We start from the raw sequence: 57,671 nt of genomic DNA, 5'->3' as shown, positions 1-57,671 counted from the left end.
GCAGTGGAAAGAAAATGTGCTGACAACGGAAGGGAACGATGTGCACCGGCTTGTGGATGATCCTGAGTTTGATGAAACTCGCGGGGACAAAAGAACGGTGCGCTCCATGCCGCTTGTATCAGATCAATTGGGCATTCGTGGCATAGCTGATATGGTGGAGTTTAGCCGACAGGCATTTACATCCGAGGAGACGGTTGTACTGGACGGGCGCGAGGGATATTGGCTGGTGCGCCCTGTGGAATACAAGCGCGGCAAGCCAAAGCCAGATGACCGGGATGCCTTGCAGCTATGCGCCCAGGCTATTTGTCTGGAGGAAATGATGGGGGTTTCCATCCAGGAAGGGGATCTGTTTTATCATGAAATCAGGAGGCGTGAGCAAGTTGAATTTACTGCTGCTCTGCGTGTGCGAGTAGCGGCTATAGTAGCCGAGATGAGGGAGATGTATGCCGCATCGCGCACACCTAAAGCAAATTATAAATCCCACTGCCGCCAATGTTCCTTGGTGACGCTGTGCAAACCGAAATGGACTGGCAAAGGGGCAAAATCGGCGGCAGCTTATGTTCAGAGCTGGATTGGAGTGCAGGAGCAATGAGAAGGCTGTTAAACACGTTATATGTTACGCTAGACAACGCGTATCTTCGCGCCAAGGGAGACACGCTGGTAGTGACTGCTGAAGGTGTGAAGGAACTGCAGGTGGCGCGAATCCAATTGGAGTCCATTGTTATTTTTGGCTATGTTGGCGTCAGCCCGGAAGCTATGAATTTATGTGTGGACAATGGCATTTCTCTAGTTTTCCTGACACCGACGGGCCGCTTTAAGGCCAGGGTGACAGGTGAAGTTTCCGGCAATATCCATCTGCGCCGAACGCAATACCGCTGGTGTGACTCGGAGGCAAAATCCTTGTTGCTTGCACAACGATTTATTTACGCCAAGCTGGTGAATGCGAGGGTGTCTCTCAAGCGTACACTGCGCGACCATGGCGACAAGATTCGGTCAGAGCATTGCCAATCTATTATAGAATTACTTGGAAGGCAGCTCCAGGAGGTTGAAAAGGCATCCAGTCTGGATGAGCTTCGAGGAGTGGAGGGGCTGGCTTCCCGTTATTATTTCTCAGCATTGCCTGAGCAGATATTGACGGAAAAAGAGCATTTCCATTTCCAAGGCAGAGTGAAGCGACCGCCGCGCGATCGTGTCAATGCGTTGTTATCTTTCCTCTACACCTTGTTAGCTCACGAGGTTACGCATGCTCTTGAGACGGTTGGGCTGGACCCGCAGGCAGGATATTTGCATCGTGATCGTCCTGGTCGAAATAGCTTGGCGCTTGATTTGATGGAGGAGTTTCGGGTCTATATGGCGGATCGGCTGATGTTGACGCTTATTAATCGAAAACAAGTTGGCAAGGATGATTTTCTGGAAAAGGAGAATGGAGCATTTATCCTGACTGATGATGCCCGAAAAGTTGTGCTAAAGGAGTGGCAACAGAGAAAACGGGAGGAAATTCAGCATCCATTTTTTGACGAGAGAATTGCCATTGGGCTCTTGCCGTATGCACAAGCCATGTTGTTAGCCAGATACATGAGAGGCGATCTGGACGATTATCCGCCATTTTTCTGGAAATAGGGGGTACACGCATTGCTGGTCCTGATTACTTATGATGTGAGCACAATCTCAACGGATGGGCAAAAACGATTAAGACAGGTTGCCAAAACTTGTGAAAATTATGGGCAGCGAGTACAGAATTCGGTTTTCGAGTGCCTGGTTGATCCCCAGCAGCTAAAGGAGTTACAAATAAAGCTGAAAAAAATTATTGAGCCAGAGTCAGATAGTTTGCGATTCTACCGTTTGGGCGCCAATTGGAAGGGGAAAGTTGAGCATGTGGGAGCCAAGCAGGGATATGACCCAGAGGGCTTCTTGATGATTTGAAAATGATCTGCGGCGTTTGCGAACCTTAAGCTTACATAAAATAGCGGGGAGGTTCGCAAAGGCTTGCTGGTACTGAATTTTAGGGTGTTTTGAGATTGGATGCGGAGTGTGCTTGTAGCCCAATAAAGCAGGTTCGCGGAAACCCGTCTGCCATCCCAATGCTGGCAAGGTTTTAAAGCACGTGCTGTCGCTCCTTGTACGGGAGCGTGGATTGAAACCTTTTTCCGGGGCGGCCATATCCAATTTAACGCGTCGCTCCTTGTACGGGAGCGTGGATTGAAACTATTAGCGTAAAACTCCTTTGCGTCCACCACTTGTCGCTCCTTGTACGGGAGCGTGGATTGAAACCAGTAGTTCGGGATTGTCCCAGCGGTTGCCAATTGTCGCTCCTTGTACGGGAGCGTGGATTGAAACAACAAATGGATATACACCTAACCCCGTCGCAATATGTCGCTCCTTGTACGGGAGCGTGGATTGAAACAACCCATGAATAAAAGTTGGACAGGTTCACTCGTCGCTCCTTGTACGGGAGCGTGGATTGAAACCGCAAATCATCAACGGTCTGTACCTCAATCCGCGTCGCTCCTTGTACGGGAGCGTGGATTGAAACCCTCCCCCCCTCTTTAATCCAGATCAGGAGAGCGTCGCTCCTTGTACGGGAGCGTGGATTGAAACAAAGAGCAATTCAATTGACTCAACAAGCGCCTCGTCGCTCCTTGTACGGGAGCGTGGATTGAAACGAGGATCAATTGTCGAAACAATTTCATTTCCGTTGTCGCTCCTTGTACGGGAGCGTGGATTGAAACATATCCGGCGCGGGCTACTTTTAACTCCCGGTTGTCGCTCCTTGTACGGGAGCGTGGATTGAAACATTGCGGCATCACCTCCTGTATGAACCGCTCGAGTCGCTCCTTGTACGGGAGCGTGGATTGAAACAAGCGGCTGTCCAGCATATCCAGCGTTTCGAGTTTGTCGCTCCTTGTACGGGAGCGTGGATTGAAACCAGAGCTTGCTGGAGACGATGGAGCAGAGCTACAAGTCGCTCCTTGTACGGGAGCGTGGATTGAAACTACTCCCGCCTGAATGCGAGGTTTGCGGCCATGGTCGCTCCTTGTACGGGAGCGTGGATTGAAACAAACACATCGCCGCCTGGTGAATTAATGTATATGTCGCTCCTTGTACGGGAGCGTGGATTGAAACCGATATCTCTTCTACTGGCCTACTTGCATCGGCGTCGCTCCTTGTACGGGAGCGTGGATTGAAACCTGGGAGCTGATCCGGAAGCTAAAAAACGAACATGTCGCTCCTTGTACGGGAGCGTGGATTGAAACTTTTCATATCAAGCATGGTCATATCAAAACCTCCGTCGCTCCTTGTACGGGAGCGTGGATTGAAACGAATTTCGTATCAAGCGAAATCTCAGGCGATGGGTCGCTCCTTGTACGGGAGCGTGGATTGAAACCAGATCGGCCAATTCCTCCGGTGTCGCTTGCCTTGTCGCTCCTTGTACGGGAGCGTGGATTGAAACGCGGAACTGGCGGTGTACTGATGGCAAAAGTCAGTCGCTCCTTGTACGGGAGCGTGGATTGAAACATGGCTGCTGCATATTCGGCGTATTGAATCGCATGTCGCTCCTTGTACGGGAGCGTGGATTGAAACTAGCTGGTGAATCGGAGGAGGCCATCTCGAAAAGTCGCTCCTTGTACGGGAGCGTGGATTGAAACTGATGGCTGTCGGCATACCCGGCAAACGGAAAAATGCCGAGGCTTCTCATCAATGGTTTACAGCTAGTAGGCAGGATAAAAATCAAACAAAAAAACGTTGCTGCTTGCATCAAAAGAATTTGATGAATTTTATGGTAATAATTAGTTGTGTGGAGCGGAGGTGAACTCAAAACATTGAATGAAATTTCGAATCGGAGGTGAGATTTAAATGCTGTGAAATCTAGTGCGAACCCCAAGCGCACATGAAATCCCTGGGAGATTCGCACCCCGCGTCCAGACTAGTTTTCTCATGAAATAACGTCGATTTTTGGAGGATTTCGAGTTACAATAATAGGGGTTCGCACTTTTGTGACTCCGAGCCCTTGCAGGGTAAGGGCTCGCGAGTGCCGCTGTCGCTCCTTACGCAGGAGCGTGGATTGAAACCTCCCTCAAGTCATCAGAATCAAGGACAAGCCCGTCGCTCCTTACGCAGGAGCGTGGATTGAAACCAGGCTTGTGCGAGTTACAATATCACCATCTGCGTCGCTCCTTACGCAGGAGCGTGGATTGAAACAGAAAATTGTGGACTTTGGTCGCCAATCAATCCAGTCGCTCCTTACGCAGGAGCGTGGATTGAAACTGCGCTGCCCTGCGTAGTCAAGGAGTGGTGAATTGTCGCTCCTTACGCAGGAGCGTGGATTGAAACCTGCCGCGCTAGTCGATGCAACAGGAAGACGCGGTCGCTCCTTACGCAGGAGCGTGGATTGAAACTCTACAGTCGCTAGCGCTCCGATATGTGCAAACGTCGCTCCTTACGCAGGAGCGTGGATTGAAACACGCACCCGATACAGTTATTGTTGCGATAACCCGTCGCTCCTTACGCAGGAGCGTGGATTGAAACACGGCTGATTTCTACGCCGTAATAGTTTCGGCCCGTCGCTCCTTACGCAGGAGCGTGGATTGAAACTGCAATGGGCGCCGGCATTACGAGATTCTGGCCAGTCGCTCCTTACGCAGGAGCGTGGATTGAAACATCCCAACGGCCAGAAACCTTGTTTAGCGCCAGAGTCGCTCCTTACGCAGGAGCGTGGATTGAAACTGATGCGTTTGGTTCACAATAAATCTGCACCTTGTCGCTCCTTACGCAGGAGCGTGGATTGAAACTCCAACAGAATGCGCACGATCTACATTTTTCTTTGTCGCTCCTTACGCAGGAGCGTGGATTGAAACAACCGACCAACTGCAACCCTCCGTAAACGACCAGTCGCTCCTTACGCAGGAGCGTGGATTGAAACACGAGTATATCGGCATGTATGTTTTGCTTATCCGTCGCTCCTTACGCAGGAGCGTGGATTGAAACCTTCTCTCGTTGGTTGAGCGATGCCCACTGCAAGTCGCTCCTTACGCAGGAGCGTGGATTGAAACGAGAGCAGAATGCGTGAAGATAATTAGACAGCGGTCGCTCCTTACGCAGGAGCGTGGATTGAAACATAATGGTCACCATCCCTTTAGTATCAACGGCTCGTCGCTCCTTACGCAGGAGCGTGGATTGAAACCCGCACGTGGGCGGCTCCAACAGCGCTGTAAACGGTCGCTCCTTACGCAGGAGCGTGGATTGAAACATAGAAGGCAGATGGAGTTAAATAGTTATGAGGTCGCTCCTTACGCAGGAGCGTGGATTGAAACAGCAACACAAAACGATCTTGCCAATACCGCCTTGTCGCTCCTTACGCAGGAGCGTGGATTGAAACGGATTACCTTTTTCAAACATATTTGAGTCGTGGGGTCGCTCCTTACGCAGGAGCGTGGATTGAAACGTAAAGGGTAAGAAAACAATCGCCATGTTTACACGTCGCTCCTTACGCAGGAGCGTGGATTGAAACCATCCGTCAACGCAGTATTGTAGTAGTTTAGCTGGTCGCTCCTTACGCAGGAGCGTGGATTGAAACCAGCGCCCAGCGTGTGACTGCGCCATCCCCATGGTCGCTCCTTACGCAGGAGCGTGGATTGAAATACAAATTGATGCCAGCGTCAGGCGTATATATGAAGTCGCTCCTTACGCAGGAGCGTGGATTGAAACCATTCTTCGGATGGTTTCTAATGACTCGCGGGCCGTCGCTCCTTACGCAGGAGCGTGGATTGAAACAAGTGCCTTTAGTGATTTAAGATCAACGTTTAAGTCGCTCCTTACGCAGGAGCGTGGATTGAAACGTAAGGGGGATCTCGCTCTTTTTACGACCTGCACGTCGCTCCTTACGCAGGAGCGTGGATTGAAACGGCTGGCATTTGAATGGTCTAAGTAAATAGATAGTCGCTCCTTACGCAGGAGCGTGGATTGAAACGCTGGTAACGGGCGGGGATTAAGAGGGGGAATTGTCGCTCCTTACGCAGGAGCGTGGATTGAAACATCCCCCTTGCCATCGACAACACCGCTGCACCAAGTCGCTCCTTACGCAGGAGTGTGGATTGAAACTTGGATAGTAACCGCGTTGTCTATCAAAAATTAAGTCGCTCCTCATGCAGGAGCGTGGATTGAAACCAGCAATACATAATTTGTATCCAAACAGCCAACAATAATTTTATCTAAAACCCTCCCGCAGCAGCAGGAGGGTTATTTTGGCTTCCTGGATGGGGGTTAGGAAGAGTTGTTGAGCGGAATGGTTGGGCGGGACAAATATAGTAAGCGCCTTCATAAACTTGAGATTACGTACCCATTCCGAAAGTTGAAGGATAGGATTCAAATGCGTCTTATTTTACGATAAACTTCAAATAGTATTTTTAATGTCACAAAACATAACAAAATACAGAGTAACTAATCCGATAACGGGGTGGGGCATATGCTGCGATGGTTAGGCAGCCATTTAAGGGAAAGCAAAATGCGGACAAGGCTGCTGCTCCTGTTTACGGTTTTGATTCTGCTTCCGCTTTGTTTGCAGGGAATCGTGACCTACCGCCATTTTTCGTCAACGATGAATGATAAAACGGAGCAATATACAATCGACATTGCGGGGCAGGTTAATGCAAACCTTGACCGGCTGTTGAAGGATCTGGAGCGGCTATCGCTGATGCCTCTGTACGACGAGAAGGTGTTGTCCATTTTGGCCAAATACAATGGGTCGATGGGCTCGGGATCATGGGTTTTTTCGGATGATTATTTGAAAATGAAGCTATATACGTCCGGTCAGGCCTACGATCGCCCTGAAATACACGGCATTCATCTGATCAGCAACAGCGGTGTGTTATTTTCCAATGTAGACGCTATGGCAATTAATGCGGTATGGGATGGCAGCGGGGAGGAGTGGTTTCAGACGCTGGAGCAGTCCGATGGCCAGTGGCAGATTATTCCGCCGCACAAGCCTTCTTACTATAGCCTGCCGGAGGATGAATATATCGCTGTGGCGCGGGTTATCAAGGAGCCCAAGACGCTGGAGCGGGTGGGGTACATGATTATTGATGCGAATGTAAATGCTTTTGGCAGTATTTTGGACAATTTGAATATTGAAAAAGCAGCCAATCTTATGATCGTGGATCAGCAGCAGAGGCTCCTGTATGAAAGAGAGTCGGAGGATGGTTTTTCGGCCTATGGCGAGCTGACAAAACATGAACGGCTGCCGCAGCTGGTTAGCGGACAGCGCGAGGTTATAAACGGCAAGCAATACCTGTTTGTGCGGCATCATTCTCCCTATTCCGGCTTGTCCGTTATTGGGCTTACACCTATTGATGTTGTTCAAAAGGAATCGCGCGAGCTGCTTCTTTTTACGCTATGGATCGCTTTGTCGTGCGTAGGGCTAGCTATGCTTGTGGCAATAATGATGTCTTACCGGGTAACTCGTCCCTTGATTGAGCTGAAAAACAAGATGGCCCGCGTCGAGCAGGGAGACTTCAATAAACGGGTAAGTCCGCTCAGCAATGACGAATTCGGCCAGCTTGGCCGGGGCTTTAACCGGATGATGGATGAAATCAATCGGCTTTTTCATGAGGTGTTTGTGCTGGGCATTCGGGAAAAGGAGGCGGAGCTGTCCGCGCTTCAGAGTCAGATCAACCCTCATTTTATCTATAATACGCTGGAATCCATTAATATGATGGCTATCCAGCAGAAACACGCCGAGGTATCCGATATGGTTACTGCGCTGGGCAAGCTGCTGCGTTATACGATTGATCGGGCCGGGAGGCTTGTTAAGCTCCAGGAGGAAATTGATTTTGTCGCCTCCTATGTCCGTATTCACAAGGTTCGGTATGGCGGGAAGCTCCATGTATTTTTTAACGTGGATGAGGATTTGAAGGATGTCAGCATTCCAAAGCTGATCCTGCAGCCGCTTGTCGAAAATGCGGTCTACCACGGGCTGGATGGACGCGAAGAAGGCGGCATCATCTGGATATCTGCGCTTCGTTTTCAGAATGAGATGCTTCTAACGGTGCGGGATAATGGCAAAGGGATGGACGAGGACGCTATAGAAGCGCTGAATGAGGAGATTGGCAGACAGCCCGCTTATGATTCGCTGAGGCGAAGCGAACAGGATGAGCTGGGGCTGCAAAATATTAGCCAGCGGGTCAAGCTGTTGTATGGAGAAGGCGCGAGCCTGACAGTTGACGGCAGCCCGGGACAAGGGCTGGCGGTTACGATTACTATTTTGCTTCCGGCAGAAGGGGCTGATGAGGATGTATAAGGTGCTGCTTGTTGAGGATGAAATGGTGATACGCCAGGGGCTGCGCGAGCTGATACGCCAATCGGCCCCTTCGTTCGAGGTGACGGGGGAAATGGCGAGCGGAAGGGAGGCGCTCAGCTACCTGAAGTCCGAGGTACCGGACCTGATGATTACAGATATTCGCATGAGGGAAATGGACGGTTTAACGCTGCTGGAAAAGGTCAAGCAGATGTATCCCGAGCTTCTGGTTATTATTTTGAGCGGCTATGGTGAGTTTGAATATGCCCAGAGAGCGATTAGGCACGGGGTGCTTCAATATTTGCTAAAGCCGATTGAACGGCATGAGCTGGTTTCGGTGCTGGAGAGGGCCAAAATGATGCTGGACAAGCGATATGGGGTATCTACGCCGATGGGTGCGCCGGATTCCCCGCAGATGGAGGATAGCGGCGATGCCCGAAAAATTATTCGTGACGTTAAGGAATACGTGAAGCTGCATATTGACGGCGATTTGCGGCTGCAGACGGTTGCTTCCCAGGTCAGCCTGAATGCGACGTATTTGAGCCAGCTGTTTAAGGGAGAAACGGGCAGCAACTATTCCGACTACGTCTCCGAAGCCCGTATGGAGCGGGCCAAATGGCTGCTTAGCCACACACAGCTCAAAATCTATGATGTAGCTCGTCTGTCGGGGCATCAAAGCCCGAAGCATTTTATGCTGGTGTTCAAGCAGCAATGCGGCATGACAGCCGGCGAGTATCGAAACCAGTTTAGCCCGAGTGAGTGAGGGTGAGGGGCTTAAAGCTTAAGCGGGGATCGGGCCAGGACTTGGATAGAGATTTGAATTAGAGCGGGGCGGGAACGTGATAACGGGCCGGAACAGGGAGGCTCGGCGCGTGATAGTGCTCGTGGGTAGAATCAGGGGAGGGCTCGGAGCGTGATAGTCTTCGTGGGTAGAATGAGGAGAGGGCTCGGAGTGTGATAGTGCTCGTGGGTAGAATCAGGAGAGGGCTCGGAGTGTGATAGTGTTCGTGGGTAGAATGAGGAGAGGGCTCGGAGTGTGATAGTGCTCGTGGGTAGAATCAGGAGAGGGCTTGGGAGCGGGGGCGTGATTAGGGTTGTGATGAGGAGAGTGCTCGGAGCGTGACAGTGTTCGTGGGCAGAATCAGGATGTGGACCGGGAGCATAATCGTAGCGTAATTAGGGGGCGGTATTAGGGTGGATTGGAGCGTTTGTATGAAATATCGTACAAAGCACGGCGGGTTTTAGGTAATTGGAGGCCTGTTGTATGAAATTTCATACAAAACAGAGCTGAACCTTTGCTTCTACTAGTGATTTTGTATGATTCATCGTACAAATCGGCTGAACTGCCCACTATCCACCAGATTTTGTATGAATAATCGTACAAACCGCACAACAACAACAGAACAACAAAAGAACAACAACAGAACAACAAAAGAACAACAAAAGAACAACAAAAGAACAACAAAAGAAGAACAAAAGAGGAACAAGGGAAGAACAACACAACAAAAACAGAAGGATAAAAGAAGAACAAAAGAAGCACAAAAGAAGCACAAAAGAGGAACAAGATAAGAACAACACAACAAAAACAGAAGAACAAAAGAAGAACAACACAACAACAACACAACAACAACACAACAACAACACAACAACAGAAGAACAACAGCCATGGAAGGACATAACGATAGAGCGATAAAAGAATATATAAAAATAAATATCATAATTCGGACATCGAAAGGTAAGTATTAGTCAGGTTATCTGACAAATAGATAAAGAAATCGAACCTTTTCTGTAATGTAAGTGATTTTAGAGAGGTATTCCCCTTCGTTATACTGGGGTAGTCATCACAATTAAATGTTGATAAGGGGGATTTGGATGAAGAAGGCAGGATTGGCTCTAACCTCGGTTTTACTGCTGGGTATGGTAATGGGCTGCAGCAGCCAGGGCACAGACACAAAAAAAACGGACGGCACCGCAACAAACGGAGGTACCGAGCAGCTAGCGGATGTGGAATTGAAGTTTTTGATGTGGGGCAATCAAGGGCATATGGATGTATACAACAAGCTTATTGAAGGCTTCCAAACTGAAAATCCCGGCATTAAGGTCAAAATGGAATCCGTTCCGTTTACGGAGTACCAGCAAAAAATTTCGGTGCTAGCCGCCGGCAAATCGCTTCCTGACATCGCATGGGTATCGGAGCGGATGATTCCGCAGTTCAAGGATAACGGCATTTTGGCCGATGTCTCCGAATTCAAAGACGATGCGTCATTCAAGCTGGACGACTACATCCCGAGCACGCTTGATCTGTTCCGCGATGGCGATCAGCTGCTTGGACTGCCTTTTTCAACACCGCCTGTCGTTATGTTTTATAACAAAACCTTGTTTGACCAAGCTGGTTTGACTGATCCCAACACGCTTGCAACCGAAGGAAGCTGGACCTGGGCCAAATTCGAGGAATCGGCTAAAGCGATTGCGAACAACAATGCTCAAAACCGCGTATACGGAGCAAACTTCTTCCGTGACTGGAAAACGTGGGCTATTCTGTCCTCCTACTCCTGGTCGAACGGAAGCGGCCCGTTTAGCCAGGATATGACGGCCTTTACATGGAACGACCAATACGGCATTGAAACAATGGACATGCTGAGCCGGATGATGTTTGAGGATCAATCCCATCCTAAAGCGGGTGAGCAAGTAAGCTTTGACGCAGGCAATGTAGGCATGTTCTTTGACAATTACAGCTATGTATCCAAGGCGCGCGAAATAACGAATTTTGAGTGGAGCATCGCTCCAATGCCTGCGGGCAGCCAAGGCAGCGTGTCCATGCTTGGACAAGCGGGCTATACGCTGTTTAAGGATAGCAAGCATCCGGAAGAGGCGAAAAAGCTGCTCAAATATTTTGCCAGCCAGTCCGGTATTGAAGCAACTGCGACTTATTTTGTACCGCCGCGCACTTCCGTGCTGAACTCAGATTCGTTCCTGAAGCAGCCAAACAATCCGCCGGTGGAGCATATTATGCAAGCCGTGATCGACGAAATGCCAAAAGCTCGCATCATTCCGGGCCATATCCGTTGGCAGGACATCGACAACGCGATTCTGCAAGGCTTTGACCGCCTGTTCGGCAAATCGGGCACCGCAGCAGAAAACCTGGCGAAAATGCAATCCGACGTAGACGCTATTTTGAAATAGGAAAAGAGCATGGAGCAAGAGGATGCCGGTTGTGCCAAGAGTCAAAAGCCGATCGACGTTAGGGACACAGCAGCTTGGCACGTTGGAAGAGCAGCTTGCTGGCGGCGCGGCCGAATTGCCAAAAGTCGTCAGGCGTGTGTGTGAGCGCTAGTCAGACGTACCGGGCCGAATCGGTGGCCTAGAAGGAGCGGCGCATCCGGTATCCTCGGCTTCAAGTTCAAGCAAGCTTGAAGGAGCGAATATCGACATGGGGAAGTTAAAGGAGCAATTGAAACGGAAAAAGCTGAGTTTGCTTATCAGCCTGCCTGCCAATGACGCCAAGCTGGCGCAAGCGGCGCTGGAGGAAGGCGCGGACGGGTTGAAGGTCCATTTTAATGTAGGGCATCGGGCGAGCGGCAATCATTTTGGACCGTTAAACCAATATGAAGAGGTTTTCCGCAGCATTAGAGAGAAGTTCGACGGTCCGTTTGGCGTTGTGCCGTCCGGCAGTCTGGAGGGTGTTTCGCGGGAGGAAATAGAGCGTTTGGCGCCAATCGGCTTCGACTTTTATTCCATCTATGCTCATCATCTGCCTTCATTCATGCTGGAGAATAATGGGCTGGACCGTACCTTCGCAATTAATGATACGTACGATTTTGACCGGGTGAAGGGCGCTGCCGATTTCGGGTTTGCGGCTCTGGAAACCTCCATTGTGCCGGGTAATGAATACGGCACGCCGCTCAGCTTTGCCGATGTGCTTAACTATAGATATTTGGCAAGGCATTCCGGCCTGCCGATCGTCTTGCCATCGCAGCGCAAGTTGGTAGAAGGAGACGTGCCGGTGCTGCATGATGCCGGAATCAGTGTTATTTTGCTAGGAGCTATTGTTACAGGCAAGTCAGAGGATGAGCTGCGCAGAGCGGTCAGCGGCTTCCGAAATGCAATAGACAGATTGAGCTAGAGGCGGTGAAAGCGGAGTGAAGAAAAGTGGCAAAAAACGCAGGGGCGGACCGCTTGCCCGGGAAGCGCAACTGACGGGCTGGTTATTCATATCGCCGATGGTGCTGGGATTTACGCTGCTGTTATTGTTCCCGATGGGAAAAGCGTTGTATATGAGCTTTATGGACTGGCCGCTGCTGGGCGAGCACAGCTTTGTTGGGTTGGAAAATTATCGGAATATTGCGACAGATGAAGTGTTTTGGAAGGTATTCGGGAATACGTTTTATTTTACAGCGGGATTGGTGCCGTTTAACATTGTGCTGGCTTTGATGCTGGCGCTGCTATTATCCAAAAGCATGAAGGGAATCGGATTTTTCCGCACGGCGATTTTTGTGCCCGTCATGACCTCCCTTATCGTATGGTCGATCGTCTGGAAGTACATGTTTGCGACGGATTCCGGGCTGATCAATCAGCTGCTGCTGATGTTTAACATTGAAGGGCCAGCCTGGCTTTACAATGAAAAGCTGGCGATGCCGGCCGTTATTATTACCAGCGTGCTCAAAAACGTAGGTTTGAACATGGTGCTTTTTATAGCGGCGCTTCAGCAGGTTCCTCGTTCACTCTACGAAGCAGCCATGCTGGACGGAGCGGGAAAAACAAAAAGCTTTTTCAACGTTACCTTGCCAATGATTACGCCAACGGTATTTCTGACTGTTGTTATGACCGTAATCGGCTCCTTGAAGGTATTTGGACAAATTTACGTCATGACCCAGGGCGGGCCGAGCAACAGTACAAAAGTGCTTGTGTACTATATATGGGAAAAAGCGTTCAAGCTGTTCCAGATGGGATACGCCTCGGCGCTGGCGTTTGTTCTGTTCTTTGTTGTGCTTGTATTGACTCTGCTGCAATGGCAGCTTAGAAAGAGGTGGGTATTCAATGAAAGCGACACCTGATTTCCGCGCTCGCAAGGCGCTGTCGGCGGCGGGCGTATATGCCGCGTTAACGGCTATTTCGCTGGTGATGCTGGTGCCGTTTTTGTGGATGCTGTCCACCTCCTTCAAGGAGCCGCAGGCTATTTTTACGTATCCGCCTCAGCTATTCCCTTCCACGTTCAAGTGGGAGAACTATGTAGATGTGTTTTCGCTGATTCCGTTTGAACGGTTTTATTTCAACAGCGTTTATATTTCTCTTGTTGTCGTCGTGGGTACTGTCTTTTTTGCTTCGCTTGCGGGATATGCATTTGCCAAAATTCCGTTTTGGGGCCGCAACGTTGTGTTTCTGGTGCTGCTTAGCGCCATGATGATTCCGCATGAAGTAACCGCAATTCCGATGTTTCTGTTTATGCGCGATCTGAACTGGATCGACACGCATCTGCCGCTAATTCTGCTGCCGATATTCGGAGCGGGCGGCGTATTCGGCATCTTTGTAATGAGGCAGTTTTTTATAACCGTGCCAACGGAGCTGGAGGAAGCGGCGATGATCGACGGCTGCAACCGATTCCGCATCTATTGGCAGATTATGCTGCCGATTGCCAAGCCGGGCATGGCGACGCTGACGATTTTTACTTTTGTGACGGTATGGAACGAGTTTTTTGATCCGCTTATTTTCATTAATACTCGCGAGCTGATGACGCTGCCGCTGGGCCTGTCGCTGTTCACCGACGAGGTTGGCACGTCCTGGCATTATCTGATGAGCGCAACCGTTATGGCGACTGTACCGCTGCTGCTTGTGTTCTTCATGGCGCAAAAGCGGTTTATTGAAGGGGTAGCGATGACGGGATTGAAGGAGTAGCAAGGGCAGAAATGAAGAGATAGATAGCGAATAACATAGCGAAAAGTGCTTGATTAGGGACGGGCTTTTGGAAAACGTCGCGCAACATGAGTTGAGGATAGAGCTGCTGTTGAAAACGTTGGGCAACATGGGATGAGGATAGAGCAGCTGTTGAAAACGTCGCGATGCATGATGTAGAAAAAATCATGCCGACGAAGAAAGGAATGTGGTTATGCAGAACAAAATAGAAGCCGATGTTGTTGTCGTAGGCGGCGGGCCGGCTGGAATCGCGGCAGCGATTGCTTCAGGCCGGCAAGGCGTCAAAACGGTGCTGATCGAGCGTTACGGCTTTGTTGGAGGCATGTCCACGGCGGCGATGGTTTATCCGTGGATGACCTTCCATACCGATAGCGGGGAGCAGGTCATTAAAGGCATCGCCCAGGAGATTGTTGACCGATTGCAGGAGCGGGGCGGGTCGCCGGGGCATTTAAGGGATACCGTCGGTTTTGTTCGCACTCTGACGCCTTATCATCCTGAAATTTATCAGGTAGTAGCGGCGGATATGCTGCGCGAGGCGGGCGTTACGCTTCTTCTGCACAGCTTTGTGGATGATGTTGCGGTTAGCGATGGCGTTATCGAAGGCGTTTATGTGACCAACAAATCGGGACGGACGCTGGTGAGAGGCGCCGTATTTGTGGATACTAGCGGCGATGCAGATGTTGCCAAGCTTAGTGGCGCGGAAACGCTTCAGGGACGGGATGGCGACAATCAGTCCCAGCCAATGACGATGAAATTTCGGATGCGCGGCGTGGATCTAGCTCAGATCAAGGCGTATATGCTTCAGCACCCGGAGGAATTTTACAGCAAAACGCCGATTGCGGAGCTGGAGCATTTGCCTCTGACGGGAGTGAGCGGCTTCTACAGCCACTGGAGGAAATCCGGCGTGCCGATTAACCGCGACCAGGTGTTGTTTTTCGCCGGGCCGGCGGATGACGAGGTGCTGATCAACTGCACTCGCGTGCAGGGGCTGGATGCCACCAGCGCTGAAGACCTGACGCTGGCGGAGCAGGAGGGACGCAAGCAGGTGCTGATGATGGCGGAGTTCCTTCAACGCGATGTGCCCGGCTTTCAGCGGGCATCTATTTCGGCAGTAGCGCCTCAAATCGGCATTCGCGAATCCCGGCGCATTGTGGGTCATTATTTGCTGACCAAGGATGATGTTGTGCAAGGCCGAAAGTTTGGCGATGTCATTGCCCGCAGCGGCTACCCCATTGATATCCATGATCCATCAGGTAAAGGCGTTACCGCCTCCTTTATATCCGGCGACGGAGCGTATGATATTCCCTACGGCTGTCTGCTGTCGATGAACGTGCCCAATTTGCTTGCGGCGGGCAGATGCATCTCCACATCTCATGAAGCGCTGGCAACAACCAGGCTAACGCCAAGCTGTATGGCAACGGGGCAAGCTGCGGGTACGGCAGCAGCGCTTTCAGTCAAAAACGGAGTGACGCCTGGCAAGCTGGACATTGCTAGTCTGCAAGAGGAGCTGCGGAAGGGGAAAGCGGCGATTTAGAGGCGGAATAGATTCAGTCGAAAATATTCAGCCGAATAGATTTAGGATGAGAATTAACTTCCGGGACGATAACGATTATTTGCAGAGTACTCTCTTTTTGCCATCATTGGGGCAGAAGGGAGTACTCTGCTTATGTTTCGCCATAAGGATTCTCTGAATAGTTGTGGACTTCGATATCTGCCTCATGCCCTCCTGCCGGTCACCGATGACCGCTAGAGCCCCAAATGGATACATGGGCTTTGCATAACGGTCGCCGACGTCCTTTAGACGCTCAAAAGTCGCGTTTTGGGGATGAATATAAGCTTTTACGGTCATGCATGACCTTTAGAAATGGACATCGCATCAAAACGGGGTTTTAAAGGTCATGGATGTCCGTAACATGGGGCTAGCGTCCGTCTCTGATACTCGACAAAGACGACGTGTGCCGTTCTATCCGGCCCCTGCAAAGGCAAACATTGTGGCTACTCCTATGAAGAGAAACTAAACATTTTTCTAGTAAGCGTTAACAGGAAATTTAAGTCATTGACATACCTTCCCTGCTATACTACTATTGGTTTATCTTATTAATCCTACTAAATAACTATGAATAATCAAAATAGTTGTTTTTGAGGCTAATTGTTTCTGGATAGTTGTTTTTTAAGGAAGCGCCTTACATCTTTTTAGGCAAACAGGGGGATGACCAACGATGAAGACAAAAGCTTGGGTACAACTGATAACGGCGATTTTGTTAGTGACGATAGTGGCGGCTTGCTCCAAAAATGACGCACAGCCTGCTTCCAGCCCAACCGCGGCTAATGGCGGAGCGGGACAAAGCGGGGAAACGGCGGCGCCGGAGGCGAAGGAATACCGCGACACTTTGAATATTGCATTGACGGCTCAGCCGCCAACCTTGGATACAGCCATTACCGTATCGGCGGTAGCGCTGGATACGGCGGGCAATATTTTTGAACAGCTGTTTACATTGGATGCGAACTATAATCCGGTGCCGGTGCTGGCGGAATCGGTGGAGGTCAGCGAGGACGGATTGACGTACACCTTCCCATTGCGCAAAGGCGTGAAGTTCCATAACGGCGAGGAGCTGCAAGCGGAGGACGTGGTGGCTTCCATGAACCGCTGGCTGGCGATTTCTTCCCGCGCAAAGGTGCTGCTTGCCAATGCCAAGTTTGAAGAGGTTGATCCCTACACAGTTAAACTGACGGTTGAATCCGCAACCTCCGACGTGCTGATTCTGATCGCTTCGCAAGCGCAATTCCCTTCCATCACGACGAAGGAAATTGTCGAAAGCGCGCCGGCTGAAGGCATCACCGAATACATCGGCACGGGGCCTTACAAGTTCAAGGAGTGGAAGCAGGACCAATACATTCACCTTGTGAAATACGATGAATATCAATCACCGGAAGGCGCCCCTAGCGGCTTTGCCGGAACAAAGGAAGCTCCAACTGAAAATCTGTACTTCCATTTCGTAACGGATCACTCCACGCGCATTGCCGGTGTCAAAACAGGACAATACGACGTAGCCGACAGCATTCCAATCGAAAGCTACGATGAGCTGGCCGCAGTGAGCGATCTTGAGCTTCAGTCCTTCCCGGGCGGTGCTTTGACAGCATTTTTTAATACCCGCGAAGGCTTGCTGGCTGATGTGAAAATTCGCCAGGCTATTCTGGCAGCCTTTAATAATGAAGAAATCATGCTGGCGAGCTTTGCCAAGCCGGAGCTGTATTCCCTGGCTCCAGGCTACCTGAACAGCAACCAGACGTTGTGGTCCAACGAAGCCGGCGCGGAATACTACAATCAGAATAATCCTGAAAAAGCGAAGCAATTGCTTGCAGATGCAGGCTATAACGGCGAGGAAATTACTCTTTTGACAACAAAGGACTATAACGAAATGTACACCGCAACGCTAGTTATCCAGGAGCAGCTCCGTCAGATCGGCTTGAATGTAAAAGTAGACAACTACGATTTTCCAACCTTTCTGGAAACAAAAAATGATCGCAGCAAATGGGACATTTTTGTAGCCAGCACGGGGTACCAGTTGACGCCTCCGCAATTGCTTGCGGTTAACCCGGACTGGGCGGGGCTGGACGACGAAAACGTGAAGCAGGCGCTGAAAGACATCCGCGGGGCGGCAAGTCCCGAAGCGGCGAAGCAGGAGTGGGAAAAGCTACAAGGCTATCTCTATGAAATTGCCTCCTCAACGGTTATCGGCCATTATAACGGCATTGTAGCAATCAACAAAAATCTGGAAGGCTTTGAGCTGTTTGAGGCGCCTGTCGTCTGGAACGCGAAGCTGGAAAAATAGAACGGTCGCCGGAGGAGGGTGCCGGAAGCTGCTGGAGCGGGTTTTGCATACACGCCCCAGGTCAGCTTTCGGCATCCTTTTCTGCTAAATTTGGTGCAAATGAGGGAGAGCTGTGCTGGCATATATCGCAAAAAGACTGCTGTCGCTTATTCCGGTTTTGTTTGTTGTTACAGCAGCCTTGTTCCTGATTATTCATATTACGCCGGGAGGACCGGCCTCCTCCATCCTGGGAATGGAGGCCAGCGCGGAGGAAATCGCCGCTTTGAACAAGGAGCTGGGACTGGATGGGCCAATCCTCACCCAATATACAAACTGGATCGGCAAGGTGCTGCAGGGGGATTTGGGCAATTCCATCTTTATGAAGCAGTCCGTGGCCCAAGCGATCAAGGAGCATATCGGGCCAACGCTTTCGCTCGCTATCATCGCTCAGGCTATCGCAATAGCGCTGGCGATACCGTTTGGCATTTTGGCGGCTTACAAAAGAGGAACGGCGGCGGATTATACGCTGATGGGCGTGTCGCTGATGGGTATGGCAGTGCCGGGTTTTTTGCTGGCCCTGTTCCTGGTGCTGCTATTTGGCGTCAAGCTGCAATGGCTGCCTGTAGCGGGTTACGCGGAGCTGGGCAAAGGGCTTGGGGATCATCTTAAGCATCTTATCCTGCCCGGCATTTCGCTTGGCACCATTCAGGCAGCGCTTATTGCGAGGATGACCCGTTCCTCCATGCTGGAGGTGCTAAACCTTAATTTTATTAAAACGGCTCGCTCCAAAGGGGTAACCGAAGCGAAGGTGCTGTTCAAGCACGCGTTTCGCAATGCTTTCCTGCCGATTCTGACGGTGCTGGGGCAAACGTTCGGCACATTGGTAACGGGCGCGGTGGTTGTGGAGGGTATTTTCAACATCCCGGGCTTGGGGCAGCTGATTTTGAACTCCATCGCCAGACGGGATTACACCGTTATTCAAGGCGTGGTGCTGATTGTTACGTTGATATACGTGGTCATTAATTTGCTGATCGATTTGCTGTACGGCGTTGTGGACCCGCGCGTGCGGCTGGACCGCAAATAGGGGGAGAACCAAGTGGAGATAACGGAAAGCAAAGAATACATCGCGGATCTCAGCAAAAGAATGCGCAAGGAGCAGCGGGGTCTCAGCCGCCGCCGCTTCTTCTCCAATCCCGCGCTGGTGGCGGGCGCGGCTATCTTTGTCGTGCTGGCTGCATTGGCAGCGCTTGGACCATGGTTGACCTCTTTTGACCCCTATGCCATGAAGGTGACGGAGCGGCTCAAAGCGCCAAGCGCTTTGCATCTGCTGGGAACGGACGAATTTGGCCGGGATTTGTTCACCCGGCTGCTGTATGGAGCCAGAGTTTCGATCAGCGTAGGGCTGATCGTCGCGGCGTTGTCGTCGTTTCTGGGATTGCTGATAGGAGTGTACGCCTCCTTTTACAAGACGCTTGACCATGTTCTGATGCGCATCTGCGACGGACTGGTGGCGATTCCCGGCATTTTGCTCGCGATTGCGTTGATGGCTGCGCTGGGAGCCTCCGCTCTTAATGTGGTTATTGCGCTGACCATTGTATTTACGCCGAACATTGCGCGCGTGGTACGGTCCAGCGCGCTGGTGATCAAGGAGCAGACCTACATTGAAGCGATGCGCGCTCAGGGCGCAAGCAACACCCGCATCATTTGGGCCCATATTATCCCTAATACGCTGTCTCCTCTACTGGTGCAAGCGACATTTGTGTTTGCGGAAGCGATTATTTCAGAGGCGGCGCTCAGCTTTCTGGGAGCGGGCATTCCGGCTCCGGAGCCAAGCTGGGGCAATATTTTGCAAGCCAGCAAGCTTGTTATTTACAAGGCCTGGTGGATGGTCGTTTTTCCCGGTGTCGCGATTGTCCTGTCGGTGTTAAGTCTGAACCTGCTGGGCGACGGCCTGCGCGACTGGCTGGACCCAAGGGTCAAGGGAAGCGGAAATGGAACAAAGCGGAAATGGCGTAAAGCATAGCTTGAATGAAGCTGCCGAGGCATAGCGGGAACGGGATTGAAGCACAGCTTGAAAGAAACCGCCGAAGAATAGCGGCAATACGGTGTAGCTGCAATGATCCAACCGGGGCAACGCCGGCCGGTATGCCTATCGCAGAAGGGGGAGGAAGCGGATGACAACACCGCTGCTGGAGGTTCAATCGTTAAAAACACATTTTCATACGGAGCGCGGCCGTGTTACGGCTGTTAATGGCGTCAGTTTTTCCGTGGAGCAGGGCGAAATAATCGGAATCGTTGGCGAATCCGGCTGCGGCAAAAGCGTCATGTCGCAATCCATTATCCGGCTGCTGGATCATACCGACGATATAAGCTACGAGGGAGAGGTCAAGCTGGACGGGCGGGATTTGCTGTCGCTGTCGAAGGCGGAAATGCGAAAGGTGCGCGGCAACGACATTGCTATCATTTTTCAGGACCCGCTGACCTCGCTTAATCCCGTATACACCATCGGAGAGCAAATTGGAGAAGCCATTACGCTTCATCAAGGCTTGTCCAAAAAGGAAGCTCGGAAAAAAGTCATCGACATTCTCCGGTTGACGGGTATTCCGTCGCCTGAAGTGCGGGTTGACGATTACCCTCATGAATTGTCTGGCGGCATGCAGCAGCGGGCGATGATTGCAATGGCGCTGTCCTGCGAGCCGCGTCTGCTGATTGCCGACGAGCCCACAACGGCGCTGGACGTTACGATCCAGGCGCAAATTCTTGATCTTATCGTGGAGCTGAACCGGCGTCTCGGCATGGGCGTATTGTTCATTACGCATGATCTTGGCGTTGTTGCGGAAATTTGCACAGGCGTAAAGGTTATGTATCTGGGACAAATCGTAGAGGAAACAACAACCGACCGCCTCTTCGAGTCACCGCTGCATCCCTACACGCAAGGCTTGATTGCGTCGATTCCGCTCATGGACCGGGACAGAAGCGAAAAGCTGCATGTTATCGAGGGGGCTGTTCCATCATTGGGCAACATTCCGCAGGGCTGCCGCTTCTCGACGCGTTGTCCGTTTGCCGACGGTAAATGCCGCGAGCAGGAGCCGCCGATGACGCAGCATCGCGACGATCACGGAGTCAAATGCTGGCATTTCGAAGCCATTGCCAGACAGCGGGAGGTGACAGCGGGATGAGCGCAATAAACAAGCTTAATGGAGAGAACAAAAAGGTGCTGCTGGATGTGCGCCATTTGGAGAAGAAATTTCCGGTTTATGGCCCTTTTGGCAAGCTGTTTGGCACCCGCGCGTTTGTACATGCGGTGACGGATGTTTCTTTTGAGCTATATGAGGGTGAAACCTATGGTCTGGTTGGAGAATCCGGCTCCGGCAAAAGCACAACAGGACGCAGCATTCTGGGATTGGCTCCCGCAACGGGCGGCGAAGCCATTTACGAGGGAAGGAGCTTGTTCCGCTTGTCGGGAGCGGAGATGAACAAGCTTCGCAAGGACATACAGCTTGTGTTTCAGGATACCTACTCCTCGCTTAATCCGCGCAAGCGAATCGGGCAAATTTTGGAGGAGCCGCTTGTTATTCACAAAATGGGAAATCGGGAAGAGAGACGGGAATCGGTTTTTGCTATTTTGAAGGTTGTAGGCTTGCAGCCGGAGCATTATTTCCGCTATCCCCACGAGTTTTCCGGCGGCCAGCGACAGCGGCTGGGGTTGGCGCGCGCCTTGATTCTGAATCCCAAGCTGATGATATGCGACGAGCCGGTTTCTGCGCTGGATGTGTCCATACAATCGCAAATTTTGAATCTGCTTCGGCAATTGCAGAAGGAGCTGAAGCTTACGCTCCTGTTTATTACGCATGACATTAGCGTAGTACGGTATATATCCGACCGGATCGGCATCATGTATCTGGGCCGCATCGTGGAGGAAGCGCCAACGGAGCTGCTGTTCCAGGGACCGCAGCATCCGTATACCCAGGCGCTATTTTCGGCGGTGCCCGATTTTACCCGCAGGAAGCTGAAAGAGCGAACCGTGCTGCAAGGCGAAATTCCATCTCCGCTGTCGCCCCCATCCGGTTGTGTATTTCATACACGCTGCCCGCTGGCGAGCGAAATCTGCAAAAAGCAGGTGCCCGAGCTGAAGGAATCGCTTGATGGGCATCGGGTGGCCTGTCACCACCATGAGTTTTGAATCGTTTAAAAAGGGAGAGCTGAAGCATGACAATTGTAAAAGTGGTAGACGGACAAGACGGAATATACAATGAAGCAGGTTATCAATTGAAGGGCAGTCATTCTCCAAACTCGGAAGGGCTATCGCCGCGCGAGCTGCTAGAGGCATCGCTGGGATTATGCGTTTCCATCTCGCTGCAAAAAATTATGAACTATGATGGCGTGGAGTATGATGCCAATACTATTCATATCGAAGTAACGGCAGCCAAGCCGGAGGACAAAAGCAACCGTTTCAGCGATTTTCATGTTCGTGTCACGCTGCCGCCCAGCCTGGATGAGGCTTACAAGGAAAAGCTGAAATCCGTGACGGAGCGGGCTTGCACGATTGGCAATACACTAAAAGCGGGAGCAACAGTAGAATTGGTAGAAGCTCAAATGTAAGCAGGGCTAGCCCGAATTAAGCACATTCCTGCGGCTGTACACCGCCTCATAGTCTAACAAAAACCCGAATTGTCCCAAGCGGCGATTCGGGTTTTTGATTATGATACCTTGTCTCTGACAGGCAAATTTTGATTCTCTCATTCCATGCGGTATAATTAGCACAATAATGGTAATAGATTCGGTGCAGCCCTCTTTACTAAGCCGTCTATCTGTTTATCTGTTATCTGTTATCTGTTATCTGTTATCTGTTAATCTCCTAACCAGAGTGTTGACAAAATGAACCAGTGTGAATATACTGTGTATATAAATATACACAGTATGCTGACATGACCAATTGAAGGGATTGAGGAATGAAATGAAGAAATTATCCGTCTTATTTTTAAGCTTCGTCATGTTATTTGTATTTGCAACGGGAGCGCAAGCACAAACTGCGGCGCCTTCCGTAAAGGTTTTGCTTGGCGAGGAGCAGCTGGCGTTTGCTGGCGCGCAGACATTTATTGAAAAAGGAACAACGTTGATTCCGGTCAAGCCTTTCCTGGAGAAACTGGGCTATGAGCTGAGCTGGGAAGCTGAAACCTCCACTCTTTATGCATCCAAAGGCGAGCTTTCTTTTGTCCTGGAGCGCGATAGTGATGAGGCGATGGCTAATAATGAGGGCTACAAGCTGAATGTCGCTCCAAAAATCGTCAACGGAACACTATATGCTTCGCTTCGTTTTCTGGCTGAAAATGCCGGTTACCGCATTGGCTGGGATTCCGAAAACCGCGCTGCCGCACTGGAGCAGCAGGACAGCAAGGGCTTTTTCTGGAAGGTTGAGAAGGACGGTTCGGTTGTGTACCTGCTGGGCTCTATTCATGTCGGCAACGAAGTGATGTACCCAATGCGCCCAGAAATCAATGCAGCGTATGGAAACTCTGACCATCTGGTGGTAGAAATCAATATTGCGGCTCCAATGGACGAGCAAACGGTTGCTGATATCCAGAAGTATATGACATATGCTGATGGCTCAACCTTGAAGGAACATATCGACGCTGAATCGTATACAAAGCTTCAAGAGATTTTGAAGGAAGTTGGGGCTCCGGAAACAGCATTTGATACCTATAAGCCTTGGGCAGTCAGCAATCAATTGACGGTTCTGAAATCCGCGCTTGGCGGTTATGAAACTGGTCTTGGCATTGATATGTATTTCCTGCAAAAGGCGATGATTACCGGCAAATCCATATTGGAGCTGGAATCGTACGACTCCCAATTCTCGATGTTTAACAACTTTTCTGACGAGTTCACAGCTTCTATGCTGCAAGAGACTATTGCTGCATACCATCAGCCCGATACCACCACCGACACGATGGCTACAATGTGGGTAGACGGTGACGATGCTGCATCGGCCGAATTGACTAATGCGATGAAGGAGCTGCCTGAATATTATAAAGGCATGATCGGCGACCGCAATGAAGGCATGATTGAAAAAGTAGAAGGCTACCTGGCTGATGAAAACAAGGATACCTACTTCGTTGTTGCCGGATACCTTCATATGCTGGGCGATGACGGAATTATTACGAAGCTGCAGGAAAAAGGCTACACGATTACTCGTCAATAGCAATAGCATCACCTCAATAAAATGAGCTTGAAGAATAAGCTTGAAGAACAATAATGATGAAGACAAAGGCGCCGGGAAACTGGCGTCTTTTTTATGTGTGTAAAAATCAATGTGGAAGCGCGTCTATTTTAGACATTCGTTATATAAGGATTAATTCAAAAATACCGTTTTTCACCTTGACAGGTGAGCGCCAGGGAATTAATATTAGTTTATAGACCGACAGTCGGTCTATAAAAGAAAGGATGCGAAACTTATGAAAGATAAATCATTTGGCACATTTTTAATTCTATGGTTGGGACAGTTTGTGTCCAGCATTGGCAGCGGGTTAACCGCCTTTGGACTTGGAGTGTATGTATTTCAGCAAACGCAATCCGCTACGGCGGTTTCGATGGTAACATTAAGCACGTTTTTGCCGATTATTTTGCTGGCGCCGGTGGGCGGCGTATTGGCGGATCGTTTTGACCGAAGGCTAATGATGCTGATTGGAGACGGCGGCGCGGTTATTGGTTTGGCTTATCTCTTGTTCCTGCTAGCAACGGGTGAAGCAGCGCTTTGGCAAATTTGCGCATCGGTTGCATTCAGCTCGTTGTTCGCTTCATTGACGGAGCCCGCATACCGGGCCAGCATTAGCGATTTGCTGACAGAGGAATTTTTCGCCAAGGCAAGCGGAATGGTTCAATTGGCCGGAGCAGCCAAGTTTCTTATTTCCCCCGTTGTTGCCGGCCTTTTGCTGCGCGTGATGGATGTAGAGATGCTGATTCTAATGGATATATCTACGATTATTGTGACCTTTTTGACGATTACGGCTGTTCGCAGAAGCTTTGGCGCTAAGCCTGCTCAAGCCGGACAACAGAATAAAGCCCAGGTTAAAAAGAGGGATGGGGCTTCTAACAAAGAAAAGTCCCGGCCCATTATCCAGATGGCTCAGGAATTGCGGGAAGGCTGGCAGCTGGTCGTTTCCAATCGCGGCGTATTGATGCTGATGCTGCTTCTTACGGCTATAACGTTTTATATGGGTTTTCTGGAGACGTTGTATACGCCTATGGTGCTGCCGCTGTCAGATGAGCAGACGTTAGGCATTGTACAATCGGTTAGCGCAACGGGCCTGCTGCTTGGCAGCTTGTTTATCGGGCTGTTTAGCAAAAGCAGCCGCTACGTGCGTATGTTGTCGGTTGGCCTCTTGATTGCGGGACTGTTCTTTTCCCTTATCGGCATGTCTCCAAATGTATGGCTAATTGCAGGTGCGGGGTTTTTATTTTTCGCCGCCATGCCTTTTGTCAATACAGGAGCCGATGTCTTGATTCGCAAAAATATTCCAAACGAAGCGCAAGGAAGAGCTTGGGGAATTATCGGAGTTATCTCGCAATTAGGATATGTGCTGGCTTATGCATCCGCGGGTCCTCTTGCCGACCATGTATTTAATCCATTACTGGAGGAAAATGGCTCCTTGGCTTCCACGGTGGGTCAACTGATAGGAACTGGCCCGGGCCGCGGCATTGGTCTTTTGTTCATGGTTGCGGGCGTATCGGTTATTGGGCTTGGCTTCGTGGTGGCTAGAATGAAATCCGTTATCCAGCTGGAAAAGCAAGCGGCTGCTGATGAAATAAAGCTGGCTGACGATTCTATGGTACCGGGTGTATAATTTTATTGAAGCAATAGAAATAATACTAATAGAACAAATAGAACAGACAGATCATAGCAAACCCGTTTCGGCGTGACAGCCGGAACGGGTTCTTTTGCAAAATCCGCTGATGCAGTAGGGTGAAACTGGCTTGATTCCTGCGAGGATTAGGGTAAACTATAGGGAGAGGCGACTTTGTCCTTTCGGGGCAGAGCAGGAGAATATACGATCCAAAAGCATTGGAGATCTTACGTTTGCTGTCAAGCAGACGGAGGGTCTCTTTTTTTCTGTTAGGGCTTGATAATTTTGGTATACTGAGGAGAGATGGGAGAATATGCATGTTTTTGTAGGTAAAAAGGATGATTTATCGTTATTTGTCACCATGGAGCGTTTTGATGCTGCGTTTGTGCAAAAAATTAAGTCCTTGAAGCAAAGAAAATGGCTTCCAGCGGAGCGGATGTGGGTTGTACCCTATACGATTGTTAGCATGGAGGACCTGTGGACGCTGGTCATTTCCGAAGCCGACAGCTTTGAAATTCAGGAGGCGTTGATGGAGGAATGCCCTTTTTGGATGGAAAGGGTGGTGGAGCGGCAGCGGAAGACCATTCGCGATGAGGTGGATCGAGCAACAGAAACAAGTGAAAAAGCCTCGGTGGATGATCTTGTAAAGCAATTAAAACTACGGGGCTACAGCCACCGAACGATTAAAGCATATTGTGGACATGTGAAGCGGTTTGAAGACTTTAAAGCTGAAGGGAAACCCTCGAGCATAGAGGATTATTCACTTGCCTTGCTTGGAAAAGGGAGATCGCACTCTTTTGTCAATCAGGCCATAAGCGCTCTCAAGTTTTATTCAGCTCATGTACTGGATGAGAAGCAGGGGGCCTCGTTCGTAAGGCCCAAAAAAGAGCGGAAGCTGCCGAATGTATTATCCTCCGGTGATGTGCTTAAAGAATATGCGGCGGGCATGGGGGCGGATTAGTGGCTGTTTCCGGGCCAGGATGGGCGAAAGCATTTGACGGATAGGAGTATGCAGAAGCTTTTTGAGCGATGTAAAAGCGAAGCGGGGATTGATAGGCCGGTTAGCGTTCATTCTCTTCGGTATTCCTTCGCAACCCATCTGCTGGAGAACGGAACCGACCTTCGGTATATTCAGGAGCTTCTGGGGCATCAGAGCAGCAAAACAACAGAACGGTATACACATATGAGCGTAAAGGATGTTCGGCGGATACGAAGTCCGCTGGATGGTTTGATGCAGGGGGAATAGGTGCAAGGCAGGAGGGAGCCGTGGGCGTGAACTGCTGCTTGCAGTGGGGCGTTCACGAACATATTCAGGAATCCCCCAAATGTAGGGTTTTAGCGAAATACGTAGATAGGGAAGTTATAGGAAATGAACGATAAAAGAAATAAATATTGGAGGATATACAATGAAGCCTAGAATTTTTGTTAGTTCAACATATTATGATTTAAAGCATATTAGAAACAATGTAGAAAGATTTGTACATCAATACGGTTTTGAGCCAGTCCTATTTGAAAGTGGGAACGTATTCTTTGAGCATGACAAAGAATTAGATATATCTTGTTATAACGAAGTAAAACTTTGTCACATGATGGTATTAATAATTGGTGGCAGATACGGTGCTCCCACCAGTGAGGAAAAGCAAAATGAATTTGTTAAGAAATATGAAAAAAACTATATATCAATTACACGAAAAGAATTCAGGGAGGCTGTTGATTACAACATCCCTATATTTATTTTCGTTGAAAAAAATGTATATAGTGAATATCATACCTTCAAAAAAAATAAGAAAATATTTTTAGAACTTTTAAAAGATCCGGAGTCGAATTTTAGATTTGCATATGTTGATAGTTCTAATATTTTTGATTTTATAGATGAAGTTAAGGTTAAAGCAATTACCACTTTTGAGAAATTTGAAGAAATAGAGGTGTATTTAAGAAGTCAATGGGCGGGTATGTTTTATAATTACATAATAGATTCAATCAAAGAAAAAGATAAGAACAAGATAATAGATGAAGTATCTGAATTGCATAATATTTCAGAACGAATGAATGAAATGATTAATCAGATAGGTAAATCTATTCTTTCAGAGTCAGGAGAATTTGAAGATGTAGTTAAAAGGCAAAATGAAAAGACAATTTCATTTTACACTCATAAAATAGTTGAAAATATTAAATTTAAAAGTATTTTTATATTTGAAGAGAAAGAAAAGAGTAAAATATTCGAAATAACAGAGCTTTTTGTTGATGTAGTTTTAAACAATATGCAAGTTTATGACCAAAATGGTATATTTCTAGACACTGAATTTATTTTCAGTGATCTAGATGAAGAAATAAAAAATTCAATTAATAAAAAACTAACAGAAATAGATCATTCTTTATACTTTGAAAATATTAATTTATTAAATATCTACGAAATATATTCTAGCAAATTGAAGACCTTATTTAATAATAATGGACTGGAAAGCTTATTTAAAGAAGCGTTAGAAGAATTGTTTGAAAAAGAATTGATTTTACCGTTTTAACCGTTTGAATGCAATTCAACGAAGTCGTCCACATCCTATAACACCATGTTCACGCATCGTCGCATCCGCTCCTCGGTCCGTCAGAAGATGAGAAGCCAGGAAGTGGATTCAGCCGGACAACCCTGCAAGGCTAAGTGGCGGAGCCACCCGGCAAGAATCAATCGCTGCGCTGGATTGATGGGCAGCTTAAGCCTTTCGGGCTCGTGAACACAAGACGTTAGATGAAATCACAGTAAAGGGCGATAACAATGGATCTATTATCTTTTTCAACAGGATATACTGCTCAAGATCAAAATCAAATAAGTTTTAATTGGAACGGAAAACATGCAAATGAGTTTTTTGATTCAAACCAACAATTTAGAAGGAATATTATTAGTTTTGTAATTGAAAACGATCAATTATATTTTCCAGTAGACCTCATTAGAGATTTATTTTTAGAAGAAGCAAAATGGTCAGTTCAAGCATGGTCCGTGGGATATGATTTTAATATATTGGGTGAGAAGCTTATTAGATATGGGAAAGATAAGTTCCTAAATGACTTCTTAATCGGGGCATTTTCAAGCTTTGATACATATTGTTCAAGTAGAATGATGCATCTTGAGCGGTTCGAGGTTGAATCAGTGCTAGAGGAATTAAAAAAGCGATTGAAAGATCCGGAATGTAAAGATTATAAGGACAAATACGACTCTGGAATTGAATTGTTCGAAAGCTATCTAGAAGGTAATCAAAGGGAAGGACTTTTTCAAATTACAGGTGATATACAAGTAACAAATATAAGAGTTGTCAAACCAAGTAAAATTAAAAATATGATAAGAACAGTATACAAGAAGATAAAACGAAATTTGTAAGTAAGACTGAGGGACTGTGACATCATCTAACATAATATTCACGCATCGGAGCCTGACGGCTCCTCGGTCCGCAAGAAGCGATCGGCAGGGAAGCAGAATCAGCGGACACATCCGCACCGACTAACCGCATCGCGGCCGGCTCCCGTTGGGAGCCTTAAGTCGGTGGGACGTCGTGAATACGGGAACGTTATAAGTAATCTCCTCAAAATAACTAAGTAAAAAAAGGAGGACAATAGTATAAACATCTCATCTATTGTTAGCTGGATAGATATCGCAGCTTCTAATAATCAAATTAAAGAAGTGGAAAGGCTGATTAAATCAATAGACATATCTGACCAACTGGGGTTACACGGAGAATTAGGTATAGAGGCATTAAGAACAATTAAAGACAATAGGGATCAACTAAATATTGATGAATCTGTGAAGGAACATATGATCTGGTATTACTTCACTAAACAAGATTGGAGTGATTCAATTTTAGCAGAAGTAATCAAAATCTATGAACAGAATAGTTATATAGCGTTGGAAAGCACTGTTGTAAGTGCACTAAAACAAGGTAACGTAGAAGAACATCAAATTGAAATTATTAGAAGAGCATTTAATAAAAAGGAAATTGTAAAACAAATCGGTAAATGGCTAGAGAGAAACCAGAAAGAGATCTGAAGGGTAATTCAATGAAGGCGGAGACAACTTATAACACCATGTTCACGCATCGTCGCATTTGCTCCTTGGTCCGGCAGAAGTTGAGAAGCAAGGAAGTAGATTCAGCCGGACAACCCTGCAAGGCTAAGTGGCAGAGCCACCCGGCAAGAATCAATCGCTGCGCTAGATTGATGGGCAGCTTAAGCCTTTCGGGCTCGTGAACAAAAAACGTTATCCAAAACACCTGGAACCGACGATACGAACTGACTGTTTAATCCATGGCAAGTTTGAAGCACGTTTTAGGGTCGGAGAACCGTATAAGATCGAAGAACTGGTATAAGACGAAGACGGAAGAGCCATATAAGATCGAGGAACGGTATAAGATCGAAGAACTGTATAAGATTGAATAGCCGTGTAAGGTCGAAGAACTGTATAAGATCGAAGAGCTGTATTTTGTAAGAGTGAATCAAGAAGTCAGGTGAATCGGATAACACCATGTTCACGCATCGTCGCATCCGCTCCTCGGTCCGGCAGAAGTTGAAAAGAACTGAAAGCGTAATCAGCCGGACAACCCTGCAAGGCTAAGTGGCGGAGCCACCCGGCAAGAATCAATCGCTGCGCTTGATTGATCGGCAGCTTAAGCCTTTCGGGCTCGTGAACAAAAAACGTTAGACGCAAGGCGCAAGATTGTAGGAGATTATAAATTACGGGAATGAAAAGACGTAGATGCGTCAATGATTTCAAGGAAAGTTCCCTGTGCGGGAACGGATTGAAATAGAAGCATCAATGATTTCAGGGTAAGTTCCCTGTGCGGGAACGAGATTGAAATAGGAGCGTCAATGATTTCAAGGAAAGTTCCCTGTGTGGGAACGAAATTGAAACAGGAGCGCAATGATTTCAAGGAAAGTTCCCTGAACGGGAACGAGATGGAATAAACAGATGTATATGAGGGTGAGTTCAAGGAGGCCCAGCGTCTAACACCATGTTCCCGCATCGTCGCATTCGCTCCTCGGTCCGGCAGAAGTTGAGAAGCATGGAAGCGTAATCAGCCGGACAACTCTGCAAGGCTAAGTGGCGGAGCCACCCGGCAAGAATTAATCGCTGTGCTTGATTAATCGGCGGCTTAAGCCTTTCGGGCTCGTGAACACAAGACGTTATGCGTAACTTCCCAACATTCGTAAATACTATAAGAGTTGGAGAAGACTAATAGACTGTAGGAGATTGAAAGTGGTAGGAAATTGAAGTTCCGTAGGAGATTGAAAAGCAGTAGAAGATTGAAGAGCTGTAGGAAATTGAAAAACGGTAGAAGATTGAAGAGCCGTAGGATATTGAAAAACGGAAGAAGATTGAAGAACTATAGGAGATTGAAAGGCTATAGAGGATTGAAAATTCGTATAAGAGATAAGATCTGTCAGGCTTAGTGAAATGTAAGTGAATCGAGGAAGTGGGAAGCAACGCATAACACCATGTTCACGCATCGTCGCATCCGCTCCTCGGTCCGGCAGAAGTTGAGAAGCAAGGAAGTGGAATCAGCCGGACAACCCTGCAGGGCTAAGTGGCAGAGCCACCCGGCAAGAACAATGGCTGCGCTTAATTGTTTAGCAACTTAAGCCTTTCGGGCTCGTGAACAGAAAACGTTATATGACATACCCGAAGAATCTAAGAAAGATTTTTAAAAATCAAAAATTAAAGGAGAGCAAGAATGAAAATAAATAATGAAGATATTAAATTTATCAAAGCAGATGAAGATCTAAAGACATTAATTACAAACAACTGGAAACCCATAATAGGAAACCACATGCATATCAATGATGGTATTTCTATTGTTGGTATGCTCAAAGAAGAACCGATTGCAGTGATATCAGTGTATTGGACGCATTGGATTAAACCTTTAAATGAAGAGATGGACGGATACATAGACATAATTGAGGTAAAGGATGATTATAGAAGAAATGGAATAGCTAAATATTTGGTAGAGAAGGCTGAAGATGAATGTAGGATAAGAAATCTAAAGCAAATTAGATCATGGAGTTCAGATAACAAGCTTGAGGCTCTACGGATGTGGAAGAAGTTCGGATATGGTATGTGTCCGGCACGTATCATTAGCGGACCGAATCAAGATATTCTTGTCAATGGATTTTATGTTGTAAAGACACTAATACAAGAAACGTAATATATTTATATAAGATTTTTAGCTTATTCGAAGATGTCGGGTACGTCATATAACACCGTATTCACGCGGCGGGCTTGACGGCCCTTGGTCTGCAGAGGAATTTCGGGGGAGTGGAATCAGCAGACAACCCTGCACTGGCTAAGTCCGTCGGACCCGGGGCTTACGCCCCTTAAGCCAGTGAGGGTTCGTGAATACAAGAACGTTAGACGAAACCAACTGAAGCAAAAAGAGGAGTAAAATGAACGAATACAGTTTCATTCGCATTAAAGATGCTTTTCCAACAGAAAACTTGATTGGCCGTTGGGTCATTGGCCTAGCAGTTATACATAACGATTTTATCTTCCTTAAAGACCAGCTTTATTTATTATCTGAAGATATCTCAACAGTTATATCTAAAGTGCCGGCAAGTTTTAAATTAATTGCTGCGTCGTTACGGGAGGCGATCTTTTATTTAGAAGAATCTGAGAAGCAAATTGATATTAAAGAGTATATTTCAGAGCTACCTCCCCATATTCTTAAGTTATATAGCTTTCTTACTCCGTTATATAGAACAGGTGACCAGTCTGACTTATTACAAAGACTAACAAATCTCAGGAATATAACCTATCATTTCTCTAAGCCACATAGGAACGAATTTATTAAGGCGTTAGAGGAAAATCAAAATCAAATAATATATAACGAGGACATGAATCAGCATTTTCTTTATGCAGAACTTATTAGGAACTCTATATTAATACACTCATTACTCAAAACCGAAGAAGATGAGATTTCAGAACTAATAAGAAGCATTAAAAGTGCTATTGATAATTTTATTAAGTTCTCAAGAGAAGTAAACAAATATTATTTAAAAGATTTTTTGTAAGTTAAACTACGCGGCATCGTCTAACACCATGTTCACGCATCGTCGCATCCGCTCCTTGGTCCGGCAGAAGTGGAGAAGCGAGGAAGCGTGATCAGCCGGACAACCCTGCAAGGCTAAGTTGCGGAGCCACCCGGCAAGAATCAATCGCTGCGCTTGATTGTTCGTCGGCTTAAGCCTTTCGGGCTCGTGAACACAAAACGTTATGCGTAACTTCCCAACATCGTAAAGACTATAAGAATTGCAGAAGACTAATAGACTGTAGGAGATTGAAAGTGGTAGGAAATTGAAGTTCCTTAGGAGATTGAAAAGCAGTAGAAGATTGAAGAGCTGTAGGAAATTGAAAAACGGTAGAAGATTGAAGAGCCGTAGGATATTGAAAAACGGTAGAAGATTGAAGAACTATAGGAGATCGAAGATCAGTAGAAGATTGAAAATTCGTATAAGAGATAAGATCTGTCAAGCTTAGTGAAATGTAAGTGAATCGAGGAAGTGGGAAGCAACGCATAACACCATGTTCACGCATCGTTGCATGCGCTCCTCGGTCCGGCAGAAGTTGAGAAGCATGGAAGCGTAATCAGCTGGACAACCCTGCAAGGCTAAGTGGCAGAGCCACCCGGCAAGAATCAATCGCTGCGCTTGATTGATGAGCAGCTTAAGCCTTTCGGGCCCGTGAACACAAGACGTTATAAGAAATCCCCGCAGAAATTAAAAGCAGAAAGAGGTGTCTCATGCAGGAGAGACTAACAGCTACTAATAATAAAGCATGGAATACAAAAGCTTATGAAGCATGGGTATTACATTTTGGACCTCCTGGAGTACAGGCAGAAAATCTTAAACTTAATGGCAGACATAAGCTTCGTCGATGGATAAAGTATATTGGCGACCCAAATGGAAAAAGGATTATCAATCTTCTTGGTTCAACGGGAAGCAAGGCAATTCCATTAGCATTGCTTGGCGCAGATGTCACTATTGTCGATATTTCCAAAGAGAACCAACAGTATGCTTCCGAAGTTGCTCGTTATGCTAATGTTAAACTTAATTATATATTGGCGGATGTTCTAAATTACCAACTGAGATGAATCTTAGTAATTATGATTTAGTTCTTATGGAATTTGGTATTTTACATTACTTTTCGAATTTAGAACCTATCTTTGAGTTGGTAAATAACTTGCTAAGAAACAATGGTCGACTTATTTTGACGGATTTTCATCCTTTTTCAAGCAAAGGTTCTAATTATTTTGATTCAAATCTTGTAGAAGAAGAGATAGCTTTTTCAGACTTTCTTTCAGAAGAAGATCGTAAAGACATACCAAAAGTTCTATTGAGAAAATGGACGATGGGTGAAATTCTATCAACATTAGCAGATAAGAACATGATTTTAAGGAAATTAGAAGAGGAGCCGCATCATATTAATAGTGGTGTACCGGCATTTTATACAATCGTAGCAGATAAAACAAATAAACATCGATCACCTCTAATTCCGTAAAAAAAGAATTTTAGTGGCTCGAAGAAGGCGGGGACATCTTATAACACCGCATTAACGCTGCGTCGCATACGCTCTTCGGTCACTGGTGATGCATTGGCAGAGAAGCTGATTCACGTGACAACCCTGCAAGGCTAAGTCTGCGACCCGTTCCGCTGCGCTCCACTTAAGCCTTTCGGGTTCGTTAATGCAAGAACGTTATACGAAAACTTGCTATCTAAAAGACTAAAAGGAGCCATTAAAGTATATGACTGAAGCAAAAAAGAAATATCATGTGTTGGCAAGAGGAGTTATAACGTCAGGTGATTATGTCTTGGTTGCACACTGTATTGGTATGGACAATACCTTTTTACCTGGTGGACATGTGGAATTCAATGAAGGGATAAAAACTAGTTTGGAGCGAGAAATTCAAGAGGAACTTGGTTTAGAAAGTCAAGTTGAAGAATACTTAGGATTGGTAGAGGCTGATTTTGAACTTCCTGATCTTTATCATCAAGAGATCAATCATTTGTTTATAGTGTCTATTTCGGTATTAAATCATACCTACAATCCAGTATCTAAAGAAAAGCATCTTGAATTTTATTGGGTGCATGTCAACGAGATGGAAAATCATAATTTACAACCCTATCATGTCAGAACAATAATAAAAGACCATATGAATAAAACTCTAAAAGGACCTTATTTCTTAAGTACTTTTGATGAAACAAATCGCTAAATCGATTGAGGGTATCAGCAAGAAGAGCAAGTCTTCGTATAACACCATATTCACGCATCGTCGCATTCGCTCCTCGGTCCGGCAGAAGTTGAGAAGCAAGGAAGTAGATTCAGCCGGACAACCCTGCAAGGCTAAGTGGCGGAGCCACCCGGCATGAATCAATCGCTGCGCTGGATTGATTGGCAGCTTAAGCCTTTCGGGCTCGTGAACACAAAACGTTAGGTGAAATGCTAAGAACTTATGATTAAAAATCACTTAAACAATAAATTTAGAATCCAGAGATAAGGTGATTCATATGATTATTCGACTTGCTAATAATAATGATTTTGACCAACTCATTAGGATGAGATGGGATTTTACAAATGAATATAATGAGCACAAAATTGAAGAAAACCAATATAATGATTTTTACTTAGAGTGCATGTCATTTCTGACAGAGGCTATCAATAATAATAAATGGTTTATTTGGGTTGCTGATTTGGACGGTCAAATCATATCACATATTTATATAGAACTAATATTTAAGGTGCCAAGACCAGGAAGGAAGACGAATCCATTTACTTACATGACTAATGTTTATACATTACCAGAGCATAGGGGTAAGGGAATTGGGAGCCAGTTACTTAAGGAAATTGAAGTATGGGCAAAGATTAATAAATATGAATTTATAATAGTTTGGCCAAGCGAAAGGAGTATTGAATTTTACGAACGTAATGGCTATAAACATTGTAATGAACCTATGGAACTGATGTTAGAATAAATTTTTTTGAGGGCATAGACTGTCCGCACTTCACCTAACACCGTATTCACGCTGCGGGGCTTACGCTCCTTGGTCTACCCGAGGAATTTCGGAGAAATGGAGTCTGGCAGACAACCCTGCGAGGCTAAGTCTTCGACCCGGCGCTAACGCGCCTTAAGCCTCTCGGGTTCATGAATACAGGAACGTTATACGAAAGGACCGAAGCAAGTGATATTGAATAAGCCACTTGATCCATATGATTTCTTTATTCAATCTGAAGACAAGAAATCACATATCCTCTTTTCATTTAAAGACGTTGAATTAGAGCGATATAAATCCATTAACTACTTGGTATATATTAAGGATGATCAGTTTGCTGGACAAGTCGAGATTTGGATTGAACATGAAGAACTTCATAACTTTATGGAAGGACTTTTAAAAGCTGAAAATAGCGAAGTCAAAATGATTCATTTAAAAGCAATGAGTGATGAGGAGTTTGAAATGACTTTTATAGATCAAAAAATGGGGCATTATGAAATTGCCTATTCCATTACAAAGAGAAGATATTCAAGAGCTGGATTAATAGAAACGATATTAAAAGGCTCTTTTGGCTACGATAGTGAATTTTTAAACCTATTGAAAGAGCGTTTGAAGGGAATTAATAAACTTTTGTCTTAAACATTTGTGAGTAATTCAAGGCCCCTTCGTATAACATAATATTCACGCTGCGGACATACGTCCTTGGTCCGGCATACGCCGTACACTCGACATGCGTCGAGTCGTGAATACAGGAACGTTATAAGAAATCCCCACAAAGAAATGAAAGTGAGAGTGATTACATGATCAAGAAAGTATTTACTCTATTACTACTTATAATTCTAACAGGTTGTGCATCTTCAGAAGAATATTCAGATGATTTTAATTTTGTATTTTCTTATGGCGTAATGAACAAGAATGTATTAAATACATTCGATAATAGATACACAAAAGATCTTGTTAAAGATGGGGTAAGAACAATTGAATTAATTCTAACAAAAGAAGAGAAGAAAATCATATATACGTACATGAAAGAAATCGGATTATTTCAATATCCAGACGAAGTTGAAGGAATGAAAATGAAACCAGATTCTGGATATATGTTTGAAATAAATAACGATGGGATTAAGCGATCGATAAATTGGGTTGGTGAATTTAATAATTCTGAGCGTGACAAGGAATTTAAGCATTTAACAAGAATGATAATTGAACTAATTGAATCTAAGGAATCATACCAATCTTTACCTAAAAGTAGTGGATATTATGAGTAATGCTTCGAAGGCGGGGACATCTTATAACACAGCATTCACGCTTCGGGACTTTCGCCCCTCGGTCCACCCGAGGCAATTCGGAGAAGAGGATTCAGGCGGACACATCCATTCCCCTAAGATAAAAGCTATCTAAGGGGAATGAATGTCGTGAATACAAGGACGTTATAAGAAATCCCCGCAAAACCTTTAAAACATATTGAAATGAGGAATAGTATGAAACACTATGCAATTGAAGTGTTTTTTGAAGACGAATTTGATAAATATGTTCGTAATCTATGGGAATTATGCGATTCCCATAATTTATCTGCATTTATGAACCGTGTGAAAGGAACAGAACCACACATAGCACTTGCAGTATATGAGAATGTAGAAACTGAATCTATAAAGAAACGATTTAATGAATTTATTAGTCAAGATCTAATTAGATTTGAATTAACTTTTGATGCAATGGCTTTCTTTCCAACATCTAACGTATCCTTTCTACAACCTAATACAAAGCAGGAATTTGTAGACCTAATGAAAGACATTCATGATTATTTTCAAGAATATAAACCTAACAGCTATTATTCCCCTGAACGATGGTTTCCGCATGTGACAATTGCAAAAAATAAAACAATAGAAGAATTAAAAAATACGATAAACTACTTAATGAACTGTTTTAAACCTCAAATTACACAAGTAAAGAAATTAGTACTAGTTGAAATTGAGTACCTAGATGGTGAGATTATTTGTAGAAATATTATGGATAAGGAATTTGAAGACAAATCGTATTGAAGGGAAATGCTTCGTAGGCGGGGACATCTTATAACACCATATTCACGCATCGGGCATACGCCCTCGGTCCCAGAAACGGTTTCAGGATGTGGTTGCAGTGGACACAACCGGCATTCGCGGGGCGTCGTGAATATACGAAACGTTATCTGTAATCGTGCTGAATTCATGATTTAAACAAGGAAGTGATGTATTTGAATCATTTTAAGATAACTAATTGTATTGCTTCTTTAATGAAAGATTATAATTACCCATGGGCAATTGCTGGTGGTTGGGCCATTGATCTTTATATTGGAAATATTACAAGGGATCATGAGGATATTGAAATTGTAATATTTAGAGATGATCAAAAAAAGTTACAAGATTATTTAGTTGGATGGAACTTTAAGAAAGTCAGTTATGGTGAAATTGAACCATGGCAATTAGGGGAAAGGTTGGAACTTCCAATACATGAAACATATGCTGAAGAATCAGATAATAAATTGGAAGTACTATTAAATGAATCTGAGGGTAATGACTGGGTATTCAGAAGAGACAATAGAATAAGAAAGCCCAAATCAGAAATTATCCTACAGTCATTAAATGGAGTTCGATATCTATGCCCCGAAATAGTTTTATTATATAAATCAAAGAATCCAAGATACAAAGACCAAGAAGATTTTAAAAATATCAATAAATTGATTGAGACTGAAAGAAAAGAATGGTTAATAAATTCCTTAAAGACCTTATATGTAGAACATCCCTGGATTGAAGCAAGAAGTAGATAAAACTGAAAGAAATCTCGAAGAAGAGACCGACAGCAGATAACATCATGTTCACTCATCGTCGCATCCGCTCCTCGGTCCGGCAGAAGTTGAGAAGCATGGAAGCGTAATCAGTCGGACAACCCTGCAAGGCTAAGTGGCGGAGCCACCCGGCAGGAATCAATCGCTGCGCTGGATTGATGGGCAGCTTAAGCCTTTCGGGCTCGTGAACAAAAAACGTTAGCCGAAATACTTGCAATAGTATAGTTTAGGAGTTGCCTAATGCTTGTAGTTCATTGGTCGCCAGTAAATAATTCAAAACACATTTTAAAAAATGGCATAAGAAAAAGTCCAAACGGCATTTATTGTTACCCAGTTACTGGGCATCGTTCTTTAGACAGATGGTGGATGAAAGCACTAAAAAGATTTCGGAAAGATGGAAAAAGTTATAACGGCTTTATATTTAAAGTTGAAGAACAAGATCTCCCAGCATATTACGGTCACTTCATTGGAGCGACTACAAGAGATAAGTTTGAAAAACCAATAAAAAGCTTATCAGAATTAGGGCAAGAACTTCAGAATACAGTTATCTGGAGAATAGGAGAAAGAGTTTCTTGGAGTGCTGCAGGAATACCAACAAATGAAACTGACTATTTAAAACTTGGTAGGGAAGAAATTTTTAAAAGACCTGAATTATATAAAGAAACACTGAATGATGCAGCATTTATGGAATATATACTTGGTGACTACCAAATAGTATTAACGAAATCGATTAATTCAAATAGAATAATCAGAGTTATACCGGCAAACGAGGAATTCGGAAGAGTTTTATATAAAAACAAGAAGCAGAAATATAGTGAGGGAGAATTGAAAGAAGGCAAGTACTTCGGCTAACATCATGTTCACGCATCGTCGCATCCGCTCCTCTGTCCGGCAGAAGTTGAAAAGAACTGAAAGCGTAATCAGCCGGACAACCCTGCAAGGCTAAGTGGCGGAACCACCCGGCAAGAATTAATCGCTGCGCTTGATTGATCGGCAACTTAAGCCTTTCGGGCTCGTGAACAGAAAACGTTATGTGAAATAACATGAAAAATCATACAACAAAAAAATTGAAAGGGAAAATTCTCAATGATTATTCGTCCTTATCAGGATCAAGATGAAGCAAGTTGGTTAAGATGTAGGGTCCTATCATTCCTTGATACTTCTTATTATGATAATGTGCTCAAGGAAAAAGAACATTATCAAAACCCATCAATTGAATTAGTCGCACTAGAAGGAAATGAAGTCATAGGCTTAATTGATATTGAATTAGAAAACAGCCCTGGAGATGTTTGCTCGAAGAATAGAAAAGGACTTGGAGGAATGATATGGCATGTAGCCGTCCATCCAGACTACAGACGAAAAGGTATTGGAAGATATCTTCTGTCAGAGGCAATTGAAAGAGCAAGAAAATATAAAATAAAGCGTTTAGAAGCATGGACACGAGATGATTTATGGGTACAAGAGTGGTACGGCAAGATGGGATTTAATTGGATTGAATCTTATCTCCAAGTTTATATTGAAGGAGGGCGAGAACTAAAGGGAACAATCGAAAGTAATATATCCCAGTTATATCCTGTTTTCGTATTTGCGCACTATTCTGGGCTGGATAAAGCTAATATAAAGAACAAATTTTCAAGAGCCCATGAAACAAATCTTTATGAACTACTTCTAAATTGTGGTGAAGGTGAAGCGTAATCGAGGAGGTCATGTTACATCACATAACACCGTATCTACGCTACGTCGCTGAGCTCCTTGGTCTGCCCGAGGATTTTCGAAGAAGTAGGATCAGGCAGACAACCCTGCACTGCCTAACTGCGTCGCGGCCGGGACTGACGTCCCTTAAGGCAGTGAGGGTTCGTAGATACAAGAACGTTAAGCGAAATTAACAAAAATCATTTTACTTGGAGGATTAAAGATCAAATGAATAAAAAATCGCCGATGCTCATTCATTCAATTGAGTCTTTCCAACATGGAATTGAACACTTTTTCGATGGTACGCCATTAGGCAGAAAATTTGCTATTCTACACATTGATCACGCTATCGAGTTATTGCTCAAAGAGAGAGTAGTTCTTTTAGGAAAATCTATCTACCGAGCAGACGGTCTAACTTTAAGTGTGCATGAAACATTGAATAGTTTAAAAGAGGTTTCGATCCCTGAAAAGCCGAGACTACAAGAAATACACGACTTGAGAAATACTATCCAACATAAAGGCATTACTCCAGATGAATTTACAACAGACTTTTATATAGAAGTAGCATATGAATTCTTTAAGAGATTTTCAGTAGAAGAGATGGGATTACAAGTAGACGAAATTATTGCAAGTAGATTTATTAGATTGTTTGATCGAAAGTACGTGATTCCTGATCAAAAATTTGTTCCGTCCATTGACTTTAATCACGATGCTTCTCCAACTGAAAATATTATTAATGGATATGCTGTACTTGAAAAGCACTTGAAAGATTGGCAGGATAGAAATCCAGATCTCAAAACTTTAAGGGGAACTATATATAACCTTATAGAAGAGAACGGATATGATAAGGATCAAGTCAAACAAAATTTAGCTTCTATATTTGGATTAAGAGGAAGAGTAGTCAAGTCGGAGTACGAACCGACTTACGAAGAGCTTGTTGAATATCTAGATAATATAAACGGGATACTATTAATGATGAATGTTTCGAAAGATAAAATATAAAACAAATCAACTTCGCTTAACATAATATTCACGCTGCGGACATGCGTCCTGGGTCCAGCATTCGCCGGACACTCGACATGCGCCGAGTCGTGAATACAAGAACGTTATGCGAAACCTCTGTTAAAGTCAACATTTAAGAGCGGAAGTGACTCTATGAACTCTATAGTTACATGTAAGTGCATAGGTAATTACGGGCATGCAATCACAAAGGGGAAATCATATGAAGTTATCGAGAGTTCTGAAGGCAAATTCAGAATTTCAGGTGATCACGGCAGAAGAGTTTGGATTTCCAAAGCCTATTTTATTGAAGGAAACACTGAAGTCCCAATACTAAATAATTGGAAGCTTGATGATGATATTAATGATTATGAGTTAATTGAAGTGACCCTAACGTTTACTAACAAGAGTAGACGATGGTGTCTAATAACAACACCCGAAAAGTTGAAGACTTATTTTAATGAAAGAGAATCAGATCCACCGGGAATCTATCTTCAACATCTAATTATCGTAAAAACTTTGACTGAAGATGATATAGACAGAACATTATTTTTTTTGGATAACCAGGACGAATTATTTACAGCAAGTAAACCGTTAGAGTAAGTAAATCTATGGAGACAGACGCATCGCATAACACTATGTTCACGCAACGTCGCATCCGCTCCTCGGTCCGGCAGAAGCTGAGAAGCGAGGAAGTGGATTCAGCCGGACAACCCTGCAAGGCTAAGTGGCAGAGCCACCCGGCAAGAATTAATCGCTGCGCTGGATTGATGGGCAGCTTAAGCCTTTCGGGCTCGTGAACATAACGCGTTATATGAAAGCCAGGGTAAAACAGTTATAGCATTTTGAGGGGGTACACGATGATGACTGAAGAAAATATACCAAATTTACAGTTAACACAGTATGGGTATGAAGGGGGAATTACATTAAATAAATGGAATGAATTAATGAATAGTAAAGTTGATAATGTTATTGACTTGAGTGTAAATGTGGATGAAGAGGACCCAGAAATTCATGAAGAACAAATAAGAGCTTACAATTATTTAATAGATAACCAAGAACAAATAATAAATGCTATTTTATTCTGCCTTTATGATCGATATCCAGAAATTAAGGGGGCTGACGAGAATGGTGAAGAAGGGGAAGAATATCTTCCGGAAGTGAAAGATATTAGTGACTTAAAGCCATTGATTGAATTATATCATGTACATATAATTAATGTTTTTAAGAACGGTATTGCTTATATTGGATACGAATTTAATTGTACTTGGGATGAGGAGCATGGGCTAGGTGTAATGATGTTTAAGGACAGGATCGTTGATATTGGTGGTTCAGATACAGCAATTTTAAGCTGGATTGCAGAAGCAGATTTAGAAGAGAAGAATTCGTAAGTTATGCATTGAAGCTCCGGCTATCATATAACAGAACATTCTTTCATCGTCGCTGATGCTCCTCGGTCGCCAAGGGGATTTTCGGATAAGTAAACTCAGGCGACACATTCAACCGGCTAAGTCTTACGGCCCGTTCCCTTTGGTCACTTAAGCTGTTTGAAAGTCAGGAATGCAAAACGTTATGTGAAATCACTTGAAATTCAATTATAAATAAAGGAGCAACTATGACCGAGTTTCCAAGAAAAATCCACATTATTGGATCTACTGGAAGTGGTAAAACATATCTAGCTAAACATTTATCAAAGCAATTGAAAATTCCTTGTTTTGAGCTAGACAAAGTAATGTGGAGCGGTTCAGTCGAAATGGCTGGGAAAAATCCTCCTGAAGTTCGTGAAAAACTATTAAATGAAGTTATATTACAGGACTCTTGGATAGTTGAAGGAGTTTATTACAAGTGGCTAGATAAAAGTTTCACTTTAGCGGACAAGATCATATTTTTAACACCAAATAAGTATCTAAGAGACTTAAGAATAATTAATAGATTTATTAAACAAAGAACAGGGATTGAGAAGTCTAATTACAGACAAACACTAAAAGGACTAATGGAAATGATTAAATGGAATCATGGATTTGAAGGGCAGAAAAAGAATGAGATCATAGAAATGTTAAAACCGTATGAAGACAAATTAATAATGCTAAAGAACAACAATGAAATAATAAATAAGGGTAATCCAGAGATGCCAAGTGACGTCCTATAACACCACGTACACGCATAGTCGCATCCGCTCCACTTAAGCCTTTCGCGTTCGTTGAACTAAGATTAACATTGCTATGATCAACTGGAATTTATTGATTCGAGATGAAATTGTATCGGTGGGGAACATATGGAACATTTAATAATGATAATATTAGGATTTCTCTTGCTAGCTCTCTGCATAAAGGTTGGAATTGACAACTCCAAACTATCAAGAAATCACAATCAGACATTAAAAACACTTGAGGATATTAAAGAAATTTTATATGAAATAAAAAATAATAGAAGCAATAATAAAGACAAGTAGTTAAAAATGGAAATTGACATTAAAGATGTTTTTTAATAGGAACGATGTCCTGTCCCATTGATATCGGGGCCAATCCAAAACAGAGGTGAGTCTATGAAAGAATATTGGGATAATAGATACCAAGATGAAGGCTTTATCTGGGGAGATAAACCAAGTAGCACAGCACAATATGCAACTGTTTTGTTTTTGGAGAATCATGTACAAACAGTTCTGGTTCCAGGAGCTGGATACGGAAGAAATGCAAAACTACTTTCTGATTCTTTTGAAGTCGATGCAATTGAGTTATCGCCAAAAGCCGTATTACTCGCACGAAAGATGGATAATAAGACTAATTATATTGAAGGGTCATTATTTGATTTATTACCTAACGATAAGAAATACAATGCTATATACTGTTACGACTTACTACATTTATTTACTCAATTAGACAGAAGGAGAATAATTGAAGCATGTATGGGTCAACTAGATAGGGATGGGGTTTATTATTTTACTTGCTTTTCCAATGAAGATGCTGCTTTTGGTATAGGTGAAGAAATAGAGGAAAATACCTTTGAATACAAGAAGGGAAAGATAGCGCATTTTTTTAATAAAGAAGATTTAGAAGACCATTTTAAGAATTCGGAAATAATAGAGACTGGGACAATTAATGAATACTTAGAGTACTCTAACAGATCGACAAGGGTATATAAATTACGATACATATTTGGTAAGAAGAGATGAGAATTTGAAAGTAGTTTCACAGAAGACAGCAGCATCAGTTAACACTATATTCAAGTCATTATTTTGATGATGAATGATATCGCGAGTTGCCCATATCAGTGTTTAAAACCTATATTTGAAAGCAGGTGCAATGAAATGACTGAAGCTAGATTAATTCATAGAGATGAATTAGAAAATCTCTTATTACTTTATAAGTTCCTGCAACCGGATGATCCAGAATTAATTAGAGGTCAAGACTTATCTGATCACTGGAATGATATTTTAGATGATAAGAACATGAACATAATAGTTGTTGAGCACGAGGGTGTAATTGTTGCATCTTGTGTACTGGTAATCATTAAAAATCTTACTAGGAATGCGAGGCCGTACGGATTAATAGAGAATGTAATAACACATAAGGATTTCAGGAGACAAGGTTTTGGTCAAATGGCTATAGAAAAGGCCAAAAAAATTGGCCAAGAATTGAATTGTTATAAACTGATGTTAATGACGGGATCTCAGAAAGAAGAAGTACATAATTTTTATGAAAAAACAGGATTTGTTAAAGGAAAGAAAACAGGATTTATTATAAACATGTGAAGAGCAATTTGAAAAGTAATCTCGAAATCTTGTAAATTGCTTTTTTGGAAGATCATTAAATTCAATTTAAGGGACTGATAGGATGTACTTTATAAACGCAAGAGCCATCATTGAACGATTTAATAATGAAGAAATTGAGATTGTAATTCAAAGAAGAGCAAAACATGATTCGTCATTAAAGTTTGAACTCCCAGGTGGGAGAATAAATCTATTTGAATCTTTGACCCAAGCGGTTATTAGAGAAGTGAAAGAAGAAACAGGATTAGATGTTTTTGAAATTGAAGGAAATGAAACGAGAGTAGATACAAAAGGAATTAACTCTGAATTTGAAGTGGAGTGTGTCAAGCCGTTTGCAGCCTATCAAACCATAAAAGGACCAGTTGATTCAATAGGATATTATTTCAAATGTAAAGCAAGTGGAGAATTATTAGAAGCCGGAGATGAAACAGTAGATATTCAATGGATTAGTATTAAAAAGCTGAATGAACTATTTTTGAATAACCCAATTGACTTCTCAGATGTGGATCGGGCAGGAATTAAATATTATTTGAAATATCAAGGATTTTGAAAATGATTCAAGATGCCACAAAACTACAAAAAATTTTAAGGAGATGATCTACTTGACCATCACAACTGAAATTGTCAACTTCCACAAATTGAATGTTTTAGGCATACCCTGCAAAGGCCTCACCAATATGAGTGATAAAGTTGGAAATGCAGTGAAAGAATTAATGGAATACACAAAAGACATAAAAACATGGAATGGAAAGCCATGGTTTGGAGTTTTTCAACCCTGTCCTGAGGAAGTAGAGAATGAAGAACTGATGTATTTTGTTTGTATTGAGACTGAAGGGGCAATTGAGCAAGGAAACTATCCGAAGGAGTTACAACAAATAACAATTCCTGAGCAACGTTACCTGGTGATTCATAAGGGGAAAGATGATTCAATTAAAGATGTATACGGAGGACTCCATAACTTTTTAAAAGAGAGAAATGTTTCACAAAATAGTGCCAGTCATTGCTATATTCTTGAATTTGCTGTTGATGAATCGTGGGAATCCGTTCAAGTATATGTACCAATCACTTGATAGGCACTTAAGCCTTCGGGCTCGAGAACACAAGATGTTATCGGAAATTGGAGTAATGACTATAAAATACATAGAAATATTAAACTATGAAAGCAGGGACTCTCTTGTCAAATGTTAGAATTAGATGTACAGGATTGATTATTGAGAATGATTGTGTTCTGCTCGTTGAATATGATGACAATGGAATTCATTATAACCTTCCTGGCGGGGGCTCGAACCAGGTGAAACGATTAAAGAAGGAGTTGCCAGAGAAGTTTTAGAAGAGACAACTGCTGAAGTCATAGTAGGACCACTTGCTTTAACTTATGAAATGACACCCCACAAACAATCAGGAGAATATAGTATTCAAGATCCGCATGGATTACATCTTATATTTGAATGCAAATTAAAAGAAAATTCAATTCCAAAGTTACCGCTCAGACCCGATCCGTATCAATCCGCCGTAAAGTGGATACCTATTAACATGTTAGATTCAATATTACTATTTCCAAACATCAAGAAAGAAATCAAAGCATATGTGGAAAACAAGAATAATATAGAATTAATTGAAGATCATCAACTAGAAAAACAAGTGTTTTATGAGAATATGAGTGAAGGCTCGTGAAAACAAAGAACGTTAGATGAAATAGCATGGAACAATAAAAAAATGTTTGGGAGTGTAAAGTAATTATGAAAGCACCAAAATTAGTAGCAGGTGATGAAATACGTATAATATCACCTTCCAGAAGTCTGTCAATGATAGCAATTGAACAGAGAAATATAGCAGAAAAAAGGCTTGAAGAATTAGGATTTAAGCTCTCTTTTTCTAAAAACTCTCTAGAATCTGATGAATTTGTCTCTTCATCAATCAGATCAAGAATAGATGACCTGCATGATGCTTTTTTAGATCCTAATGTCAAAGGGATATTAACTACAATTGGCGGATATAACTGTAACCAATTACTAAGACATATTGACTATTCAATAATTAAAGCTAATCCAAAACGTATTTGTGGTTATTCTGATATAACTGCGTTGAGTAATGCAATATATGCAAAGACAGGATTAATCACCTATTCTGGACCGCACTTCTCTACCTTCGCTATGCTTCATGGCAATGAGTATACAATAGAGTATTTTAAGGAAATGATGATGCGGGATGAAACGATAAATATTACCCACTCCGAAAAATGGAGTGATGATTTATGGTTTTTGAATCAAGAAAACCGTTCTTTCATCAATAATGAAGGACCGTATGTGATTAATGAAGGAGAAGCACAAGGTACTATCGTTGGTGGTAATCAGTGTACATTCAATCTATTACATGGCACTGAATATATGCCGAGTTTAGTCAATTCTATACTGTTTTTAGAAGATGATTATGAAGCACATCCTCAAACTTTTGATAGAGATCTACAATCTCTTATTCATCAACCTTCGTTTGGTGAGGTTAGGGGAATAGTTATAGGAAGATTTCAAAAATCTGCGAATATGAATAAGGAACTACTTATAAAAATAATAAAATCAAAAAGAGAATTAGATAAAATCCCAGTAATTGCAGATGTAGATTTTGGTCATACATCTCCATTAATTACTTTTCCGATTGGTGGTCAAGCATCAATAAAAGCAGAAAATAAAACAATAGAGATAAGTATAGTTGAATAGGTAGGAGTGATCACTTGATTATTATGATTAATGGGTCATTTGGATCCGGCAAGACCTCGACATCTCAAAAGCTGCAGCCTTTAATACCTAATAGTATGATTATATATTAAATGGATTTAGAAGTATTGATCAAAATACTTTACATTTCTGCCTCTTAGCATCTGAAGAGACGATTAAAAAACGAATTGAAAAACGTGGAGACAAATTTGATGCTTGGTACCAGAAGCAAACAAATGCGGGTGTAAATGCATTTAAAGATAATAAATTTAACGAACATATTGACACAGATAATAAAGAACCAGAAGAAGTTATAAAAATAATTTTAAGTAAGATTTCCGAAATCAATGTGTAAGTCGTTTATCGAAGTAGGTGGAATTAATTTAAAAAACCTATTATTATAGAGGAGCAAGGAAATAACGGAATATAAGAGATATTTCGCGTTAAAGAATTTATTGTAGCGAAATCGAAGAAGGTAATACCTTCACCAAGAGGGAGGAATAAAGATGATACAGGGTTTATATGAAGCTCATCTTCCTGTCAGTAACCTTGAAGAATCCATTCATTTTTATCAAAAGCTTGGTTTGACTATTGCTTGGAAAGATGATGATTCAGCTTTTTTCTGGATTGAAGAAAAGAAAAGCTGGCTCGGATTATGGGAAAGCTTTGAATATAAAACTCCATATCATCCTTCGCTTAGACATGTAGCATTTCGAGTAGACTATGAAATGTTGAAGCAAGCAACGAGATGGCTTATTGATAGAGGTATTCAGCCTGTTCCTTTTGGCAGTCGAGATAATGCAGAACCTTTATTAGAAATAGTGTAGTTGAGGACAAAGTATTCACGCTACGGGGCTTACGCTCCTTGGTTGTTAGATGTATAATCATGGAAGATGGTTCAGACAACACACGACCCGGCCTAAGATAATAGCTATCTAAGGCCGGGTCGTGTTGTGGAGCCTCTCGGGTTCGTGAATACAAGAATGTTATGTGAAATTGTCGAACTAAACGATTTAAAAAGGAGGTAAAATGAGCTGAATGGGAATCGGAAATCCATATCCATATTTATAGTGTTGATGTTGCCAAGCATATTGTTACAACTTGTACTAATAAACTTATTTCCTTATACAGGATTGGGAAGAATCGTATCGGTACCAGTAACCGTTTTCATTAATACACTACTCATTATTACGTGTATAATATTTGCTAAAAAGCATGGAAAAAAAGTTCTGATTATAGCAATTACCCTCTTTATCACTTTAACTTTGACCGTTGGACTCTACCCACAAGAATCTAGCCCTCCCATTTATGTTCAGACTATGCAAGCAGTAAAAGCCATTCAAAACTTTGACTATATAACAAGAGAAGATTTAAAAACTAATGGTAATTCGGAAAATCCGAAATATATAGTAGCCTTATACAAGTTTAAAGATGAAATATTATCAGAAGGGGTTCACCAGCTTTACCAGCGAGAAAACGTGTACTTCTATAATTATAGTATAACTGCGTTGAGCGAAATACCTTCGAAATTAATTGGATACCATAAAGTTATGTGGTGGTACTTAAATTTGTTTAAATAAGCTTAATCCTTTAGGGCTCGTGAACAAAAAAAACGTTATCGGAAAATCACGTAGGACATAATACAAAAAATGGTGGTGGTGTTATTGGAAGAGATTCAAAATCTACTAATGAAAAAATTCGAAGAAATTCGTACAAGAACGCTTTTGGTTTTAAATCAATTATCGGACGATGAAGTCAATTGGCGTCCCAATGAATCAAGTAATAGCATCTCTAATTTAGTCGTTCATATTCGTGGGAATGTCGATGAACGGATCTCCAATGGAATATTACATAATAACAAAATAAGAAACAGACAAATGGAATTTGAAAGTATTAAAAAATCGAAACAAGAGTTAATAGAAATAACAAATGAAACTTATGTGGAGGTTATAGAAACAATAGAAAATATGTCGAAAGCAGCCTGGCATGAAACACAACTGGTCAGGAATAAAGAGAGAACTAATTTAGACATGCTCTTACAATGTGCGGCCCATTTTTCAGAGCATTTGGGCCAGATTATGTATATTGGAAAACTGATTAAAAACGAGGATTATATCACAACTTCAATACCGAAGAAGGTTATATAACAAGACTATTTGTATCATTACGAAGAAGGCGAGAACTTTCGATAACAATGAAAGAAAAAGAAGGAGTGAAACTAATTGAAACTCGATGAATGGTTTACAATTGAAGAGATAGACCCGATGACTTTTGCCATAAGTGAATACGGTCATTGGGAAAAAGTACATTCCTATTTAGTTATTGGTGATAAATATGCTGCACTGATAGATACAGGAATCGGAATTAGTAATATCAGAAATGTTGTGAATCAAATAACTTCATTACCAATTAAGGTTATAACAACACACGTTCATTGGGACCATATAGGGAGCCACGGGCATTTTGATGAAATATATGTGCATGAATTAGAAAAAGACTGGTTAGAGAATGGGATACCTGGACTGCAAATCGAGACTATACGTCGTGATGTAGGAAGGGATATTACGAAACCGATACCTGCTGATTTTAAAATAGAAAACTATGAACCATTTAGGGGTAAACCCACTGCAATATTACAGGATAATGAAATGATAGATTTAGGAAACAGAACGTTAATTTGCTTACATACGCCTGGGCATTCACCAGGACATCTCTGTATTTATGAACCAGAGCGTGGTTTTTTATATACGGGGGACTTAATCTACAAGGGCACTTTGTTTGCATTTTATCCGACCACAAATCCGTTATTGTTTGTCAAATCTGTTGAGAAGATAAGTCTTATCGAGCATGTAACAAAGATACTGCCAGGACATAATGAATTAGATTTGACTAAGAATTTTATTTTTGAAGTGAATAAAGCGTGCCAAGAGTTATTAAGTAAAGGACTAGCAAGACATGGAACCGGGGTACACGATTATAAAGATGTAAAAATCTATTTTTAGTAGTTCTAGAAAGACAGCAGAATCAGCAAAAAGTAACCCCTTATCAGTACTAAAAAAACGGAAGTGCTCGGGAGATGCTAATGAAAAAATTTTATATTGCATCAAGTCTCAAGAATGTAGCTAATGTGAAATATGTAAGTGATCAATTAAAGGAAATGGGTTTTATTCATTCATATGATTGGACCCAGAATGATAAAGTAACTTCAATAGATCAAATGAGAGATATAGGTCGGAAAGAAATGACTGCAGTAAAGAAGTCAAATTTTATTGTGGTTTTATTACCGGCAGGTAAAGGAAGTCATATTGAGCTAGGAATTGCACTGGGTAATAGTATTAAAATATATTTATATTCACCCAATGATGAAATAAATGATATTGAAAAGACAAGTACGTTTTATCATCAAGATGGAATACATAAATGCAAAGGAACATTAGAGGAATTAATACAATACATATGGAATGATCAAAAAAGTGTAGAAGGCTAAAGGCTTAATAAGGATAGAAGTTATTGGTCATTAACTACGAGCTATAAAAACTAAATTAAATCTATGGAGTGAATTCTTTGAGCGAAGCTAAAGAAAGAAGAGCAAGTATTGCAAAAGAGGTTATAAGGCAAGACAAATAAATATGAATATCAAAACGGTATAATGGGTAAGTGGCGGAGCCACCCGGCAGGAATTAATCGCTGTGCTGGATTGAGGGACAAGCCCTTCGGGCTCGTGGACAAAAAAACGTTATGAGAATTTCGGGCTACTTATTTTTTATTGTGGTTATTCAGGAGGCCAATCTTGGAAAAACTAGAATCTCTGTATTACCCAAAGAAGATTTACCTTATTATAGTCCTGTTCATTGCTACTTTGATTAGTTTAATAAGTGTCTATAGCATCCAATATCCATCAGGAGAGAGACCGTATTTATTTATCTTTTGGAATACTTTTCTTGCATGGGTCACGGTCGGAGTAGCCGTACTCTTAGATCTAATATTTAGTTATTCCCGGAAGTTAGTCCGCGCAGTAATGTTGATTTTCATCGGTGCTACATGGTTATTTTTCTTTCCCAATGCTCCGTACCTTGTAACGGATTTACTTCATGTATTCGCGCGATACAGTTTTGACCCATCAGAGCGATTTTGGATAGATCCAGTGTTTTGGCAGCATTTATTCACCTTATTTACTATCGCTATACTCGGGGTATTATTGGGATCTTATTCACTTTTTTCGGTGCAGAATTTGGTGAAAAAATCGTTTGGAGTCATTGCTAGTTGGATATTCGTGATCATCGTCTTCATATTAAGTAGCTTTGGAATATACATTGGCAGATTTGTTCGCTGGAATAGTTGGGATGTTTTAATGCGACCAGGTTACATCTTCGAAGAAATAGTAATCATGTTAACGGATGCAAGTACACTTTATCATGTTTTTTCTTTTTGTAAGTTCATGTTTATGATTTTAATCATTAGTTACGTACCGATCTATGTAATAACAAGAACTTTCTCGCGATAATTCGTAGAAGAGGTAAAGGAAGTGAAAAATGAACACTAAAGAAAATCAATGATACTACCGAATATAACAATGATGACCCAAGTCCTTTTGGGTTATTTGATTAAAATTATCTCGATTGCGTTTAGAATATTCGATACCCATATGGGTGGTTGGGAAGTAAAACAGGAGAAGGAAAACTTTGTAGCTCAGAAATTTTGGGAGTCCGTAGTAAAACAATATTCCAATGGAAGATATAACAAACAAGAATTATGTCAACCTAAATGGGACGGACCAATATTATATTTTAACAAAATAAATTTTGCATGTTATTTTAGAGCAATTATTTGAAGGCTACTCAATCGAGTAATGGATAAAAAGCAGACCTGCTAGGAGGAAGAAAACCCCAAGAATGCTGTACTAACAGCGTTTTTGGGGCTGTTTTTTTTGTTGTTGTATTGGGGTGCCCTATTCGGACAAGACCAGAATAGCTTAAAACGGCAAATTCTAGTAAACATTTATTTTCTGGTTTACATTGTAGGAAATTGTTGGATGATGTAGAATGGTAGAGTTCGCTAGGAGTTATGAGAGTACAAAAAATGATGAAATGGAGACAGAAGAAATGAACAGAAAAATGCTTTTGCTAATGCTCGCTGTTATGCTTTTGACGGCTGCATGCTCTGGCAACGTGAAGGACAAATCAAATACGGGATCAGAAGCAGCTGCTCCGGGAGAATCAACACAAACTAACGCAACAGATGCGGCGCCGACGGCCTCACCGACACCTGAACCTGTCAAATATGCGGAGGAATTTAATAAGGGACAAATTCTGGTTTATCCGAATTATTTGGAAGTAGAGCTGTTAAGCACAGAAACTACGACCCGGGTAGATCCTCCTAACCCAAGCAGTCTATACACCTATTATGAAGTTAAAGAGCCAGATAAAATTTATTATCATTCTGTCTTTCGCGTGAAAAACCTGGGAGGTTCCGTCATTGCGGCCGACGAGACGATTAATGTAAAAATTACTTATGACGGAAAGTACGACTACAACGGCTTTGGTACGATTGAAGAGGATGGCGGCGGAGATTTCAGCTACACAAACATTACTGGTATTGATCCGTTAACCGATGGCATTATCCACTATATTAATGAGATGCCGCTTGAAGCCAAGGATAGCGGTAAAGAAATCAAGCTTACGCTTCAGATTAAAGATAAGCAGCTAACTTGGAACGGCGGTACATCAGAAAGCGAAACGGTTATCATAGCCGATGAAACGCCATTAAGCAGCAAAGAAGAATGGAAGGAATATCCCCAACTGGAGAAGGATACAGCCTTGGCAAAAGAGGATTTTGCGGAGTTGACACTTACGGGCGCATCCTTTGATAAGAAGGTTGCACCTCCAAAAGCTTCCGGATTCTACACTTATTATGAAGTGAAAAGCAATAATAAAGTATACGCGCATGTTTCAATTGCCTTTAAAAATTTGATGACTATCGGTAAAAGTGCAAACGAAGCTTTATCTGTGAAATTAATATATGATAACAAATACGAATATAGCGGTTTTTCGTTCGTTGAAGATGACGGTGGCAAAGACTTCACTTATTCGAATATTACGACCATCGATCCGCTTACGTCCAAAAACCTGCATTATCTGGTTGAAGTGCCTTCAGAGGTGCAAGACGGCAGCGGCGAAGTTGCAATTATCGTGAATGTAAACGGCGAGAATTACAAGCATCAACTAAAATAAAACACTGCTAAATAGAAGTGATAGAAGAAGCTGAACAATCTGAGTTGTCAGCTTCTTTTTTATTTGTAGGAAATTGATGGGTGATGTAGAATTAGGAAGATAAAGGGATCATGACGTCGTCAATACATTTAGCTGAAGCTGCTAAAAGGAGAGATATAACTTGAAGAAAGGGTTACTACTCGGTTTCTGTTTTATTGCTTTGCTACTTTGCTTTGTTTTTTATAAAACGAACTACACTTCAACAATAGAAGAAGCTGCAAATAAGGCGAATATTCAATATGACGAAATGTATCAAACTATGAATATTAAGAATCGAATATTAGTTTTCTATGGTCTGGATGAAGAAGAAGTGTTTAGTGTGGGAGTATTAAAAAAAGATTGGTTGGGCTACAAATGGATAATGGGGTCTGGCAGCGCACAAGTAAATAATTTTGATGTCCCAGTATCATTAGCAATGGCAAATCTGCCAAGTGAAAATCGTGATGATGTTGATGGTTTTATATCGGTTGCTTTTGGTACTATCTATCAAAATGAGATTGAAAAATTAAATGTAATTTACGAAGATCAGCAAATAGAACCTGCGGTAATTATTGAAACAAAACTCGGTAGAAAATGGTTTTCATTGTCGGATAATCCTATAAGCGGAGATCCACAAATCATAGGGTTAAATAAAGATGGGGAAGAAATATTTAAAAATTATTAGGAATTGCTCCGCTTGACTTAAATCCACTATAAAGAAGAATCATTTATCACGGCAAGACAAGACCGGATCTTAATGAAGCTTGTCCTGAAAGCTTGGATTTTGAGTTTATTAAGTGGGTCTGGAATTTTAAGAAAACAAAAATTCCAGGAATTATGGAAAAGCTAATGGAATATCAGGATAAGAAGATTATAGTATTGAAATCGCAGAAAAATGTAGAAAAGCTTATTCAAAAGATAAAGACTATTGGTGTAGGTTATTTTAGAGAAGACTCGTAACACCATATTCAGGCTGCGGTGTTAATGCTCCTTGGTCTAGCCGAAGTAGGAGAATGATTGGAGATTTTCGGAGCATATTGAACCAGATTACATTGAAATCGAAGAAGTTAACAGAATTATTCTAACAATGGTTTCACAAATAAAGAAGCGGGGGGTTCATTGTGTTTTAATGATAGAGTTTACTGTTTGTTACATAAAGCAAGATACAAAAGTTTTACTATTGAATCGCGAGTATCCTACATGGATGGGCTGCTGGAACGGAATAGGCGGGAAAATTGAAGTAGGAGAATCGCCACGAGAGTGTATACTGCGAGAGATAAATGAAGAAACTGGATTGGTTATCTCCAACATCCAGTTCAAGGGCATCGAGACATGGTTCATTGATGGAAAATTTATTGGTGGGATGTATATATATGTATCGGAATTTCCAAATGAACAAATATACAAAACACCTTTAAAGACCTACGAGGGCATTTTAGATTGGAAAGAGCTTGATTGGATTACAAATCCTAACAACATGGGAGTAGCAAATGATATTCCAGTAACAATAAAAAAGGTGCTTTTTGATGAGATGATTTATGAACATCGTTGTTTATACAAAGATGGTAAATTAATAAAACATCAAATAACAAGTATGGATAAGGACTACGAACTCTTAGAAAAAAGAACGAATTAAAGAGGTGGTCATTATGAAGGAATGGGATTACAGCAAGCCTTGGTTTCATGGCTCGCCATTGCAATTAAATGAACTGCTAGTCGGAAGCACAATAACTCAGGATAGAGAGTTGGCAAGAATTTTTTCGCACAAGCCATCTATTGTGTCTATTGATGAAAACGGTTCAAGATTTCATAATGGCAAGTTGGGTGGATATCTTTACATCATTGATGAGGAAATTACAAGCGATGATGTTTACCCCCATCCAGCAACTACAATGAAGCCTGGTGAAGAATGGCTTATCAACAGGGAATTAAAAGTACGTAGGATAGATGTAACAAAACCAAAAGTGGAAGAACAGTTTTCAGAGGAAGAGGAGCTGGAATTATTGGAAAAGCTGAAGAACAGATAGCTGAGTGGCGGGAATACAAAGGAGGTACTTGAATGAAAATAAAATATCTTAGTTTATTGATTGTTCTTATCCTTATTGGCTGTAAATCTGCAATCACAGAAGAGATGAATGAGGAACAAATTAGGAAGTTGGCATGGACTTCCTTTGAAGAATCAGAAAGAAGTTCAATTGTCGGTTCGGAAGAAGATATACATTATGAAGATAAGAATAACTCAGGGATAACTACAATTATTAATAATGCACCAAGCGATGTTTGGAAGGAAGCAGAAATTGAATATCTGAATGAAGATCAAATTAAAGGGGTTTCTCAGAGATTAGAGGTAAAAAACGTTTCTAACAGAATAGCAAAAGTAAGTTTTAAAACTCTTGCAGGAGAGTCCTTAAATATGCCGTATACACCAATTAGGATATATGTGGATGTAAAACAAGGTGTTGTAATCGGTAGGGAAAATGGAAATGTATCTGGAGATATACAGTTCTATGAAATTGAAAGTTGAGGATAACCATATGCCTTTTAAAGATGCATTTATTACTTTTCCTATTTTAGAAACGGAAAGATTTATTTTAAGAGAATTACAAACTAATGATGCCCAGGATTATTACAATTACTTCTCTGATCCTGAGGTACCTAATACTGGGGATACCAAGGTCCTAAAAATGTGGAGACAGCTTCAAAGATTTTTGCAAGGTTTCAAAACGCATTTATTATAAAAGAAATGATAACTTGGGGAATAGCTGACAAAGAAGATAATAAGAGTATAGGAACCTGCATTGTATTACAACTAATTAATTTTGAGGTGAGAGGCTTGAAGTATTTTTATGGCGTGTTAACCGTTTTTGGAATAGCATTACCTTACATGGAGTTTGTTCCTTGGATTGGTGAAAACGGCTTTAATCTGGCGCTGCTTTTGAATGAAGCAAAACAAAATCGAATTAGTTCATTTGCTTGGCTGGATGTGTTAATTTCAGCAGTTGTTTTGGTTGGCTTTATTTTATATGAAGGAAAGCGAAAGAATATAAAGCATAAGTGGCTGCCGATAGTTGGAACCTTAACTGCAGGTGTTTCATTTGGGCTGCCATTATTTTTATTAATGCGTGAAATTCATATGGATAAAATAAAGAAGACAGATAAGCTAAAATAGTTTTTTTGGGTTAAAACCTGATTATAAATCGGGCTGCTGTTTAGCATCCGAACAAACATGATATTACCAATAATATTATTCTTGCAGAGCGGTTGTTTTTTTTATTTGGCTTTGTTAAACCTTAATGTTGATATTTGATAATTACGAACAAGCGTTCTATAATGAAGGTGACAATTGGTTCGAAGATGATTTGTCTATGGAGTTAAAGGAGCTAAAAAAGCTTGCTGATACATTAGACGATAGTGGTAAGCAGGAACTTATCTTCTTTTTGCAGTCCCGAACCAAGGGTCTGTCGGCTCCCGTTCGAGCAATTGACGAAATCCAAGAGCAGAAGCACAAAGATGGGCTTGTTTGTCCACATTGCAAAACTCATTCTGTCGTTC

57 protein-coding genes, 2 pseudogenes and 2 CRISPR repeat arrays (1 of these 61 running past the window's edge) are annotated in these 57,671 nt (G+C 43.0%); all 59 genes and pseudogenes read left to right on the top strand.

Going from position 1 to position 57,671, the window contains the following annotated elements:
- Positions 1 to 592: the 3' portion of a CRISPR-associated protein Cas4 gene (gene cas4 / locus A7K91_RS01210; RefSeq protein WP_068678852.1), read on the top strand. It extends 98 nt beyond the left edge of the window; only the last 592 of its 690 coding nucleotides appear in the window; its start codon lies beyond the left edge, outside the window; it ends in the stop codon at positions 590 to 592.
- Positions 589 to 1,620, top strand: a complete 1,032-nt coding sequence (gene cas1c / locus A7K91_RS01205) for a type I-C CRISPR-associated endonuclease Cas1c (RefSeq protein ID WP_068678850.1) — start codon at positions 589 to 591, stop codon at positions 1,618 to 1,620. The genes cas4 and cas1c overlap by 4 nt, the downstream gene beginning before the upstream one ends.
- 12 nt (positions 1,621 to 1,632) lie before the next feature.
- Positions 1,633 to 1,923, top strand: coding sequence for a CRISPR-associated endonuclease Cas2 (cas2, locus tag A7K91_RS01200; protein ID WP_068678848.1), 291 nt, complete (start codon positions 1,633 to 1,635; stop codon positions 1,921 to 1,923).
- Between the two features lie 186 nt (positions 1,924 to 2,109).
- A CRISPR array of direct repeats spans positions 2,110 to 3,647; the repeat unit is 32 nt.
- A 390-nt stretch (positions 3,648 to 4,037) separates the two neighbouring features.
- A CRISPR array of direct repeats spans positions 4,038 to 6,165; the repeat unit is 32 nt; unit sequence GTCGCTCCTTACGCAGGAGCGTGGATTGAAAC.
- A 298-nt stretch (positions 6,166 to 6,463) separates the two neighbouring features.
- Positions 6,464 to 8,293: a cache domain-containing sensor histidine kinase gene (locus A7K91_RS01195; RefSeq protein WP_068678846.1), complete on the top strand. Its 1,830-nt coding sequence runs from the start codon at positions 6,464 to 6,466 to the stop codon at positions 8,291 to 8,293.
- Positions 8,286 to 9,053: a response regulator transcription factor gene (locus A7K91_RS01190; protein WP_068678844.1), complete on the top strand. Its 768-nt coding sequence runs from the start codon at positions 8,286 to 8,288 to the stop codon at positions 9,051 to 9,053. The genes A7K91_RS01195 and A7K91_RS01190 overlap by 8 nt, the downstream gene beginning before the upstream one ends.
- 605 nt (positions 9,054 to 9,658) lie before the next feature.
- On the top strand, positions 9,659 to 9,859 hold the full coding sequence (locus tag A7K91_RS26315) for a hypothetical protein (protein WP_156739238.1): 201 nt from the start codon (positions 9,659 to 9,661) through the stop codon (positions 9,857 to 9,859).
- Between the two features lie 303 nt (positions 9,860 to 10,162).
- Positions 10,163 to 11,473, top strand: coding sequence for an ABC transporter substrate-binding protein (locus A7K91_RS01185; RefSeq protein ID WP_068678842.1), 1,311 nt, complete (start codon positions 10,163 to 10,165; stop codon positions 11,471 to 11,473).
- 247 nt (positions 11,474 to 11,720) lie between these two features.
- On the top strand, positions 11,721 to 12,413 hold the full coding sequence (locus A7K91_RS01180; protein WP_068678840.1) for a hypothetical protein: 693 nt from the start codon (positions 11,721 to 11,723) through the stop codon (positions 12,411 to 12,413).
- 97 nt (positions 12,414 to 12,510) lie between these two features.
- A complete protein-coding gene (locus A7K91_RS01175; protein ID WP_082967163.1) occupies positions 12,511 to 13,344 on the top strand; it encodes a carbohydrate ABC transporter permease in 834 nt (277 codons plus the stop codon).
- Positions 13,328 to 14,182 carry a carbohydrate ABC transporter permease gene (locus tag A7K91_RS01170; RefSeq protein WP_068678836.1) on the top strand — a complete coding sequence of 285 codons (855 nt, stop codon included), beginning with the start codon at positions 13,328 to 13,330 and terminating at the stop codon, positions 14,180 to 14,182. Before A7K91_RS01175 ends, A7K91_RS01170 begins: the two co-directional genes overlap by 17 nt.
- Positions 14,183 to 14,393: 211 nt before the next feature.
- On the top strand, positions 14,394 to 15,734 hold the full coding sequence (locus tag A7K91_RS01165) for an FAD-dependent oxidoreductase (protein WP_068678834.1): 1,341 nt from the start codon (positions 14,394 to 14,396) through the stop codon (positions 15,732 to 15,734).
- A 685-nt stretch (positions 15,735 to 16,419) separates the two neighbouring features.
- Positions 16,420 to 18,033, top strand: a complete 1,614-nt coding sequence (locus A7K91_RS01155; protein WP_068678830.1) for an ABC transporter substrate-binding protein — start codon at positions 16,420 to 16,422, stop codon at positions 18,031 to 18,033.
- 112 nt (positions 18,034 to 18,145) lie between these two features.
- Positions 18,146 to 19,096 (top strand): ABC transporter permease, encoded by a 951-nt coding sequence (locus tag A7K91_RS01150; RefSeq protein ID WP_068678828.1) that lies wholly within the window; start codon positions 18,146 to 18,148, stop codon positions 19,094 to 19,096.
- A gap of 12 nt (positions 19,097 to 19,108) precedes the next feature.
- Entirely contained in the window at positions 19,109 to 20,035 is a 927-nt protein-coding gene (locus A7K91_RS01145) for an ABC transporter permease (RefSeq protein ID WP_156739236.1), read from the top strand.
- A gap of 151 nt (positions 20,036 to 20,186) precedes the next feature.
- On the top strand, positions 20,187 to 21,191 hold the full coding sequence (locus A7K91_RS01140) for an ABC transporter ATP-binding protein (RefSeq protein WP_068678826.1): 1,005 nt from the start codon (positions 20,187 to 20,189) through the stop codon (positions 21,189 to 21,191).
- Positions 21,188 to 22,195: an ABC transporter ATP-binding protein gene (locus tag A7K91_RS01135; protein WP_068678824.1), complete on the top strand. Its 1,008-nt coding sequence runs from the start codon at positions 21,188 to 21,190 to the stop codon at positions 22,193 to 22,195. Before A7K91_RS01140 ends, A7K91_RS01135 begins: the two co-directional genes overlap by 4 nt.
- 26 nt (positions 22,196 to 22,221) lie before the next feature.
- Positions 22,222 to 22,614: an OsmC family protein gene (locus A7K91_RS01130; RefSeq protein WP_068678822.1), complete on the top strand. Its 393-nt coding sequence runs from the start codon at positions 22,222 to 22,224 to the stop codon at positions 22,612 to 22,614.
- A 355-nt stretch (positions 22,615 to 22,969) separates the two neighbouring features.
- Positions 22,970 to 24,211, top strand: coding sequence for a TraB/GumN family protein (locus A7K91_RS01125; RefSeq protein ID WP_068678820.1), 1,242 nt, complete (start codon positions 22,970 to 22,972; stop codon positions 24,209 to 24,211).
- 253 nt (positions 24,212 to 24,464) lie between these two features.
- A complete protein-coding gene (locus A7K91_RS01120; protein ID WP_068678818.1) occupies positions 24,465 to 25,853 on the top strand; it encodes an MFS transporter in 1,389 nt (462 codons plus the stop codon).
- Between the two features lie 313 nt (positions 25,854 to 26,166).
- Positions 26,167 to 26,814 (top strand): phage integrase N-terminal SAM-like domain-containing protein, encoded by a 648-nt coding sequence (locus A7K91_RS26810; RefSeq protein ID WP_068678816.1) that lies wholly within the window; start codon positions 26,167 to 26,169, stop codon positions 26,812 to 26,814.
- Between the two features lie 3 nt (positions 26,815 to 26,817).
- A complete protein-coding gene (locus tag A7K91_RS26805) occupies positions 26,818 to 27,099 on the top strand; it encodes a tyrosine-type recombinase/integrase (RefSeq protein WP_342671722.1) in 282 nt (93 codons plus the stop codon).
- Positions 27,100 to 27,259: 160 nt separating this feature from the next.
- Positions 27,260 to 28,375 (top strand): DUF4062 domain-containing protein, encoded by a 1,116-nt coding sequence (locus tag A7K91_RS01105; RefSeq protein WP_068678812.1) that lies wholly within the window; start codon positions 27,260 to 27,262, stop codon positions 28,373 to 28,375.
- 248 nt (positions 28,376 to 28,623) lie between these two features.
- Complete coding sequence (locus A7K91_RS01100) at positions 28,624 to 29,223, top strand: hypothetical protein (protein ID WP_068678810.1); 600 nt, start codon at positions 28,624 to 28,626, stop codon at positions 29,221 to 29,223.
- A 300-nt stretch (positions 29,224 to 29,523) separates the two neighbouring features.
- On the top strand, positions 29,524 to 29,886 hold the full coding sequence (locus tag A7K91_RS01095) for a hypothetical protein (RefSeq protein ID WP_068678808.1): 363 nt from the start codon (positions 29,524 to 29,526) through the stop codon (positions 29,884 to 29,886).
- A gap of 1,681 nt (positions 29,887 to 31,567) precedes the next feature.
- Entirely contained in the window at positions 31,568 to 32,038 is a 471-nt protein-coding gene (locus A7K91_RS01090; RefSeq protein ID WP_068678806.1) for a GNAT family N-acetyltransferase, read from the top strand.
- 238 nt (positions 32,039 to 32,276) lie between these two features.
- The gene (locus tag A7K91_RS01085) at positions 32,277 to 32,900 is read left to right on the top strand and encodes a hypothetical protein (RefSeq protein WP_068678804.1); all 624 of its coding nucleotides are present in this window, start codon (positions 32,277 to 32,279) and stop codon (positions 32,898 to 32,900) included.
- A 728-nt stretch (positions 32,901 to 33,628) separates the two neighbouring features.
- On the top strand, positions 33,629 to 33,979 hold the full coding sequence (locus A7K91_RS26925; RefSeq protein ID WP_245697150.1) for a class I SAM-dependent methyltransferase: 351 nt from the start codon (positions 33,629 to 33,631) through the stop codon (positions 33,977 to 33,979).
- Between the two features lie 26 nt (positions 33,980 to 34,005).
- Positions 34,006 to 34,386, top strand: coding sequence for a hypothetical protein (locus tag A7K91_RS26920; RefSeq protein WP_245697148.1), 381 nt, complete (start codon positions 34,006 to 34,008; stop codon positions 34,384 to 34,386).
- 244 nt (positions 34,387 to 34,630) lie between these two features.
- The gene (locus tag A7K91_RS01075) at positions 34,631 to 35,098 is read left to right on the top strand and encodes an NUDIX domain-containing protein (protein ID WP_068678802.1); all 468 of its coding nucleotides are present in this window, start codon (positions 34,631 to 34,633) and stop codon (positions 35,096 to 35,098) included.
- Between the two features lie 295 nt (positions 35,099 to 35,393).
- Positions 35,394 to 35,858 carry a GNAT family N-acetyltransferase gene (locus tag A7K91_RS01070; protein WP_068678799.1) on the top strand — a complete coding sequence of 155 codons (465 nt, stop codon included), beginning with the start codon at positions 35,394 to 35,396 and terminating at the stop codon, positions 35,856 to 35,858.
- A 213-nt stretch (positions 35,859 to 36,071) separates the two neighbouring features.
- A complete protein-coding gene (locus A7K91_RS01065) occupies positions 36,072 to 36,515 on the top strand; it encodes a hypothetical protein (RefSeq protein ID WP_156739234.1) in 444 nt (147 codons plus the stop codon).
- A 161-nt stretch (positions 36,516 to 36,676) separates the two neighbouring features.
- Entirely contained in the window at positions 36,677 to 37,144 is a 468-nt protein-coding gene (locus A7K91_RS01060; protein ID WP_068678795.1) for a hypothetical protein, read from the top strand.
- 213 nt (positions 37,145 to 37,357) lie between these two features.
- On the top strand, positions 37,358 to 37,918 hold the full coding sequence (locus tag A7K91_RS01055; RefSeq protein ID WP_068678793.1) for a 2'-5' RNA ligase family protein: 561 nt from the start codon (positions 37,358 to 37,360) through the stop codon (positions 37,916 to 37,918).
- A 191-nt stretch (positions 37,919 to 38,109) separates the two neighbouring features.
- A complete protein-coding gene (locus tag A7K91_RS01050) occupies positions 38,110 to 38,682 on the top strand; it encodes a nucleotidyltransferase domain-containing protein (protein WP_245697146.1) in 573 nt (190 codons plus the stop codon).
- Between the two features lie 258 nt (positions 38,683 to 38,940).
- On the top strand, positions 38,941 to 39,552 hold the full coding sequence (locus tag A7K91_RS01045) for a hypothetical protein (protein WP_068678789.1): 612 nt from the start codon (positions 38,941 to 38,943) through the stop codon (positions 39,550 to 39,552).
- 234 nt (positions 39,553 to 39,786) lie between these two features.
- Positions 39,787 to 40,395 carry a GNAT family N-acetyltransferase gene (locus A7K91_RS01040; RefSeq protein ID WP_068678787.1) on the top strand — a complete coding sequence of 203 codons (609 nt, stop codon included), beginning with the start codon at positions 39,787 to 39,789 and terminating at the stop codon, positions 40,393 to 40,395.
- Positions 40,396 to 40,620: 225 nt separating this feature from the next.
- On the top strand, positions 40,621 to 41,394 hold the full coding sequence (locus tag A7K91_RS01035; RefSeq protein ID WP_068678785.1) for a hypothetical protein: 774 nt from the start codon (positions 40,621 to 40,623) through the stop codon (positions 41,392 to 41,394).
- A gap of 153 nt (positions 41,395 to 41,547) precedes the next feature.
- A complete protein-coding gene (locus A7K91_RS01030; protein WP_068678783.1) occupies positions 41,548 to 41,994 on the top strand; it encodes a hypothetical protein in 447 nt (148 codons plus the stop codon).
- Positions 41,995 to 42,251: 257 nt separating this feature from the next.
- Positions 42,252 to 42,782: a DUF6985 domain-containing protein gene (locus tag A7K91_RS25905; protein WP_082967160.1), complete on the top strand. Its 531-nt coding sequence runs from the start codon at positions 42,252 to 42,254 to the stop codon at positions 42,780 to 42,782.
- Positions 42,783 to 43,006: 224 nt separating this feature from the next.
- A complete protein-coding gene (locus tag A7K91_RS01020; protein WP_068678781.1) occupies positions 43,007 to 43,540 on the top strand; it encodes a P-loop NTPase family protein in 534 nt (177 codons plus the stop codon).
- Between the two features lie 396 nt (positions 43,541 to 43,936).
- A complete protein-coding gene (locus tag A7K91_RS01015) occupies positions 43,937 to 44,563 on the top strand; it encodes a class I SAM-dependent methyltransferase (protein WP_068678779.1) in 627 nt (208 codons plus the stop codon).
- 135 nt (positions 44,564 to 44,698) lie between these two features.
- A complete protein-coding gene (locus A7K91_RS01010) occupies positions 44,699 to 45,142 on the top strand; it encodes a GNAT family N-acetyltransferase (RefSeq protein ID WP_068678777.1) in 444 nt (147 codons plus the stop codon).
- Positions 45,143 to 45,224: 82 nt separating this feature from the next.
- Positions 45,225 to 45,710, top strand: coding sequence for an NUDIX hydrolase (locus A7K91_RS01005; protein WP_068678775.1), 486 nt, complete (start codon positions 45,225 to 45,227; stop codon positions 45,708 to 45,710).
- A gap of 52 nt (positions 45,711 to 45,762) precedes the next feature.
- On the top strand, positions 45,763 to 46,230 hold the full coding sequence (locus tag A7K91_RS01000; RefSeq protein WP_068678773.1) for a GyrI-like domain-containing protein: 468 nt from the start codon (positions 45,763 to 45,765) through the stop codon (positions 46,228 to 46,230).
- Positions 46,231 to 46,459: 229 nt separating this feature from the next.
- A complete protein-coding gene (locus A7K91_RS00995; RefSeq protein ID WP_342671721.1) occupies positions 46,460 to 46,834 on the top strand; it encodes an NUDIX hydrolase in 375 nt (124 codons plus the stop codon).
- Between the two features lie 65 nt (positions 46,835 to 46,899).
- Positions 46,900 to 47,874: a S66 family peptidase gene (locus A7K91_RS00990; protein ID WP_068678771.1), complete on the top strand. Its 975-nt coding sequence runs from the start codon at positions 46,900 to 46,902 to the stop codon at positions 47,872 to 47,874.
- Positions 47,875 to 48,377: 503 nt separating this feature from the next.
- A pseudogene (locus A7K91_RS00985) lies at positions 48,378 to 48,686 on the top strand (VOC family protein); the annotation flags it as partial.
- Between the two features lie 849 nt (positions 48,687 to 49,535).
- On the top strand, positions 49,536 to 50,018 hold the full coding sequence (locus tag A7K91_RS00975) for a DUF1572 family protein (RefSeq protein ID WP_245697144.1): 483 nt from the start codon (positions 49,536 to 49,538) through the stop codon (positions 50,016 to 50,018).
- Between the two features lie 75 nt (positions 50,019 to 50,093).
- Positions 50,094 to 50,873 carry an MBL fold metallo-hydrolase gene (locus tag A7K91_RS00970; protein ID WP_156739232.1) on the top strand — a complete coding sequence of 260 codons (780 nt, stop codon included), beginning with the start codon at positions 50,094 to 50,096 and terminating at the stop codon, positions 50,871 to 50,873.
- Between the two features lie 80 nt (positions 50,874 to 50,953).
- Positions 50,954 to 51,358: a group-specific protein gene (locus A7K91_RS00965; protein WP_068678765.1), complete on the top strand. Its 405-nt coding sequence runs from the start codon at positions 50,954 to 50,956 to the stop codon at positions 51,356 to 51,358.
- Between the two features lie 279 nt (positions 51,359 to 51,637).
- Positions 51,638 to 52,375, top strand: coding sequence for a DUF1361 domain-containing protein (locus A7K91_RS27415; protein WP_082967158.1), 738 nt, complete (start codon positions 51,638 to 51,640; stop codon positions 52,373 to 52,375).
- Between the two features lie 538 nt (positions 52,376 to 52,913).
- Positions 52,914 to 54,101 carry a hypothetical protein gene (locus A7K91_RS00950; protein WP_211274491.1) on the top strand — a complete coding sequence of 396 codons (1,188 nt, stop codon included), beginning with the start codon at positions 52,914 to 52,916 and terminating at the stop codon, positions 54,099 to 54,101.
- Between the two features lie 160 nt (positions 54,102 to 54,261).
- Complete coding sequence (locus A7K91_RS00945; protein ID WP_068678758.1) at positions 54,262 to 54,804, top strand: hypothetical protein; 543 nt, start codon at positions 54,262 to 54,264, stop codon at positions 54,802 to 54,804.
- Positions 54,805 to 55,248: 444 nt separating this feature from the next.
- Entirely contained in the window at positions 55,249 to 55,755 is a 507-nt protein-coding gene (locus A7K91_RS00935) for an NUDIX hydrolase (RefSeq protein ID WP_068678754.1), read from the top strand.
- A gap of 13 nt (positions 55,756 to 55,768) precedes the next feature.
- Complete coding sequence (locus A7K91_RS00930) at positions 55,769 to 56,146, top strand: hypothetical protein (protein ID WP_068678752.1); 378 nt, start codon at positions 55,769 to 55,771, stop codon at positions 56,144 to 56,146.
- 32 nt (positions 56,147 to 56,178) lie between these two features.
- Positions 56,179 to 56,643 (top strand): hypothetical protein, encoded by a 465-nt coding sequence (locus A7K91_RS00925; protein ID WP_068678750.1) that lies wholly within the window; start codon positions 56,179 to 56,181, stop codon positions 56,641 to 56,643.
- Positions 56,627 to 56,857, top strand: a complete 231-nt coding sequence (locus A7K91_RS00920; protein ID WP_068678748.1) for a GNAT family N-acetyltransferase — start codon at positions 56,627 to 56,629, stop codon at positions 56,855 to 56,857. Before A7K91_RS00925 ends, A7K91_RS00920 begins: the two co-directional genes overlap by 17 nt.
- Positions 56,806 to 57,288: a DUF2834 domain-containing protein gene (locus tag A7K91_RS00915; RefSeq protein ID WP_245697142.1), complete on the top strand. Its 483-nt coding sequence runs from the start codon at positions 56,806 to 56,808 to the stop codon at positions 57,286 to 57,288. Before A7K91_RS00920 ends, A7K91_RS00915 begins: the two co-directional genes overlap by 52 nt.
- Before the next feature lie 196 nt (positions 57,289 to 57,484).
- A pseudogene (locus A7K91_RS00910) lies at positions 57,485 to 57,671 on the top strand (IS1595 family transposase); the annotation flags it as partial.

The sequence above is a fragment of the Paenibacillus oryzae genome (genome assembly GCF_001675045.1).
Classification (GTDB): Bacteria; Bacillota; Bacilli; order Paenibacillales; family Paenibacillaceae; genus Pristimantibacillus; species Pristimantibacillus oryzae.
The sequence above is the reverse complement of the archived record's forward strand: the minus strand, read 5'-3'. Positions and strand labels throughout refer to the sequence as shown.

Bases quoted from the DNA above. Each gene is read 5' to 3' on its own strand.
- A7K91_RS01070 (WP_068678799.1), top strand. From the start codon at position 35,394: ATGATTATTCGACTTGCTAATAATAATGATTTTGACCAACTCATTAGG.
- A7K91_RS01055 (WP_068678793.1), top strand. From the start codon at position 37,358: ATGAAACACTATGCAATTGAAGTGTTTTTTGAAGACGAATTTGATAAA.
- A7K91_RS00920 (WP_068678748.1), top strand. From the start codon at position 56,627: ATGAAATTGAAAGTTGAGGATAACCATATGCCTTTTAAAGATGCATTT.
- A7K91_RS01135 (WP_068678824.1), top strand. From the start codon at position 21,188: ATGAGCGCAATAAACAAGCTTAATGGAGAGAACAAAAAGGTGCTGCTG.
- cas1c (WP_068678850.1), top strand. From the start codon at position 589: ATGAGAAGGCTGTTAAACACGTTATATGTTACGCTAGACAACGCGTAT.
- A7K91_RS01035 (WP_068678785.1), top strand. From the start codon at position 40,621: ATGAATAAAAAATCGCCGATGCTCATTCATTCAATTGAGTCTTTCCAA.
- A7K91_RS01120 (WP_068678818.1), top strand. From the start codon at position 24,465: ATGAAAGATAAATCATTTGGCACATTTTTAATTCTATGGTTGGGACAG.
- A7K91_RS00965 (WP_068678765.1), top strand. From the start codon at position 50,954: ATGAAAAAATTTTATATTGCATCAAGTCTCAAGAATGTAGCTAATGTG.
- A7K91_RS01085 (WP_068678804.1), top strand. From the start codon at position 32,277: ATGAACGAATACAGTTTCATTCGCATTAAAGATGCTTTTCCAACAGAA.
- A7K91_RS26810 (WP_068678816.1), top strand. From the start codon at position 26,167: ATGCATGTTTTTGTAGGTAAAAAGGATGATTTATCGTTATTTGTCACC.
- A7K91_RS00930 (WP_068678752.1), top strand. From the start codon at position 55,769: ATGAAGGAATGGGATTACAGCAAGCCTTGGTTTCATGGCTCGCCATTG.
- A7K91_RS01100 (WP_068678810.1), top strand. From the start codon at position 28,624: ATGGATCTATTATCTTTTTCAACAGGATATACTGCTCAAGATCAAAAT.
- A7K91_RS01030 (WP_068678783.1), top strand. From the start codon at position 41,548: ATGAACTCTATAGTTACATGTAAGTGCATAGGTAATTACGGGCATGCA.
- A7K91_RS01195 (WP_068678846.1), top strand. From the start codon at position 6,464: ATGCTGCGATGGTTAGGCAGCCATTTAAGGGAAAGCAAAATGCGGACA.
- A7K91_RS01170 (WP_068678836.1), top strand. From the start codon at position 13,328: ATGAAAGCGACACCTGATTTCCGCGCTCGCAAGGCGCTGTCGGCGGCG.
- A7K91_RS26925 (WP_245697150.1), top strand. From the start codon at position 33,629: ATGCAGGAGAGACTAACAGCTACTAATAATAAAGCATGGAATACAAAA.
- A7K91_RS01010 (WP_068678777.1), top strand. From the start codon at position 44,699: ATGACTGAAGCTAGATTAATTCATAGAGATGAATTAGAAAATCTCTTA.
- A7K91_RS26920 (WP_245697148.1), top strand. From the start codon at position 34,006: ATGGAATTTGGTATTTTACATTACTTTTCGAATTTAGAACCTATCTTT.
- A7K91_RS25905 (WP_082967160.1), top strand. From the start codon at position 42,252: ATGATGACTGAAGAAAATATACCAAATTTACAGTTAACACAGTATGGG.
- A7K91_RS00935 (WP_068678754.1), top strand. From the start codon at position 55,249: ATGATAGAGTTTACTGTTTGTTACATAAAGCAAGATACAAAAGTTTTA.
- A7K91_RS01075 (WP_068678802.1), top strand. From the start codon at position 34,631: ATGACTGAAGCAAAAAAGAAATATCATGTGTTGGCAAGAGGAGTTATA.
- A7K91_RS01190 (WP_068678844.1), top strand. From the start codon at position 8,286: ATGTATAAGGTGCTGCTTGTTGAGGATGAAATGGTGATACGCCAGGGG.
- A7K91_RS01105 (WP_068678812.1), top strand. From the start codon at position 27,260: ATGAAGCCTAGAATTTTTGTTAGTTCAACATATTATGATTTAAAGCAT.
- A7K91_RS01005 (WP_068678775.1), top strand. From the start codon at position 45,225: ATGTACTTTATAAACGCAAGAGCCATCATTGAACGATTTAATAATGAA.
- A7K91_RS01180 (WP_068678840.1), top strand. From the start codon at position 11,721: ATGGGGAAGTTAAAGGAGCAATTGAAACGGAAAAAGCTGAGTTTGCTT.
- A7K91_RS01125 (WP_068678820.1), top strand. From the start codon at position 22,970: ATGAAGAAATTATCCGTCTTATTTTTAAGCTTCGTCATGTTATTTGTA.
- A7K91_RS00990 (WP_068678771.1), top strand. From the start codon at position 46,900: ATGAAAGCACCAAAATTAGTAGCAGGTGATGAAATACGTATAATATCA.
- A7K91_RS00925 (WP_068678750.1), top strand. From the start codon at position 56,179: ATGAAAATAAAATATCTTAGTTTATTGATTGTTCTTATCCTTATTGGC.
- A7K91_RS01130 (WP_068678822.1), top strand. From the start codon at position 22,222: ATGACAATTGTAAAAGTGGTAGACGGACAAGACGGAATATACAATGAA.
- A7K91_RS01090 (WP_068678806.1), top strand. From the start codon at position 31,568: ATGAAAATAAATAATGAAGATATTAAATTTATCAAAGCAGATGAAGAT.
- A7K91_RS01015 (WP_068678779.1), top strand. From the start codon at position 43,937: ATGAAAGAATATTGGGATAATAGATACCAAGATGAAGGCTTTATCTGG.
- A7K91_RS01155 (WP_068678830.1), top strand. From the start codon at position 16,420: ATGAAGACAAAAGCTTGGGTACAACTGATAACGGCGATTTTGTTAGTG.
- A7K91_RS01060 (WP_068678795.1), top strand. From the start codon at position 36,677: ATGATCAAGAAAGTATTTACTCTATTACTACTTATAATTCTAACAGGT.
- A7K91_RS26315 (WP_156739238.1), top strand. From the start codon at position 9,659: ATGAATAATCGTACAAACCGCACAACAACAACAGAACAACAAAAGAAC.
- A7K91_RS01165 (WP_068678834.1), top strand. From the start codon at position 14,394: ATGCAGAACAAAATAGAAGCCGATGTTGTTGTCGTAGGCGGCGGGCCG.
- A7K91_RS01140 (WP_068678826.1), top strand. From the start codon at position 20,187: ATGACAACACCGCTGCTGGAGGTTCAATCGTTAAAAACACATTTTCAT.
- A7K91_RS01045 (WP_068678789.1), top strand. From the start codon at position 38,941: ATGCTTGTAGTTCATTGGTCGCCAGTAAATAATTCAAAACACATTTTA.
- A7K91_RS01175 (WP_082967163.1), top strand. From the start codon at position 12,511: ATGGTGCTGGGATTTACGCTGCTGTTATTGTTCCCGATGGGAAAAGCG.
- A7K91_RS01020 (WP_068678781.1), top strand. From the start codon at position 43,007: ATGACCGAGTTTCCAAGAAAAATCCACATTATTGGATCTACTGGAAGT.
- A7K91_RS01185 (WP_068678842.1), top strand. From the start codon at position 10,163: ATGAAGAAGGCAGGATTGGCTCTAACCTCGGTTTTACTGCTGGGTATG.
- A7K91_RS00950 (WP_211274491.1), top strand. From the start codon at position 52,914: ATGGTAGAGTTCGCTAGGAGTTATGAGAGTACAAAAAATGATGAAATG.
- A7K91_RS01040 (WP_068678787.1), top strand. From the start codon at position 39,787: ATGATTATTCGTCCTTATCAGGATCAAGATGAAGCAAGTTGGTTAAGA.